Source organism: Wolbachia endosymbiont of Listronotus oregonensis (assembly GCF_031205055.1).
Classification (GTDB): Bacteria; Pseudomonadota; Alphaproteobacteria; order Rickettsiales; family Anaplasmataceae; genus Wolbachia.
The window spans coordinates 461374-519044 of record NZ_CP102118.1 but is presented as its reverse complement, the minus strand read 5'-3'; the positions used below and the strand labels follow the sequence as shown (position 1 = coordinate 519044).

65 protein-coding genes, 2 tRNA genes and 8 pseudogenes (2 of these 75 only partly in view) are annotated in these 57671 nt (G+C 34.7%); 23 read left to right on the top strand and 52 right to left on the bottom strand.

The features are described 5' to 3' along the window. The 8 genes and pseudogenes from mutL to wmk (NMD99_RS02665) all read left to right on the top strand — a co-directional run. A pseudogene (gene mutL / locus NMD99_RS02700) lies at positions 1–1056 on the top strand (DNA mismatch repair endonuclease MutL); it begins 740 nt to the left of the window's first position. Between the two features lie 61 nt (positions 1057–1117). Then, positions 1118–2045 (top strand): annotated as a pseudogene (gene wmk, locus NMD99_RS02695) (WO male-killing family protein Wmk). 169 nt (positions 2046–2214) lie between these two features. Next, positions 2215–2748 (top strand): JAB domain-containing protein, encoded by a 534-nt coding sequence (locus tag NMD99_RS02690; RefSeq protein WP_309166693.1) that lies wholly within the window; start codon positions 2215–2217, stop codon positions 2746–2748. A gap of 352 nt (positions 2749–3100) precedes the next feature. Next, on the top strand, positions 3101–5161 hold the full coding sequence (locus NMD99_RS02685; protein WP_309165575.1) for a recombinase family protein: 2061 nt from the start codon (positions 3101–3103) through the stop codon (positions 5159–5161). 18 nt (positions 5162–5179) lie between these two features. Next, positions 5180–5341: pseudogene (locus tag NMD99_RS02680) on the top strand (JAB domain-containing protein); the annotation flags it as partial. A gap of 170 nt (positions 5342–5511) precedes the next feature. Beyond that, positions 5512–6708 carry a hypothetical protein gene (locus tag NMD99_RS02675; RefSeq protein WP_213863739.1) on the top strand — a complete coding sequence of 399 codons (1197 nt, stop codon included), beginning with the start codon at positions 5512–5514 and terminating at the stop codon, positions 6706–6708. Positions 6709–6794: 86 nt separating this feature from the next. After that, positions 6795–7703: a WO male-killing family protein Wmk gene (gene wmk / locus NMD99_RS02670; RefSeq protein WP_006013992.1), complete on the top strand. Its 909-nt coding sequence runs from the start codon at positions 6795–6797 to the stop codon at positions 7701–7703. A 46-nt stretch (positions 7704–7749) separates the two neighbouring features. Next, positions 7750–8736, top strand: a complete 987-nt coding sequence (wmk, locus tag NMD99_RS02665) for a WO male-killing family protein Wmk (protein ID WP_226079678.1) — start codon at positions 7750–7752, stop codon at positions 8734–8736. 95 nt (positions 8737–8831) lie between these two features. Here the strand turns inward: wmk (NMD99_RS02665) and NMD99_RS02660 are convergent, their stop codons facing one another. The 5 genes from NMD99_RS02660 to NMD99_RS07950 all read right to left on the bottom strand — a co-directional run bounded on the left by NMD99_RS02660 (position 8832) and on the right by NMD99_RS07950 (position 11748). Further along, positions 8832–9746, bottom strand: coding sequence for a patatin-like phospholipase family protein (locus tag NMD99_RS02660; RefSeq protein WP_019236454.1), 915 nt, complete (start codon positions 9744–9746; stop codon positions 8832–8834). 8 nt (positions 9747–9754) lie between these two features. Then, the gene (locus tag NMD99_RS02655) at positions 9755–9976 is read right to left on the bottom strand and encodes a hypothetical protein (RefSeq protein WP_108783956.1); all 222 of its coding nucleotides are present in this window, start codon (positions 9974–9976) and stop codon (positions 9755–9757) included. Positions 9977–10043: 67 nt separating this feature from the next. After that, positions 10044–10577, bottom strand: a complete 534-nt coding sequence (locus NMD99_RS02650) for an ankyrin repeat domain-containing protein (RefSeq protein ID WP_309166683.1) — start codon at positions 10575–10577, stop codon at positions 10044–10046. 52 nt (positions 10578–10629) lie between these two features. Then, positions 10630–11472, bottom strand: coding sequence for a contractile injection system protein, VgrG/Pvc8 family (locus NMD99_RS02645; RefSeq protein ID WP_309166681.1), 843 nt, complete (start codon positions 11470–11472; stop codon positions 10630–10632). Positions 11473–11523: 51 nt separating this feature from the next. After that, a complete protein-coding gene (locus NMD99_RS07950) occupies positions 11524–11748 on the bottom strand; it encodes an HU family DNA-binding protein (protein WP_353276161.1) in 225 nt (74 codons plus the stop codon). Between the two features lie 90 nt (positions 11749–11838). Between NMD99_RS07950 and NMD99_RS02640 the strand changes: the two genes are divergently transcribed. The 10 genes from NMD99_RS02640 to NMD99_RS02595 all read left to right on the top strand — a co-directional run bounded on the left by NMD99_RS02640 (position 11839) and on the right by NMD99_RS02595 (position 19141). Then, on the top strand, positions 11839–13005 hold the full coding sequence (locus tag NMD99_RS02640) for a phage tail protein (RefSeq protein ID WP_264687799.1): 1167 nt from the start codon (positions 11839–11841) through the stop codon (positions 13003–13005). Between the two features lie 168 nt (positions 13006–13173). Then, positions 13174–13884, top strand: coding sequence for an ankyrin repeat domain-containing protein (locus NMD99_RS02635; RefSeq protein WP_309166679.1), 711 nt, complete (start codon positions 13174–13176; stop codon positions 13882–13884). 25 nt (positions 13885–13909) lie between these two features. Beyond that, positions 13910–14371 carry an ankyrin repeat domain-containing protein gene (locus NMD99_RS02630; protein WP_182182953.1) on the top strand — a complete coding sequence of 154 codons (462 nt, stop codon included), beginning with the start codon at positions 13910–13912 and terminating at the stop codon, positions 14369–14371. A 106-nt stretch (positions 14372–14477) separates the two neighbouring features. After that, positions 14478–14753, top strand: coding sequence for a hypothetical protein (locus tag NMD99_RS02625; RefSeq protein ID WP_017532679.1), 276 nt, complete (start codon positions 14478–14480; stop codon positions 14751–14753). After that, positions 14671–15483, top strand: coding sequence for a recombinase family protein (locus NMD99_RS02620; protein WP_309166667.1), 813 nt, complete (start codon positions 14671–14673; stop codon positions 15481–15483). The genes NMD99_RS02625 and NMD99_RS02620 overlap by 83 nt, the downstream gene beginning before the upstream one ends. Positions 15484–15545: 62 nt before the next feature. Then, positions 15546–15974: a recombinase zinc ribbon domain-containing protein gene (locus tag NMD99_RS02615; protein ID WP_309166666.1), complete on the top strand. Its 429-nt coding sequence runs from the start codon at positions 15546–15548 to the stop codon at positions 15972–15974. After that, on the top strand, positions 15971–16300 hold the full coding sequence (locus NMD99_RS02610) for a hypothetical protein (RefSeq protein WP_309166664.1): 330 nt from the start codon (positions 15971–15973) through the stop codon (positions 16298–16300). The genes NMD99_RS02615 and NMD99_RS02610 overlap by 4 nt, the downstream gene beginning before the upstream one ends. 100 nt (positions 16301–16400) lie before the next feature. Continuing rightward, positions 16401–17498 carry a type I glyceraldehyde-3-phosphate dehydrogenase gene (locus tag NMD99_RS02605; RefSeq protein WP_253309060.1) on the top strand — a complete coding sequence of 366 codons (1098 nt, stop codon included), beginning with the start codon at positions 16401–16403 and terminating at the stop codon, positions 17496–17498. After that, positions 17495–18253 (top strand): twin-arginine translocase subunit TatC, encoded by a 759-nt coding sequence (gene tatC / locus NMD99_RS02600; RefSeq protein WP_253309061.1) that lies wholly within the window; start codon positions 17495–17497, stop codon positions 18251–18253. Before NMD99_RS02605 ends, tatC begins: the two co-directional genes overlap by 4 nt. 150 nt (positions 18254–18403) lie before the next feature. Further along, positions 18404–19141: a hypothetical protein gene (locus NMD99_RS02595; RefSeq protein ID WP_309166663.1), complete on the top strand. Its 738-nt coding sequence runs from the start codon at positions 18404–18406 to the stop codon at positions 19139–19141. Between the two features lie 421 nt (positions 19142–19562). On the opposite strand, the gene NMD99_RS02590 is transcribed toward NMD99_RS02595, so the two are convergent. After that, positions 19563–19721: a hypothetical protein gene (locus NMD99_RS02590; protein ID WP_309166661.1), complete on the bottom strand. Its 159-nt coding sequence runs from the start codon at positions 19719–19721 to the stop codon at positions 19563–19565. A gap of 214 nt (positions 19722–19935) precedes the next feature. Here NMD99_RS02590 and NMD99_RS02585 point away from each other — a divergent pair, with 214 nt between their 5' ends. After that, the gene (locus tag NMD99_RS02585) at positions 19936–21822 is read left to right on the top strand and encodes a hypothetical protein (protein WP_309166659.1); all 1887 of its coding nucleotides are present in this window, start codon (positions 19936–19938) and stop codon (positions 21820–21822) included. Positions 21823–21841: 19 nt separating this feature from the next. On the opposite strand, the pseudogene NMD99_RS02580 reads toward NMD99_RS02585, so the two are convergent. Continuing rightward, a pseudogene (locus NMD99_RS02580) lies at positions 21842–23072 on the bottom strand (IS256-like element ISWpi15 family transposase). Positions 23073–23257: 185 nt separating this feature from the next. Here NMD99_RS02580 and NMD99_RS02575 point away from each other — a divergent pair. After that, positions 23258–23386 carry a hypothetical protein gene (locus NMD99_RS02575; protein ID WP_264688292.1) on the top strand — a complete coding sequence of 43 codons (129 nt, stop codon included), beginning with the start codon at positions 23258–23260 and terminating at the stop codon, positions 23384–23386. Between the two features lie 287 nt (positions 23387–23673). Here the strand turns inward: NMD99_RS02575 and NMD99_RS02570 are convergent, their stop codons facing one another. The 6 genes from NMD99_RS02570 to NMD99_RS02545 all read right to left on the bottom strand — a co-directional run bounded on the left by NMD99_RS02570 (position 23674) and on the right by NMD99_RS02545 (position 32697). Then, positions 23674–26808, bottom strand: a complete 3135-nt coding sequence (locus NMD99_RS02570) for a YhdP family protein (protein WP_309166657.1) — start codon at positions 26806–26808, stop codon at positions 23674–23676. Then, positions 26801–27238, bottom strand: coding sequence for a ribonuclease HI (rnhA, locus tag NMD99_RS02565; RefSeq protein WP_253309066.1), 438 nt, complete (start codon positions 27236–27238; stop codon positions 26801–26803). The genes NMD99_RS02570 and rnhA overlap by 8 nt, the downstream gene beginning before the upstream one ends. A 175-nt stretch (positions 27239–27413) precedes the next feature. Beyond that, entirely contained in the window at positions 27414–28301 is an 888-nt protein-coding gene (locus tag NMD99_RS02560) for a heme o synthase (RefSeq protein ID WP_253309067.1), read from the bottom strand. Position 28302: 1 nt separating this feature from the next. After that, a complete protein-coding gene (gene ctaD, locus NMD99_RS02555; protein ID WP_309166656.1) occupies positions 28303–29853 on the bottom strand; it encodes a cytochrome c oxidase subunit I in 1551 nt (516 codons plus the stop codon). Positions 29854–29868: 15 nt separating this feature from the next. After that, positions 29869–30633: a cytochrome c oxidase subunit II gene (coxB, locus tag NMD99_RS02550; protein ID WP_182182743.1), complete on the bottom strand. Its 765-nt coding sequence runs from the start codon at positions 30631–30633 to the stop codon at positions 29869–29871. 543 nt (positions 30634–31176) lie between these two features. Beyond that, positions 31177–32697 carry an HlyD family type I secretion periplasmic adaptor subunit gene (locus tag NMD99_RS02545; RefSeq protein WP_253309070.1) on the bottom strand — a complete coding sequence of 507 codons (1521 nt, stop codon included), beginning with the start codon at positions 32695–32697 and terminating at the stop codon, positions 31177–31179. Between the two features lie 266 nt (positions 32698–32963). Between NMD99_RS02545 and fabG the strand changes: the two genes are divergently transcribed. Together fabG and NMD99_RS02535 are read left to right on the top strand one after the other, a co-directional pair. After that, on the top strand, positions 32964–33698 hold the full coding sequence (fabG, locus tag NMD99_RS02540; RefSeq protein ID WP_253309071.1) for a 3-oxoacyl-[acyl-carrier-protein] reductase: 735 nt from the start codon (positions 32964–32966) through the stop codon (positions 33696–33698). A gap of 95 nt (positions 33699–33793) precedes the next feature. Then, positions 33794–34129, top strand: a complete 336-nt coding sequence (locus NMD99_RS02535; RefSeq protein WP_309166653.1) for a TrbC/VirB2 family protein — start codon at positions 33794–33796, stop codon at positions 34127–34129. A 28-nt stretch (positions 34130–34157) separates the two neighbouring features. On the opposite strand, the gene NMD99_RS02530 is transcribed toward NMD99_RS02535, so the two are convergent. From NMD99_RS02530 to NMD99_RS02340, 39 genes and pseudogenes are all read right to left on the bottom strand, one after another. Next, positions 34158–35438, bottom strand: a complete 1281-nt coding sequence (locus NMD99_RS02530) for a M48 family metalloprotease (protein WP_264688286.1) — start codon at positions 35436–35438, stop codon at positions 34158–34160. 71 nt (positions 35439–35509) lie between these two features. Continuing rightward, entirely contained in the window at positions 35510–36154 is a 645-nt protein-coding gene (ribB, locus tag NMD99_RS02525) for a 3,4-dihydroxy-2-butanone-4-phosphate synthase (RefSeq protein WP_182182755.1), read from the bottom strand. 6 nt (positions 36155–36160) lie between these two features. Continuing rightward, the gene (gene greA, locus NMD99_RS02520; protein WP_007549342.1) at positions 36161–36655 is read right to left on the bottom strand and encodes a transcription elongation factor GreA; all 495 of its coding nucleotides are present in this window, start codon (positions 36653–36655) and stop codon (positions 36161–36163) included. A gap of 9 nt (positions 36656–36664) precedes the next feature. Then, positions 36665–38206 (bottom strand): F0F1 ATP synthase subunit alpha, encoded by a 1542-nt coding sequence (gene atpA / locus NMD99_RS02515; protein ID WP_253309074.1) that lies wholly within the window; start codon positions 38204–38206, stop codon positions 36665–36667. Next, positions 38203–38763 (bottom strand): ATP synthase F1 subunit delta, encoded by a 561-nt coding sequence (gene atpH / locus NMD99_RS02510; protein ID WP_253309075.1) that lies wholly within the window; start codon positions 38761–38763, stop codon positions 38203–38205. Before atpH ends, atpA begins: the two co-directional genes overlap by 4 nt. Positions 38764–38789: 26 nt before the next feature. Next, on the bottom strand, positions 38790–39155 hold the full coding sequence (locus NMD99_RS02505) for a YraN family protein (protein WP_253309076.1): 366 nt from the start codon (positions 39153–39155) through the stop codon (positions 38790–38792). Between the two features lie 23 nt (positions 39156–39178). Beyond that, a complete protein-coding gene (rplQ, locus tag NMD99_RS02500; protein WP_253309077.1) occupies positions 39179–39607 on the bottom strand; it encodes a 50S ribosomal protein L17 in 429 nt (142 codons plus the stop codon). Between the two features lie 7 nt (positions 39608–39614). Then, the gene (locus NMD99_RS02495; protein WP_253309078.1) at positions 39615–40682 is read right to left on the bottom strand and encodes a DNA-directed RNA polymerase subunit alpha; all 1068 of its coding nucleotides are present in this window, start codon (positions 40680–40682) and stop codon (positions 39615–39617) included. Positions 40683–40714: 32 nt separating this feature from the next. Continuing rightward, a pseudogene (gene rpsK, locus NMD99_RS02490) lies at positions 40715–41089 on the bottom strand (30S ribosomal protein S11); the annotation flags it as partial. 24 nt (positions 41090–41113) lie between these two features. Next, a complete protein-coding gene (gene rpsM / locus NMD99_RS02485) occupies positions 41114–41482 on the bottom strand; it encodes a 30S ribosomal protein S13 (RefSeq protein WP_007550179.1) in 369 nt (122 codons plus the stop codon). 59 nt (positions 41483–41541) lie between these two features. Next, positions 41542–42183 carry an adenylate kinase family protein gene (locus tag NMD99_RS02480; protein WP_253309080.1) on the bottom strand — a complete coding sequence of 214 codons (642 nt, stop codon included), beginning with the start codon at positions 42181–42183 and terminating at the stop codon, positions 41542–41544. Continuing rightward, positions 42180–43508 (bottom strand): preprotein translocase subunit SecY, encoded by a 1329-nt coding sequence (gene secY, locus NMD99_RS02475; RefSeq protein ID WP_253309081.1) that lies wholly within the window; start codon positions 43506–43508, stop codon positions 42180–42182. Before secY ends, NMD99_RS02480 begins: the two co-directional genes overlap by 4 nt. Before the next feature lie 3 nt (positions 43509–43511). After that, positions 43512–43982: a 50S ribosomal protein L15 gene (gene rplO, locus NMD99_RS02470; RefSeq protein WP_096616812.1), complete on the bottom strand. Its 471-nt coding sequence runs from the start codon at positions 43980–43982 to the stop codon at positions 43512–43514. Between the two features lie 3 nt (positions 43983–43985). Next, positions 43986–44498: a 30S ribosomal protein S5 gene (gene rpsE, locus NMD99_RS02465; RefSeq protein ID WP_253309082.1), complete on the bottom strand. Its 513-nt coding sequence runs from the start codon at positions 44496–44498 to the stop codon at positions 43986–43988. Positions 44499–44510: 12 nt separating this feature from the next. Next, a complete protein-coding gene (gene rplR / locus NMD99_RS02460; protein WP_250294835.1) occupies positions 44511–44882 on the bottom strand; it encodes a 50S ribosomal protein L18 in 372 nt (123 codons plus the stop codon). A 5-nt stretch (positions 44883–44887) separates the two neighbouring features. Next, positions 44888–45433 carry a 50S ribosomal protein L6 gene (rplF, locus tag NMD99_RS02455; protein ID WP_253309084.1) on the bottom strand — a complete coding sequence of 182 codons (546 nt, stop codon included), beginning with the start codon at positions 45431–45433 and terminating at the stop codon, positions 44888–44890. Between the two features lie 16 nt (positions 45434–45449). Further along, positions 45450–45845, bottom strand: coding sequence for a 30S ribosomal protein S8 (rpsH, locus tag NMD99_RS02450; protein WP_064124654.1), 396 nt, complete (start codon positions 45843–45845; stop codon positions 45450–45452). Positions 45846–45866: 21 nt separating this feature from the next. Beyond that, positions 45867–46175 carry a 30S ribosomal protein S14 gene (gene rpsN, locus NMD99_RS02445; RefSeq protein WP_064124653.1) on the bottom strand — a complete coding sequence of 103 codons (309 nt, stop codon included), beginning with the start codon at positions 46173–46175 and terminating at the stop codon, positions 45867–45869. 16 nt (positions 46176–46191) lie between these two features. Further along, a complete protein-coding gene (gene rplE, locus NMD99_RS02440; protein WP_010962750.1) occupies positions 46192–46725 on the bottom strand; it encodes a 50S ribosomal protein L5 in 534 nt (177 codons plus the stop codon). 6 nt (positions 46726–46731) lie between these two features. Then, a complete protein-coding gene (rplX, locus tag NMD99_RS02435) occupies positions 46732–47049 on the bottom strand; it encodes a 50S ribosomal protein L24 (RefSeq protein WP_373457552.1) in 318 nt (105 codons plus the stop codon). Further along, positions 47049–47408 carry a 50S ribosomal protein L14 gene (rplN, locus tag NMD99_RS02430; protein ID WP_006279348.1) on the bottom strand — a complete coding sequence of 120 codons (360 nt, stop codon included), beginning with the start codon at positions 47406–47408 and terminating at the stop codon, positions 47049–47051. The genes rplX and rplN overlap by 1 nt, the downstream gene beginning before the upstream one ends. Positions 47409–47421: 13 nt before the next feature. Beyond that, positions 47422–47658 (bottom strand): 30S ribosomal protein S17, encoded by a 237-nt coding sequence (gene rpsQ, locus NMD99_RS02425; RefSeq protein ID WP_264732192.1) that lies wholly within the window; start codon positions 47656–47658, stop codon positions 47422–47424. After that, positions 47651–47854 carry a 50S ribosomal protein L29 gene (gene rpmC / locus NMD99_RS02420; RefSeq protein WP_309166642.1) on the bottom strand — a complete coding sequence of 68 codons (204 nt, stop codon included), beginning with the start codon at positions 47852–47854 and terminating at the stop codon, positions 47651–47653. The genes rpsQ and rpmC overlap by 8 nt, the downstream gene beginning before the upstream one ends. An 11-nt stretch (positions 47855–47865) precedes the next feature. Continuing rightward, positions 47866–48279 carry a 50S ribosomal protein L16 gene (gene rplP, locus NMD99_RS02415; protein WP_250294844.1) on the bottom strand — a complete coding sequence of 138 codons (414 nt, stop codon included), beginning with the start codon at positions 48277–48279 and terminating at the stop codon, positions 47866–47868. Positions 48280–48290: 11 nt separating this feature from the next. After that, positions 48291–48904: pseudogene (gene rpsC / locus NMD99_RS02410) on the bottom strand (30S ribosomal protein S3). Between the two features lie 39 nt (positions 48905–48943). Beyond that, the gene (gene rplV, locus NMD99_RS02405; RefSeq protein WP_096616838.1) at positions 48944–49294 is read right to left on the bottom strand and encodes a 50S ribosomal protein L22; all 351 of its coding nucleotides are present in this window, start codon (positions 49292–49294) and stop codon (positions 48944–48946) included. 5 nt (positions 49295–49299) lie between these two features. Continuing rightward, a complete protein-coding gene (gene rpsS / locus NMD99_RS02400; RefSeq protein WP_006279181.1) occupies positions 49300–49584 on the bottom strand; it encodes a 30S ribosomal protein S19 in 285 nt (94 codons plus the stop codon). A gap of 3 nt (positions 49585–49587) precedes the next feature. Beyond that, positions 49588–50412, bottom strand: a complete 825-nt coding sequence (rplB, locus tag NMD99_RS02395; protein ID WP_309166625.1) for a 50S ribosomal protein L2 — start codon at positions 50410–50412, stop codon at positions 49588–49590. 1 nt (position 50413) lies between these two features. Beyond that, complete coding sequence (locus NMD99_RS02390; RefSeq protein WP_064124642.1) at positions 50414–50701, bottom strand: 50S ribosomal protein L23; 288 nt, start codon at positions 50699–50701, stop codon at positions 50414–50416. Then, positions 50698–51312 (bottom strand): 50S ribosomal protein L4, encoded by a 615-nt coding sequence (rplD, locus tag NMD99_RS02385; RefSeq protein WP_064124641.1) that lies wholly within the window; start codon positions 51310–51312, stop codon positions 50698–50700. The genes NMD99_RS02390 and rplD overlap by 4 nt, the downstream gene beginning before the upstream one ends. 2 nt (positions 51313–51314) lie before the next feature. Then, entirely contained in the window at positions 51315–52037 is a 723-nt protein-coding gene (rplC, locus tag NMD99_RS02380; RefSeq protein ID WP_253309090.1) for a 50S ribosomal protein L3, read from the bottom strand. 9 nt (positions 52038–52046) lie between these two features. After that, complete coding sequence (rpsJ, locus tag NMD99_RS02375; protein WP_096616846.1) at positions 52047–52367, bottom strand: 30S ribosomal protein S10; 321 nt, start codon at positions 52365–52367, stop codon at positions 52047–52049. A 14-nt stretch (positions 52368–52381) separates the two neighbouring features. Next, a pseudogene (gene tuf / locus NMD99_RS02370) lies at positions 52382–53553 on the bottom strand (elongation factor Tu). 77 nt (positions 53554–53630) lie between these two features. After that, positions 53631–53701, bottom strand: a tRNA-Gly gene (locus tag NMD99_RS02365). A 4-nt stretch (positions 53702–53705) separates the two neighbouring features. Then, positions 53706–53787 (bottom strand) — tRNA-Tyr (locus NMD99_RS02360). Positions 53788–53901: 114 nt separating this feature from the next. Then, the gene (gene carA, locus NMD99_RS02355; RefSeq protein ID WP_309166623.1) at positions 53902–55113 is read right to left on the bottom strand and encodes a glutamine-hydrolyzing carbamoyl-phosphate synthase small subunit; all 1212 of its coding nucleotides are present in this window, start codon (positions 55111–55113) and stop codon (positions 53902–53904) included. Beyond that, positions 55110–56657, bottom strand: a complete 1548-nt coding sequence (gene ltrA / locus NMD99_RS02350) for a group II intron reverse transcriptase/maturase (protein ID WP_309165860.1) — start codon at positions 56655–56657, stop codon at positions 55110–55112. Before ltrA ends, carA begins: the two co-directional genes overlap by 4 nt. Then, a complete protein-coding gene (locus tag NMD99_RS02345; RefSeq protein WP_264377970.1) occupies positions 56654–56932 on the bottom strand; it encodes a hypothetical protein in 279 nt (92 codons plus the stop codon). The genes ltrA and NMD99_RS02345 overlap by 4 nt, the downstream gene beginning before the upstream one ends. 358 nt (positions 56933–57290) lie before the next feature. Continuing rightward, a pseudogene (locus NMD99_RS02340) lies at positions 57291–57536 on the bottom strand (PD-(D/E)XK nuclease family transposase); the annotation flags it as partial. Between the two features lie 129 nt (positions 57537–57665). Here NMD99_RS02340 and wmk (NMD99_RS02335) point away from each other — a divergent pair. Next, positions 57666–57671, top strand: the start of a protein-coding gene (gene wmk / locus NMD99_RS02335; RefSeq protein WP_264735343.1) for a WO male-killing family protein Wmk. 906 nt of this gene lie beyond the right edge of the window; only the first 6 of its 912 coding nucleotides appear in the window; it begins with the start codon at positions 57666–57668; its stop codon lies beyond the right edge, outside the window.

The window sequence follows — 57671 nt, the reverse complement described above, 5'->3', positions numbered from 1 at the left end:
ATCTATACGTTTGTTAATGGAAGGCCAATAAAAGACAATCTACTTGTTGGTGCAATTAGATATGCGTATCACGATTTTATTCCAAACAATAGGTATCCTTTTGCAGTGTTGCATTTAGAAGTACCATATGACCAAGTAGATGTAAATGTGCATCCAAATAAATCGGAAGTAAGATTTCAGAATAAAAGGCTAATATATGAAATAGTGAGAAGAGGGATAATAAAAACACTATCAACGAGATTTGCAGCGGGTGATCAAGGTATTGAAGAGGAGCTAATTTTTAATGATAGTAAAAGCCAAGAGCAGGTTGATAGTCAAGAGAAAAAAGATCAAAAAGAGTTTTATGAAAAGAGACCAAGTCTTTTAGAAAATCGTCTAATGAAAGAATTCAATGCACCAGATGAAAGAAGGCAAAGCTTACCAGAAACTTTTAAGTATGGAGAATCCCCACCCCAAAAGGGAACGATGGTTTTAGAAAGGAAGCAAATTGATTTGGTAGAGGATCATCCCCTAGGATATGCACGTTGTCAGGTCCACAATACTTACATTATTGCTGAGGCTGGAGATAGGCTGATTATAGTAGATCAACATGCAGCCTATGAGAGGTTGATATACGAGTGCTTAAAGCAAAAATCAAGCATAAAAAGACAAAAACTTCTTCCTGAAACAGTTGAAATTAAAAACCAAGCTGGAATGGGGATGGTTAAAACTTATAAAGATGAGCTTTTTGAAATGGGTTTTGATATTGAAATACAATCAGAAGATAAAGTAACGATAAAAGAAATACCTGCAATCTTGGGAACAATAGATATAAAAGAGATGCTAGTTGATATAGTAGATAAGTTAATGGAAATGGAAGATACGTTGCCAATAGAGGATAAGGTGAATAAAATATCAGCCACAATCGCTTGCCATGGAGCAGGAAGAAAAATGAAATTGGAAGAGATGAATGAGATACTAAGACAAATTGAGAAAACTCCATATTCTGGTCATGAAAGACCAACTTATATAGAAATGAAACTAATTGATATAGAAAAATTGTTTGAAAGGAGATGAGTTCAGTTTGTCAAAAAGGTTCCCAATTAAGTATACGTAACAGCTCTTCTGGTTATGGAGTATAAAATGTGAAAAAGAGAATAAATGCTCTAATTTTTTAGATTACAAAGTAATAGGACAGGAAGTAAGAAATCGTAGGTTAGCAAAGGGATATACTCAAAAAGATTTAGCAAAAAAAATCGATACAACATATCAGGTAATACTGCAATATGAAAAAGGAACACGCAGAATTTCAATTAAGAAGTTATATGAATTAGCAGAAGCATTATCAACAACTGCTAGAGATCTAGCTTGCGGACAAGAAGTATCAAATGAGGAAAGGTATGAGGAAGAAGAGATTAGTAAGAAGACATAAAGAGATTAAGGACCAAGAATTACGTGAAACGTTTTATTTATTAACTAAATTCATCCGTATTAGTGAGGAAGAAAGTGGAAAGGCAGTAAAAGTAGAGGTGGCAAAGGGTTTAGTTAAGGAAGGAGTTTCTATCTCTCAAACGACCAGTTTATCTATTGATGAATATGATAATGATGAGAAAAAAATTTCTATTCCGTATAAAGTAGGTCAAAGAATAAAAGAATGGAGATTGATACGAGGATACACTCAAGAAGATTTAGCAAGCAAAGTGGGCGTAATAAATCAAAGAATATATGAATATGAACAAGGACGAGCTGCTGTTTCACTTGAAATGTTAGATGAAATAGCAAAGATGCTATTAATTAATATTACAGATCTGCTTCCAGAAACAAGAGAAAATGAGAATAGTGAAGTGGAACTATCAAGGTTAATAGAAGAATACAAAAAGATTAAAAGCCAAGAATTACGTCATGTACTAATAAAATCTCTGTTTGAAAGCATACAAGTTTGCAAAGAGAAAGTGAAGAGAGTAGAAAAGATGAAAATTGCAAAGAATTTAGTTAAGGAAGGAATTTCTATCAATATTATTTTAAAAACAGTGGGCATCTCTTTAGACGAAATTCAACAAATTTAAAATAAAAAATCATTATCTATTAATATCTTTACTTTTTAATGAAAAAATAAGTAAAAAAGATTGAAAAATTGATTTGACTTCACTCAAAAGCTATGGCCTTATGCCAATGCTGACAAAAAACAGCAGTAAATATATAAAAACATTTTGTTATTAGTGAAGGGTAATTTTTATGAATAATAAGGAAAACAGTAAAGATCGTAGAGAAGAAATAGAATTCAGAGCATTAGAAAGCAACGGTAAAGCACTACTTGATCGTGAAGTAATAGAAACGTTTCTAAGTGCAGTGCATGAAAGGGAAGAAGCTCGAATTATTGCTAGAAAGCTAATAGATAGTTTTGGAATAGGAGGAGTTTTAGGCCAGGAAATAGATGACTTGAAAACTATAGAAGGGATAACTGACTCTACAGTAGCAGTAATTTTATGCCTAAAGGAAGCTGCAAAGAGAGTACCAAGAGAAGAGTTAAAGAAAGGACCTGTAATGGATAACTTGGAAACCATAGTAAAATATTTGAGGGTGAGTATTGGTTATTCAGAGGAGGAAAAGATGAAAATAATATATTTTGATCAAAAGTGCCGTTTAAAGGGGGAAGAAGTGTTCACTGGTACAGTGGATAAGGTACCTTTTTACATAAGAGAAGTAACAAGAAAGGCATTAATAAGAAAAGCGACGTCAATAATAATATCGCACGATCAACCACCTTAATACCCCATTCAACAACCAAAAAGAGATTACAGTTACAGATCCAACTCATCCGCTATTTGGCAGAACTTTTCCTATATCCTTTATCAGTTCAAGAGCCCATTGTAGTAGTAATGTATTTGTTATTCATCGTAATAACATAATTCTGCGTATCCCGTTTCTTGCTACCAACTTAGCCAGTAAGCAAGATTTTCTCACAAGTAAATTAACATGGGATTCATTATACGAATTTGTTTCTTTAGCAAAGGAGTATAAATTATGCCATGTAAACCAAATAGAGTGTGGAAAAAAATGCCGCAATGTCTCAAATCAGAAATTTTAGAAAACATATTATTAGTGTCCAAAGAGGTCATCCATGAATACATCAGAGCTAATTACAGCACAACATTTAACACGCGAAGCGATAATTTACATAAGACAATCAACACCTCATCAAGCACTGAGCAATCAAGAAAGTTTGGAGTTACAGTATGCGCTGAAACAAAGAGCTATTGATCTTGGGTGGAAAGCTGATAATATTGTTGTTATTGATAATGATCTCGGCTTAACAGGTGCTAGTGCTGAAAAGCGTGAAGGGTATAAAGAGATTCTCGCTAAAGTCACTTTATCAAAGGTAGGGATTATCCTATCCTACGATGTGACTCGTTTGTCACGTAATTGTTCTGATTGGTATCCGTTATTGGATATATGTGGCTATAAACAGTGTTTGATAGCTGATCGGGATGGTGTGTATGACCCTGGTACTATTAATGGTCGGTTGTTACTTGGTCTGAAAGGACAGCTTGCTGAAATGGAGTTATCTACTATAAGAGCCAGACTAAATGCTGGACTAGTAAATAAGGCAACCAGAGGAGATTTAGCCTTATCTCTTCCAGTGGGTTTCGTTCGTAACATTGATGATTCCGTGAGTAAGGATCCTAACCTTGAAGTTCAGCAGCATATTAAGCTTGTTTTTGACACTTTTCTAGAAAAACGAACAGCAGCACAAGTTGTAAGGTATTTTAACAATAACCAACTTACCATTCCTAGGTATGACAATTTTAAAGAAGTGCATTGGAAAAAACCAACTTTTGACGCAATTATCTCAATGCTCAAAAACCCTGCTTATGCTGGAGCATTTGCTTATGGTCGTTCTTGTACTACGCGTCACAAACTATCTTCTGCTAATAAAACAACAAAAAGACTACCAATGGAAGAATGGAAAGTTCTAATTAAAGATAAATACCCAGCTTACATAGATTGGGAAACCTTTACAAAGATTCAGATCATACTTAAAGATAATCATGCGGATTACCGTCGCTGTAGAACACGTGGAATAGCTAGACCAGGTGCAGCATTATTACATGGAATAATCTATTGTGGAGAATGTGGACACAAAATGATAGTACAGTATAAAGGAGGAAATCATTATAAATGCAGTTACCAACATCAACGTGATCTTTCCCCTTCATGTCAGTTTTTACCTGCTGATATTATTGATAATGAAGTAATTCCTAAATTTTTTGCAGCACTTAGTCAAATTGAGCTAGATGCTTATACTAAGGCTATTAACTCGCAGCTACAATCTGAACAAGAAATTAATAAAGCTCATTTACAACAATTAGAACGCTTAAGATACCAAGTAAGATTGGCAGAACGACAATTTAATCAAGTTGATCCTGACAATCGTCTTGTAGCTGCAGAACTTGAAAGACGTTGGGAACAGGCATTGAATGAACTCAAGCAAGCGGAAATTACATTTGAACGTCAGTATCCAAGTAAACCTACTCCTCAATTATCCGAGGAACTGAAAACAATATTTTTAGATGTAGGTAAGAAACTACCAGAAATTTGGCATAAGTCAGTTCTGTCACGTCAGCAAAGAAAATCTTTTGTTCGTTGTCTGATTGATAAGGTAGTAGCACACCGAATCATGCGTGATTGCTTGCAGATACGTATTGTATGGCATGGTAGAGAAACTACCACTTTCCATGCTCCTATTCCAGTAAGCTCCTTTCGTGCATTGACTACTGCAACAGAAATGGAGCAATCGATAATAAAGTCAAGTAAAGAGGGTAAAACGGATATAGAAATTGCCAAGTACTTAGAAACACAAGGGTATCGTTCTCCCTCACAATCAAAGAATATTGTTTTAGAAAATACAGTAAAAAATATTCGGTTAAAAAATAATATTATGCGAAAAAAGGAGCAATCACACCCCATTAAAGTGCCTGGCTACCTTACTATTTCACAAGTTGCAAAAATCCTTGAAGTTTCCAGGCAGTGGCTTTACGATAGAATAAGGAGAGATAAAATAAAAATACAAAAAGACTATAGCAAAACCAGAGGCAAGTATTTATTTGAAGATAGACCAGAAACTGTTAGAACCCTTATGGATTTTAAAAATGGTAAACTCAACAACCCAAATTTTTTATAGGAGTATCAATATGTATAATCGCATAACCACCCAGAAGGAAGGTTAAAGCCATCTGATGAGGATGAAGCTGTAACTAAAGACTTGGCTAAAGCTTGTCAGACTATAGGGATTAGGTTGCTGGATCACATTATCATCACAAGTGTTGGGTATTTTAGCTTTAAAGAGCAAGGACTGTTATAAAGCAGATGTTTGAAGATTTTCATGAGTTGTTTAACTACTTGAATGAAGAAAGTATTTGCAATTACATTAATCATTGCTTATAATTAATGAGAAAGTATATATTGAATTAATAATAAAGTAATAAAGTCGGTTATAGACTTAGTAAAGTATATTTAATAGCGGAGGCTAATATGGTTAATAAAATAATTGTACCTTTTGATGATCAAGAAGGAGGTACTTACGAGTTAAACATTGATCTTGATAGATTATCAAAAGGTGAGGTGTTAAATGCTATTGTAGGAATTGGTCGTACTAAGGAGCAATCCACCTTTGTAAGCAAAATTAATAAGGCTAAAAAGCCTGAAGAAATAGCACCTTTCCCTGGTAGAGAAGTTCGCGAAAACAAAATCAACTATGGGAAAGGATTTGACTATGTTTATGGCACAAAACCTGTAAGTGATCAAGAAGATAAAAATCCATTTGCTTCAGCTTTGAAAAAAATAAAGCCAAGTGCAGAAAAGTTGAGCTGGTTTAAGAGTGCTGTGGTAAGAGCAAAAAGTCCAAATGAACTGCACAAGGTTGTAGACGAAGCACTAGCTGCTGGAGCAAGGCTAAATGCATGTAATGATGGAGAGTGGAGCCTCGCGGAATATGTGATACTGGGCACACATTTTCATAAATTTGATAAGGCTGATCGTAAAAAGCTAATACGTAAATTAATGCTAAACGGTGCAGAGTTTCATGATACTTTATTGGAGAATAAATTGATAGGTGAAATCTATAATGAGCTACAACCAGAAGTTCAGCCACATATAGATGAGAGACTAGAAGAACTAGAGAAAGCTGGCGAAAGTGCTGTGCAAGAAGGAGAATTAATAGATGTTGAAATAGATAATACAACATCGTATATAGAATTTTCTGGGGATAGCAAGGTAGAGGTAGCCAAAATACTGGAAGCAAAAAGAGAGCTAGGAAGTAATATTTTAAAAATTGGCAATGATGCAGTTGAGGTTAAAAGTGAGAAGGGAGGTATAAGAAACTATATCGATATGTCAGATGGAAGCTCTATTATATTAGAATTTCCTACAAGCATTGGTAAGCTAGATATTATATTGTACCACGATGTAAAAAAATATGATCAAGTACAAGTGAGAGTAGAAAATAAGGAAATGTGGTCTAAATTACAAGAAAGAGGCGAAGAAATAGGAAAAAATTGTCTTTTTGCTGGAGTAAAACTTAAAGAAGCAGTAGAAAAGGGAAGTTTTATGAGATGTGGCATATGGAATAGCAAGCAGCTTATGAAGGAGGTTGATAGCCCAAGTGAAAAATTGTCTTCATGGGTAGATAAAGTACGTGAAAATAGTAAAGAAACTTTTAGGGGGCTTTAATTCATTTATTTTAAGGTTCCAGAGTCTACCATTATATCTGGAGCCTTTGAGCTATAGTAGAAAATATTATATGTATGGTTCTTTGTATGGAAAAAAGTCTAGACTGTGAGGTAGGGCAAAAAGTAAAAAATTGGAGGTTAGAGCGAGGTTATACTCAGAAGGATTTAGCGGAGAAGGTTGGTGTAAAGTACTGGGCAATACTGCAATATGAAAAAGGGAGTCGTAAAATTCCAATTAAGAAATTATATGCTATAGCAGAAGCATTATCAGTAAATGTTAAAGGTCTAGTTTGTGGAGAGACGCTACCAAATGAAAAAAGATATTTTGAAGATGAAGAAATATTAAATTTAGTAAAGGGTTATAAAGATAAAGAATTAAGCGAGGTATTTTATTTATTAACCAAATTTATTCGTTTGAGTGAGGAAAGAAGCAGAAAAGCGGTAAAAATAGAAGTAGCAAGGGGTTTGATGAAAGTAGGAGTTTCTGCTCATGTTATCTCTCGAACAACTAACTTATCTATTGGTGAGTATGAGGAGAACAAAATTCCGGTTCCATACAAAGTAGGGCAAAGGATAAAAGAGTGGAGATTGATACGAGGATATACACAAAAAGATTTAGCGAATAAAGTTGGCATAACAAATCAAGGAATATACGAATATGAACAAGGGAGAGCTGCTGTCTCACTTGAAATGTTAGATGAAATAGCAAAGGTATTATCAATCAGTATCATAGATCTACTTCCCGAATCAGATGAGGATAGTGAAGCGGAAGAAAAGCTATCAAAGTTGATAGAAGAATACAAAAAGATTGAGAGTCGGGAATTACGCGATATGCTAATCAAGTCTTTATTTGAAGGTATACATGTTTATAGAGAAAAGGTCAGAGAGGAAAAGAAGATTGAAGTTGCAAGGAATTTAGTGAAAGAAGGAATTTCTGTTGATATTATCTTGCAAACGACAGGCTTATCAAATTATATGATTGAGAAATTTTTGTGATTTCATAAAAACTTAGCCAATAGTGGATTTTTTTGTGATAGAATATATGTTTGCTTCTGTAGGAAAAACAGCTTTTAGAGGATTTATCTATGATAATTCAGAGCATATTGGCTCAGTAAGCTACGAGCTGGGGAAAAAAATAGAAGGTTGTAGGATAGTACAAGGGTATACTCAGGCAAAATTAGCAAGCAAAATTGGTTTAACATATAAGGAAATACATAACTTTGAACTAGGGTGCAAGGCTATTACAATCAAAGAATCGTATATAATAGCAGGAGCATTGTCAGTTAATGTTATAGATCTACTTCCAGGACCAACAGTACTAAGAGAAAACAGTTGGTATGAAGATGAGGATAAAGAAATAGTCTATCTAACAAAAATACATAGAGAAATTAAGGATCAGGAATTACGCAAGAAGCTGTATCCATTAGTAAGGTTTGTATATATTAGCGAGAAAATTAGCCAAGAAGAAGCGAAAATAGAAGTAGCAAAGAATCTAGTGAAAGAAGGAGTTTCAGTTGATATTATTTCCCAAGTGACTCGCTTATCTACTTATGAATATGATGATATAGAGAAAGAAATTTGTACTGATTCTATACTCTACAAAGTGGGGAAAAGGATAAAAGAGCAGAGATTAATACGGGAATACACTCAGGAGGACTTGGCAAATAAAATCGGTTCAACACCTAAAGAAATACACGACTATGAACGAGGATATACAGACATTCCAATTGAAATATTATATAAGATAGCAAAGACATTATCAGTTAACATTAAAGCTCTTGGACTAACAGAATATGAAAATGAGCCAGTTTTTGGGTTTATAGGTAAATGCGAAAAAATTGAGGATCAAGAATTACTGGATACGGTAGCCAGATCTTTATCTGAAGGAATGCAAACTGGTAAAGAAAAGGTTAAAAAAGCAGAGAAAATCAAGATTGCAAAAGATCTAGTGAAGGAAGGTGTTGCTATTGATATTATTGTGCGAGCAAGTGGCCTAACTGCTGATGAGTTGGGTGAGTGTGAAAATTGAATGTGTTTAAGATATAAGTAAAGTTAGTTAATGATTTAACCAGCAGAATTTGCTAACCAACTTTTTTGGCTCAGTTGAATTTTGCTTGGTATAAATTAAGATATGAAATCGCAAAGTTTATCTATTAATTTCTGGTTGTCCTCTATCATTGCATTTGCCTCTTGCTGAAGAGATTTGATATTTTTGAGTGTAATATTGTCCATCTCAGTCGATGCTACTTTCAATTGCGATTGTATTCTTATATATTTATCGTCTATTACTTGTTCTAGTTGATAATCAACGCAATCCAATCCAGAGGCAAACATCACATTCAGTAGTGGCTTGATCCACCCTATTTTGCCAAATTTCCTTGAGTTAGCATACTTTATACTTCTATCTGTTCCACCAGTGCCTATTGATAGCAGTATAATCTCATCATTTGGAAATAACCTCTTACCACTTGCATATGCACAAGCCGCTGGATTATTTGCAAACACTCCACCATCTATCAATACTCTCTCTGTTTGGCTAATTTTCAGACGTTTTGGTGTGAAGTACGTTGGAGCAGCTGTTGTAGCTCTGAGTGCATCTTTCAACTTAATGTTTTTTTCTTTCCAACTTTTGAAGAAAAATTCACAACTATTGTGAATGTCATAACTGGTGAGTAGTAGATTACTCGCAACATCGGCCATAGTACTTTCACCAAAGTATTTGTTGAGAATAAATTCCATATTTCTATATGAGTACTGAGAACCACTCAGCCAAGAAGCAATTGATTTTCTCCAAAATGATGATTGAAAGATATATGCTCCATACTCTTGGTAAAGTTCAACCAAATCATTGGCAGAGTATTGAAGTTTATTGCTTTTACAAAGTCCAGCAACAATAATCCCACCGGTTGAGGTTCCTGCCATTAAATCAAAAATCTGGGAAATTGGCTTTTTTGTCCTAGATTCAATTTCTGCTAGAATAATGGCAGGTATTATCCCTCTAATGCCACCTCCATCTACAGATAAAATGTACTTTGTCACTGTAAAATTTATTTGTGTTTGTGAATAGCTTCAAGTTCGTTGACTTCTTCAGTGAGGTTTTTCACTCTCTCTTCAAGTCGATAGACTATTTCGATTAGTTCTTGGTTTTTTTCTACAAATTTATCATGGATATGTACACGTAGGTCGAGTTTTGCCAACCACCAGATTAACCCTACAGTCTGTACAACTATTGTTATTATTACCGCTATTGGGATTTTTTGCTTTTTCATGTGAAAATATTAACTTGTTATGGATAGTTTTGGAAATTTATATGCAGATTATAGAAAACTTACAGCTTTAGTGATTACTTTTTGTTGATTCGTATCGGTCCTCTGCTTCTGCAAGTAGCTTAATGATTTCATCATAAGGTTTGTCCTTATTATGCCGTGATCTTAATACAGCAATTTTCCTTGGTGTTTTTCCATCTGTATCTCTAATGGTAGGGTCTGAACCTTTGTCTAATAAAAATCTAATTATCTCCAATTTGCCTTCATATGTAGCTGCATGTAAAGGTGTCCATCTTTCATATTTCGTAGCATTTATATCAACTCCTTTTTCTACTAGGAATTTTACAACCTCTGCACATCCCTCTTCTGCAGCATAATGTAGTGCTGTTAATTTAGGGATCTGCACATTAATATCTAATAGATTTTCTACTAAGAATTTTACAGTCTCTAAGTTACAATTTTGAGAAGCAATGTGTAATATCGTTTTATAATTATCTGCAGCCTTTGCCTTCATGTAGGAATAGGTAGCAATAATACATACTATTACTGTTATAAGCCACCAAAAATGCAGCTTGTTTTTTGTATCTTGACCCAATTTATCCATATTCAACATCTTTTTAATATTAAATAGATCATTTACTCATTTTTTATTAACATTACTTACTTAAAGATGCTGACAACATAGTAAGGTAACCTGAGCTATTTAAAGTATGCTCCGCTCTATTAACTATCCATTCACCATCTACCGCTTGGTTAAAGTCTATAAGATTAAGTTTAGCTTCTGCAAAAATTTGAGGATTACCAGGCATAGTTATATCTAAAGCTTCATTGTTACGCTTCAATTGTTTCAACTTGGCATTTGCTGCACTCAGCGCTGACTCTGCATTAGAGTAAAGTTCCAGCATAATATAACTTGGCTCGCTACTACCAACTGTTTCTTTAATAGTTTCGCCCTTTTCATAGCTATGCCACTTTGCCACTACTGAATTATACTTATCACGTACGGTAAAATGTACTTTCCAGTTAATTGTATCTTGAGGTCTAATAGTCGTTGTTCCTAAAGCTTTTCCTGTGGCTGATTTTGCCATATTCTTTGAAATAAACAATATATACCCACCAGCTAATTTTGCCATTGCTTCACGCTCTGTTGCGATCTTTGTTAACAGACTTATATCACTTTCATCTGCCTGATTAATATGGGGTATCAATACATTCTTAAATTCCTTAGCGACTTTGTATCCATATCCATGTTTTTGGGCTATTTCTTTTACTAAGTTTTCTATGGTAATTTGGCGCCATTCTTTTGATACTTTTGCCTTCAAAGATATTCTTAAATTTGTTGCATGAGCTTTGATTAGTAGAGTCTTAGGTGGACCCTGTATAGTCACTTCGTTGACTGTATATATACCCATTGGAAAGATTCCAAATTCCTTATAACCTAGTGCTATGTTCAATTCATTCGGAATATCTATGTCTTCATCCCTGTAATTAACACACACTTCAACTACATGTTGTGATTCTGGGGAATGAGTGTGCAGTGCTTGGCTACGTCAAGTTAGATAGGATTTAAAACGTATTTTTTTGTTTTGTGGAATCGAAAAAGTTTCACCAGTGAGGGGATTGCGTGCAATAAGTGGTTTAAGGTTTACTGGATAAAAATGACCAATGTTAGGGAGACGAAAGTATTGATTTTCTTCCAGAAGTTGTAACTTGTTTTTTAAAGTATGGATAATATGGTTAAATATTATGGAAAGTGTTTTCGATATTAAGAACATCTTTATTTTTGATCAGTTCTGCAATGATCTCTTGCTTACTCATAAGCTACCTAAATAAAGGAAATTAAAGCAACTTGAAAGAAAAGACAAATGAAAAATTTATTACCACCAAACGCAACAAAGCAAGAGCGAGCACTGGTTGATGCAATCGATTACAAAGTTGATCCAAGTTGCATCAGGGGATTTAAATTTAGTCTTAAAGATGAAATACTGCCGTGGATAATAGAAGAATATGGTTTAGAAGAGATACTGCGTTGGGTAAAAAATAAAAGAAGAGCTATAGTAGAAGGAGTAAAATTTCAAAGACTGCGAGGAACACCTGCTTCACTCAAAATAGCTCTCAAATGGGCAAATATAGAAGATATTACAATTATCGAAGAACCACCTGGTAAACATTTTTTTGAACTGCAGATAGGGATAAAAGATGTTCCAAATGACTTTTTTGTAGATGCGGTTGTAGAGCTTGCAAAACTATCATTACCAGCAAGATCAAGGCTAATGAGGATTTTTAATGACTACTATAACGTTGATAGGTTTATATTAGATGAAAGTATATTCGGCAGCTTATTATCAGACTATTCAGGTAGAAAAGTTGAAAAAGATGGACCAGTGTTATCGTTTGGAAGAATAAATTTTTTCAGTTCTAGAGGTCCGTTAGTAGAGATTGTAGACAACTATTTAAGAGAGCATTATGAACAAACATTTAGTAATGACATATATCGATTAGATGTAGCAGTACTTGGAGAAACAGAGCCTCACACAAAGGATTACAAAGGCATCTATGAAAGGAGTCATCAGTGGTACAATTTAAAAGCACTATATCCATTACCACAAAGTTTATTACCAGAAATAAAGTTTGCGAAAGCGCAAGTTATATTATCGGACAGTTGGAGCTTAGGAGAAATAAACGCATGTTTTCCAGTAAGTAGTGTAGAGGAAAGAGGGAATAAATTTGTATTGGGAAGCGATAAACTTTCAGGGCAACATTGGAGTTTAAAACACAAGCCAATTTTAGAAAGATTCAGCATTATCCATCGTTACAAATTAGAAAATTATACAGATCAGAAGGTCAGAAAATATGTTTTAGCAGAACACAACGTTTACTATAAAAATGACTCAGATTCAGAGCAAAAAGACTCAATACACGAATTAGAAAAGCACATTTTAGTATTTTATCCAGGAGTACTGAAGTGGCACGAACATCGACATTTGCACAGAAGTTGGAAAAATAGTCAAGTAATATGTATAATAAGCTAAGTACTTATATTTAGATCCTCATATATTATATTAATAATAGGTAAAAGTGTATGAAATAAAAAGAAAAAGACTTGCTTTCTTATGCTAAAACGGACATGACTTGAATAGCGGCAGGTAAATATAAGAAATTTGTCTGGCGCTAGAAAAGCTAATTTTGTGAGGTATGAAATGAGTTTTAGCAAGAGTAAGTTTTTTAAAGAAGTATCAAGTAACGGGTTTAAAAACATTAATAAAAGAAATGAAGAAGGAGAGACGATCTTGCATCAAGCAGTAGAAATCTCTGATTATAAAACAGTGAGGTTATTAAAAAAAAAAGGAGCAGATGTTAATGCAAGAGATAAAAATGGTTATACACCTCTGCACTGTGCAGTATTTGCAAAAAGTTTAGAAAATGTAAAAGTGCTGCTAAGAGAAGGAGCAGAAGTAAATGCCACTCAATATGTCACTGGATGTACGCCACTGCACTCTGCGTGCAAAATAGGAGGAGCAGGAGTTGAAATAATAAAAGAGCTGGTAAAGGCCGGAGCTGAAGTTAATCAACTGAATAAGTACGGTGCAACACCAATGTACTATATCTGGGAAAGTGAAAAGTATCGTCTATGTGATAGCAAAGAGAGTGAAAAGGCGAGTAAATTTTTGAGAGAAAAAGGAGGAATAACAAAAAGTAGAGAACTGACGTGCTATGGAATAGAGGGGCTAGTGGGAGAAATAGCAGACATGTTGAATGGAAGCTACATGCCGGAGCTAAAAATAATAGAGATAGGAGAAATAAGGAGGAGAGACAAATCGCTAATAAAGAAAGAATGTCAAAATTTAGCAAGCAAGATAATCAGCCAAGTGAATGCAATGATAGATGAGGTGGTAAAAAGGAAGGCTTAGGTTTAAAGAAAAGGTGGGGTAAGTTATGGTAAAGCTGGGTAAAAAAGAGGAGTCACTATTAGAGAACTCGTTTAAAAATATTTATGAAAGAGACGAAAAAGGAAGAACAGCTCTACATTATGCAGTAGAGGTAAAAACAGTGAGGTTATTAATCGAAAAAGGAGTAGATGTGAATGCAGCAGATGTAAGAGGACATACAGCACTGCATCTAGCGATAACGGAGAAACGTCTAGAAACAGTTAGAGAATTGATAAAATCAGGAGGGAATGTAAATGCTGAAGAGTATGGCAATAAATGCACTCCGCTGCATCTTGCATGTATGGTAGGAGAAAAAGAAATAGTGGAGGAGCTAGTAAAAGCAGGGGCTGAAATAGAGCAAGCAGATAAATTTGGAATAACAGCGATGGATTATGCGAAAAATAGCAAAGAAATAGCCGAGGTATTAAAGAAAGAAACAGAGAAAATGGAAAGTTTGTTAAAAAAATAAGAGTCGTATCAGAAAGCGCAACAGCAGTTGGTAAAGGAAGGGCTAGACCAAATTTGAAGGCTGTAGCTGATAAAAGTTGGTCTTTTTCATAAGAGTAAATGGATTGATGGAAAAAAGGAGTGGTAAGGCTCCTTGCACTACAAAAACATTTGCAGGAGAAACTATGAGAAAAAGAACATTAACTTGCCGATACGAGCCAGATGAATTAGCGGAACAACATCTAGCAGACGCCTATGAGCTGTTACTAAGGTATGCGGTAAAAAGAAACAATGAAAAGGAGATAAAGAAAAATGATAACAGTGGCCTTATATGCAAGAGTTTCATCGAAGAGTCAAGCGCAGAACAATACAATAGAGAGTCAAATTGCCGAGCTCAAGCATAGAATTGCTGCAGATAAGCATGAGTTATTGAATGAGTATGAATTTAAGGATGATGGGCTTAGTGGGTGGAGTTTAGAACGTGAAGGTTTAGATGCATTACGTGATAAAGTAGGAGAAGATCAAATTGATAAAATTTATATTCATTCACCTGACCGACTATCAAGAAAATCTGCACATCAAATGATATTACTTGATGAATTTGAAAAAGCAGGAGTAGAAGTAATATTCTTAAATCATAAGACTGAAAATAATCCAGAGTCTAAATTGTTATTGGGAATGCAAGGATTAGTGGCAGAATATGAGTGTACAAAGATTATGGAACGTAGTCGTAGGGGAAAACTCCATAGAGCAAAAAAAGGCTGTGTAAGTGTAATTGGCATTGCACCTTTTGGTTATAATCGTATAAAGCATGTAGATAGAGAAAAGACAAAGTTTGAAATAAATGAAGAGGAAGCAAAAATAGTAAAGCAGATATTCATGTGGGTAGGGCAAGAGAGAATAAGTATAAGGGAAGTGATACGTAGACTAAGAGATAAGTCAATTAGAACAAGAACTGGAAAGAAGGTGTGGTGTCCAATAATAATTTGGAAGGTGTTAAGAAATCCAGCATATAAAGGACAAGCAGCGTTTGGTAAATTAAAGAGGGTTGAAAAAGAGAAAGAAATAAACAAAAGGTTTCTATCTGTCGCACAGATGAGGACAGCTGGATTTATATACCAGTACCAAAAATAGTTGATGAAGGGTTATTTAATAAAGTACAAAAGCAACTGGATGAAAATAGAAAAAGAGCAAGGATGCAGAGAGAGGGAGGAAAAAAGAAATATCTATTACAAGGTCTAGTTGTGTGTCAAAACTGTGGATATGCGTATAGTGGTGCACAATGTGGAGTTGAGGGAAAAAAGTTTAGCTATTATCGCTGTAGTAGTACTATACGTATTACTGATGGTAGGGAGAAGTGTACTAATAAATTGGTCCGTACAGATATGTTAGAAACAGCTATATGGGAAAAGATGAAAAATTTACTAAAAAACCCAGAGATAATAAAAAATGAGTATCACCGTAGAATTGCAGAAAATAAAAATGATGAATCATCAGATAAGAAGCTTGCAAGAAGGGAAAATCAAATAAAACAAGGCATCGAAAAGTTAATGGAAGACTATTATAGTCAAGAAAATGTAGGAGATAAAGGATATATAAGTGAGGAAGAATTAAACAGACGATGAAAAGAATGAGGGAACGCTTAAGAGGGATAGAAGAAGAGAAGAAAAAGGTAGTTGATCAAAAAGCAATAGAGAAGGGAATGAACCTTATCATCAACAGTATAAAGAGTCTTTATTCCAGTGTAAAATCTAATTTGGAACAGCTAGATTGGCAAACTAAGCGTGGCATCATTAAAGCATTAGTAGAACGAATTCAGATTGGTTATGACCAGGTAGAAGTGGCGTTTAGAATCGAAGAACCAGCACAGGATGGAGAGATTTTTAATTTGCAACATTGTACTGGACGTCATGATAAGGGGGCTGGCGGAGTTTGTAAAGCAATTTTTTAGCCCTGTCTCCTTGCTATAATGTTCATATCGATAGAAAAGCAAAAGAATAGAATGAAATATCAAGTGATATCCTCTATAATTAAATTTTTTGAATGAAGAGATGACGATTCGTGTAGGAATTAATGGTCTGGGTAGAATAGGCAGAGGCGTATTGCGTGCTATTTTCGAAATAGAAGAATATAGCAAACAAATAGAAGTTGTAGCTGTGAATGGATCGCTCAGTGCAAAGCAGCATGCACATTTGATTAAATATGATTCTGTTCATGGCAAATTCAGTGGTGATATTGACTTTAATGAGTCTCAAAATTGGCTATCTATAAATGGCAGAAAATTTTCTTTATATAGAGAACGGAGCCCTGAAAATATTCCTTGGAATGTTGATGTAATACTTGAATGTACTGGTGCATTTAACAAGCGTGAAGAAGCAATAAGGCACAATGCAGAGAAAGTGATTGTCTCTGCTCCAGTTCCAGATGCTGATGTAACTATAGTTTATGGTGTGAATAATGATATGCTCAAAAAAGAGCATAAAGTAATATCAGCAGGTTCTTGCACTACAAATTGCCTTGCTCCGATTGTGAAAGTCCTACACTCTAATCTAGGTATAAAAAGTGGCTTTATGACTACTATACATGCCTATACGAATGATCAAAATGTTCTTGATGGCAATCATAGAGACTTATGCAGAGCAAGGGCTTGCGGATTATCTATGGTGCCAACTACAACCGGGGCAGCAAAAACAATCGGTTCTGTAATTCCTGAATTAAAGGGAAAGCTAGATGGCACTGCCGTCAGAGTTCCAGTTAGCAATGTTTCTATGGTTGATTTTAAATTTACGACTGATAAGAAAGCGACCGTTAAAGAAATAAATGAAATGTTTAAGGATGCAGCTCTCTCCTCTACGTCATTCCAGCGCGTGACGCTGGAATCTAATTTCTGGATCCCAGTGTCAGCTACTCGGATGACATCAGAGGGTACTAGGATGACAGAGGGTTCTCCAATGTCAAATGTACTTTCTATATGCACGGAACCTTTAGTTTCAATAGACTTTGTGCATAACCCTTATAGCGCAATTGTGGATTCAACTGGTACATATGTTACAGGCGACATCTGTAGAGTTGCAGCGTGGTATGACAATGAGTGGGCTTTTTCGCTGAGAATGTTAGACATAGCATTATTGAGCCATAGTAAAGTATGAATGGAAACCCAAACAAATATGCTTCATTTTGTGAGCACTTTGCGGAACTCAGAAAAAGAGTTATCTTTTGCTTTCTATTTTTTTGCGTTACTTTTGGTTTTTGTTACTACTTTAAGGAAAATATATACCGTTTTTTACTTGCACCTTTAATAGAAGCAACAAAAGATAGCGAAGGTTTTTCTTTAATTTACACAGACTTAACAGAGGCATTTTTTGTGTATCTTAGAGTCGCAATAATGAGCGCACTTTTGTTTTCTTTTCCTGTGTTTGCATGGCAATTCTATATGTTCTTAGCACCTGGGTTATATAAAAGTGAAAGGGCAGTGTTGTTGCCATACTTAATTGCAACCCCGGTTTTATTTGTAACGGGAGCTACTGTAGTCTATTACTATATATTTCCTTTAGCCTGGAAGTTTTTTATCAACTTCGAACACAGTGGTAAATCCTTCGATATACCGATAGAGTTTATGCCATCAGTTAGCGAATATTTAGACCTCGTTCTCCAATTTATGTTTGCATTTGGCACTGCATTTCAAATTCCAGTAATACTCACATTGATGGTGAGAGTAGGGTTACTCACTACACAAAGTTTGTCAAATAAACGCAGAATCGCGATAGTGGTAATTTTTATTATCGCTGCAATCTTAACTCCACCTGATGTATTAAGCCAAGTAGGGCTTGCAATACCAATGCTGATTCTATATGAATTGTCCATTTTGATATGTAGGTATATTGAGAAGAAGGCAAAGGTTTGAATAAATATGTATTTGTAACGTTCTTTTTCGAGCACAAGCACCTTTCTCTTGTTTGAGTGTGTGTGATAATTCCTAATAAGACTTTTTGTATTTGATTTTTTACATAAAACATGCAATAATTAAACTTAGTAGACTTATGGGAGTAATTGTATGTTTGGTTTAACAGAAGAACAAAGGAAATTATATGATCGGTTACAGAACGCAATAAAAGATCATGGTAACGTTGCTGAAATTCTACAAGGAGTTTCAAAAGATGATTTACTAGCAGTTCTTAGTGCTCGTGGTACAACCATAGAGTTCAAAAATGGTGAAAGATATACTAAAAAACTATTTTACTATAGTAGAGTTATTAAGAATCAAGAAGGCTTGAAAGTTATTTCTGATGAGATGACAAAGAAAGATATATCACTTGATGAAATATTAAATGCTGAGATTATAAATATTGAATTCCCCAACGTTGTAAAATTTGATGGGACGCCGCCTGAAGACAAGCAAATGCTTTTTGATGAACTTGGGGATTTTGTCGAGAGTTTTGTCGAGAGTTTTGTCGAGAGTTTTGTCGAGAGTTTTGCCAAGGGTTTTGCCAAGGGTTTTGCCAAAGGTTTTAATGATAAAATGAAAGAGAAACATGAGATAGAAACTAAACAAGTAACTAATAAAGCAATAGGAATTGGTATCACTTGTGGTGTTATAGCTGCATTGGCAGTCGGTGTTGGATGTGGTGTTGCCGGTGTTCAATTATCAGTATTAGCTATAGTTGGCATAGCTGTAGCTGCTGCGCTGGCAGTCGGGATTGTTGCTGGCGTTATTACATATGCAGTATTAAAACCTAGTGGTAGACTAGAAGAAGCTCACGCACAAGAAGAAAAAGAAAAGGTACCTGCTTAGAAATTCGCCATATAGTTAAGTTAAAAACAGTAGAAGGAAGAAGCCTTCTTCCTTGTCTTTTACCGAAATACCAATTTTCTTATTTAAGCATATATTGAGGTTATTCACGGCATTGTGAATAACTTGGTTGATAACCCAGTGGAATACATAGTTTACGCGTTATGAGTACTTTGGAGATCTATAATAAGTATGATCTCCAAATACTAATATATAATACTTAAAGAGATACTTTAACACTTTCTCTTAAGTACTAATCTGGAGGTTCGACAAGTTGCTGTTTAAAAGGTTGGGAAGTAGTTTTATTAGCATTGAAAATTACATAATATACATTATGGAAAATAAAATCACATAATATAAGAAGCAACGCTAAAAATAAAATCACATAATATAGCGAACTATAGCTAACCTAAGAAAGGTTTTCCTACGTCATACCGCCGCGGTATCTCTCAGCCGCTAACAAGTAGCGGGATGACGAGCTTATCGTCATCCCGCCGCGAACCGTCATACCGCGATTCATTCGCGGTATCTCGGCATAGATTCCGCTAACTAGTAGCGGGATGACGAATTTGTCGTTTTTCAAATTGTCGGTAAATCTAAGTCAGTTTAGCTATATAAAACATAGTATAAAAAGAGCTATTTCAGCAAAATTTTAAACAAATAAAGTTCATTAGCTTCACAATTGGCACTTTATGAGAAAAGTACATTTGATATACAGATTTAAAATACAAGTTAACGAATTATTATGATTTTTACCAAGATAATAATATAGTAAGGTTTGGTAGTGAGGTATCAAAATGGGAAAATACACTAACGCATGGTTTTATAAGAAAGATAATCACGATTGTGCAAACGATGGTACTTGCGGGCAATCTATAACGGATTTTAGGATTGGTGATTCTAAAATTTCTTTCCACGATAACCATGGAAGAACGATTGCACAAATACCTAAGTTGCCTCACGGAAACTCTTTTACATACTATAATAATTTATATAAAACTGCACAATCAAGAAACTTTGGTGAGAATACAAAATACGTAGGAGTACAAGATGTGCTGCCTAATCAATTTAATTTTGAATACGGAAAGTTGAATTGCGTAATACATTATGACAATGTATCGCAACAAGAACAGGAGCAAATGAAGCTCGATATTAAAAATGCTTATGAAGCATATAAAGCAAAGTTTTGTATTGCTAGTAATATTCAAGTTACTGTGCATACCTATATTTTTAATAATGGAGATGATTATAGGAGATATGGCACTTTGGTTCCTGGGTTTTCACGGAGTCAATCTTCGCTCAATATTTCTGGTGGGATGACGAACGGAGAAAGCGTATTGCTCTATAAAGACGCTTATACGGACAACGTTTTAGCCCATGAATTCGGTCATGTGTTTCAATTTAAGCTTTCCGAAGCAAAAGTAGAGGAGTTAGACCGTATAAATAATCAGCTGATGGCAAATGCAATTGGACTTGAAGTAGAAGAAAAAAATTATAAAGCTATTTGCAAGCAGATGGGTGTAGATGAATATAAAGACCATGGATCGATGTTTCAATTTAAATATAAAGATACAACTGGTAGTATATACCGCAAGGATCTTTCAGAAGAAGAGAAATTTCAAATTATACAACGTGTCAAGAATTCTGGACTAGATGAATATGAAGACCGTGGATCGATGTTTCAATTTAAATATAAAGGTACACTTTATAAATATCACAAGAACCTTTCAGAAGAAGAAAAATTTAAAGCTATACAAAGTGTCAAGAATATTCATGAACTAGTAGATGAATATAAAGACCATGGATCGATGTTTAGTTTTAAATACAAAGGTACAACTGGTAGTATATACCGCAAGGATCTTTCAGAAGAAGAAAAATTTCAAATTATACAACGTGTCAAGAATTCTGGACTAGATGAATATGAAGACCGTGGATCGATGTTTCAATTTAAATATAAAGATACAACTGGTAGTATATACCGCAAGGATCTTTCAGAAGAAGAAAAATTTCAAATTATACAACGTGTCAAGAATTCTGGACTAGATGAATATGAAGACCGTGGATCGATGTTTCAATTTAAATATAAAGGTACACTTTATAAATATCACAAGAACCTTTCAGAAGAAGAAAAATTTAAAGCTATACAAAATGTCAAGAATATTCATGAACTAGTAGATGAATATAAAGACCATGGATCGATGTTTAGTTTTAAATACAAAGGCACCACTTATAACGTAAAATGCGAGTACTTTTCAGAAAAAGAAAAACTTCAATTTATCAAAGACATTAAGAACTCTCATGAATCGCTCATTAGTGAATGTGATGGATTAAATGAGGGGCCATTAAGTCAGAATGCAACTGTAGTAATTTCTATTGATGAAAATAAGGAGATAAGTCGAATGTATTTTCATAATCCAGACAAGAATATGTCCGAATGGTTAGATAAGACACTTATAAGCAGAAGTAAGTCTGAAGAAGATGTGGATGACACAGATCCAAAACCAGGAAAAGAGCCTGAACCAGAATCAGGAAAAGAATCCAAAGAGGATATAAGCAGAAGTAAACCTGAACAAGAGGTGGAAAAATCAAATGAAGTAGAGCAAAGTAATGTAGATGTAGAAGAGGAAAAAAGTAACCAGCAAGACACTCAGCAACCCAGTAATTTCTTAGGGAGTGTTAAATAAACTGTGTCAAACCGCATTTTTAGTTCAACTCAATTTTCAATCTGCCAGGAAAGAAAACATCAAGTTGAGAGATAGTTAATGCCCAATCATGTACAGGCATCGTCCACTTTTCCTCTGCCTTCTTTATAGCACAATATACCTGCTTATACAAGGCATTTATGCTGGTAAATGAGCCTTTGGTCTTAGTGAATTTCCTAATTTGCCTATGTAGCCCCTCTATGGGATTGGTGGTGTAGATTATCCTCCTAACTGGACCAGAATACTTAAAATAACCAGACAAGTTTTCCCAATTATTCTGCCAAGATTTTATAACCATAGGGTACTTTGTGCCCCATTTTTCATCCAATTCCAACAGATAATTCTCGGCAATTTCCTTGCTTGAAGCTTGATATACCTTCTTTAAATCGCTCAAAAAACTCTTCGCATCTTTACTGGCCACATACTTCAGTGAGTTGCGTATCTGATGCACTATACACATCTGCACTTCCGCATTAGGAAAGACACTGTTTATAGCTGCAGGAAAGCTTTTCAGCCCATCAACGCAGGCAATAAGGATATCTTCTACTCCTCTTTCTTTGAGGTCATTTAGCACTCCCAACCAGAAGTTAGCTCCTTCACTTTCAGCCAAATAAAAACCTAATACTTCTTTTTTGCCATTTTGATCTATGCCTAATATGTTATACATGCATTTACTTACGCAATGCCCGTCCTCTTTGACTTTAAAAAACCATGAAAACTATCGGATATACAGACTGCAGCGGGCGACTACGCCATTCGTTGATTACTGGTAGCAATTTGTCAGTAATACTTGATATCTCTGCCACCGATATTTTGTGATCATAAATTTCCTCAACATGTGACACTATATCTCTATAGCCCATACCACTGGCAAATGTGCTCAAAATCTTCGTTTCAAGCTCTGGATGTAAGTTTGTTTGCCTTTTTTTGACTATTTGTGGTTCGAAACTTCCTTCCCTATCTCTTGGCGTCAAAAGCTCAAATGACCCTGCGCTTGTACGTAAAGTCTTTGCATTCCTCCCATTTCTTCGATTATTCTCTTCGCTTTCAGCCGACAAGTGGTTTTCTATTTCACCTTCCAGGCTTACCTCCAGCAACTTTTTTATAAACGGTGTTAATGCTCCATCTCTTCCTGTCAACGGTCTTCCTTCTCGTATAGACGACAGGATATTTGTTTCTAATTCTTTATAATCTACCAAACCGGTAGTTCTGTTTACTACTTTCTGACTCATTGTCAAACCTCCATTTTTTTATATCAATTTATTACTTTTTTTTCGGTTTGACACAGTTTATTTAACACTCCCATTTCTTATCCAATATTTTTCCAGCAATTAAATCCGTTATTGATTCTATCTCATCATTCTTTTCATGGTTATTTGGGTCTAAAGAGGAAGAACAATCTGATAACAATCTTTCTTTGCTTAACTTATCAGAAGAACAATCCGATGATAATCTTTCTTTGCTTAAACCTGATGTTAATCACGATGCTGACGAAAATTACGTAGGCAATTACTCAGATTATCACCAACATGATGACCTAATATAGTGAAATAACGAACTTTTATCCCCTACCCTTCTAGTTGTATTTATAACTTTGCAGATATGGGAGGCGATAAAGGGAACTTAAACAACTAGATAAAAAACTAGGTGGATCATTCGGAAATTCTTGCATTTTTTGTCTATAATTTTGTAAAGAAATAACTTTTACTTTATCATAATCAAGTTTCCAGAAAGAGAGTGGTATTGCTTAAATAATTAGATAAAAAACCAGGTGGATCATTCGGAAATTCTTGCATTTTTGTCCATAATTTTGTTAAACAACTTCCCTTTTGGTCATGTCGAACCAAATTTCTTTTTCACACCACCTTTTAAGCCACCGATGACAGCTTCGTTAGTTTTTGTCATAATGCGATCAAACACTCCCAATAACCTCTTTAATAGGTTTGGAGTTAGCGAAGAGATAAGATCAACAGATACGTTATTGTTTTTGTCATCACCACTTGCTTTATAGTCTATTGAAACGATTCCCCTACTTTTCCCGCCAGTAAGAAGTTTCCCAATTATAGGAATTTTTAACAAAGATTTATTAATTGAATATGCTGGTATTACCTGTCCTTCAACTTGGAATTTATAATTTCTAATGTCGAGCTTACCGCTAGTGCTAATGCCTAATTCCGCCCCTTCAAGCCAAGATTCTTCAATTTCGACAGAGCCATCTTTGTATGAGAAAGGTACATTACATTTATAAAAGTATACACCTTCATCCTTTATAGCATTTACAATACCAGGAAGCGAAGACATCGATAATAAAGTAGTGAGTAGTGGAGCATCTTTGATATAAAAATTACTAATAGATAACATGCCATAATGTTCTTCATTTTCTCTTTGAGGAGATAGATAAAGAGAAAGTTTACCATTTTTGACTGATTTACTAATGCCTAAGGAACGCGAAAGTATACCTGCATTATCCGCATATATTTCGAGCCCTATTCCACTGTATTCCGCTAGTATGTTGCTGCTATCTTCTAGAAACTGTCCTGTAAATTGACTTCCATTGCAATTACCTTTAGTACAGGTTACATTCAGCTTAGCATTTTTGATAACGACGCCTTCTTTCATAATTACATTGTCAACATTCATACTAATTTCTATATCTTTGTTTAATCCATTATTGTTTTTGCCAAGCAAGCCTAAAATATCACTCAAATTGATTTTCTCACCATAAATAGTTATGGCATTTTTTTCCTTACCTGATTCAATTTCTATACTAAAATCATTATCAGGCAATTTAAAACTACTAGAATTTAAATATAAATTTCCATTTCCTACTCTTCCGCTGAATTTTATATCTAGGTCATTTCCTATAACATCTAATTTGTCTACTAACAATTCATCGGCACCTTTTAATTTTACAGAGAACAAAACTTTATTGTGATCTTCAAAACGATTTTTCCACCCAAAATAACTTGAACGTGATTCAAGCTCTGATAAATCCATATTACCATTAACATGTCCCGTCTTATCTTGATTTATCACCGATTCTATATTTGTATTGACATAGCCACCTATATTTTCATCAAAATCAAGTATTTGAGCGGGTAAATCTCCGGTCAAATTCCAGGCAAAACTTTCATTCCTATTGCTACTTTTCAGGTCAAATAATAGCTGTGTGTTATTCACCATACCACTACCATTTAAATCTATAAAGTCACTGCCAAAACTAAGCTTAATGTCATATTTACCAAGACTTGCATTATAGACGGCCAAATTATCAATTTCAAAATGAAAATTTGCTGAGAAGTCTACTTTTTTGTCATCATCATTTAGATTAAAAATGCGAAAATTAAATACAGATTTTGCCATTCCACTTACTTTATCCCTTTCAACCTTCACCACATCATCCAGCTTAAATCTTATAGGCTCATATAAACCATACGCATCACTTACAGCTTGGCCATTAATGGTTAGAACTGAATTTTCCTTATTGAGAGATTTCATTTCAATATCACCACCATTAATAGTGAAATTCTGAAACTTAGCGCTATTTGCAGTAATTTTGAGATCGTTATTCTTGATGATCAAATCACCCTTTAATTCCTTTACTTGCTCAAAATCTTCATCAAATTTTACGCTACCATTTTCTATATCAGCAACAATTACAATGTCTGACAGATCGTCATCAACCAAATTGTTAATTTTGCCATTGAAACTTACAATGGTATTTAAAACATCCCCATTAATATTATCACAATACCAGCTTCTAAATTTACTATTCACTACACCATCTGGTACATAAGTACATAAATCCTTTGCAGCAAACTTGCTAATATTAATTCTAAGCAAAGCATGACTTGTACTAAAGTTCATCTTGCCTATTAAAGAGAGATACGTGTCATTTAACTTAAAATGGAAGTTTTTTACACTAATAATTCCATCACTATATGTTAAATTTATATTTACATTAGTTAAGGCCAAATTTTTGTTCAAATAATTTTCTGTATTCAATACGTATATATTTCCATCTACAATTTCATCCTTTTTATTAATTTTCACTGAGAAGCTTCCTTTGAATCCTATATTTTTGTCCAAATTGTAGCTTTTAACTAATGTAGAAAACTCGCTCAATAGTCCCAATTTTAGATTATAAAATGTCCCGTATACATTTAGCAAATTGTTGCGATTTTTTATTGTAATTGATAAATCATCCAAAAATCCCTTTCCATCTTTTGTATTCACATGAATATCTAAAACATTAAAATCTTCCCCCTTCCCTATATATAATTTATCAATAAAAAATTCATCTTCTGTGCTTTTATCAATAGCGATGTTAGTAAATTCAATTTTTGAATCCGCATTTAAGTCAAAAAAAAATTCCCTTATTGTTTTTAATAGATTTTTTGCACTGCTTTCTGTCATCTTGAAATTCTTCCCTGTCATTCCAGCACTCGTCCTTGTCATTCCAGCACTCGTCCTTGTCATCCAAGTAGCTTGACTACTTGTTTCTTTTCTAGATTCCAGCGTCACGCGCTGGAATGACACCGAAGGAAGGCGGTTACTATTTAAATAATGATTATCCAAAAGGTCTAATGAGTTTTGCGGATTAACATTAGTTTCTTCTCTCTTGATACATACATGCACATTATCAGCTGAAACCTGAGAGAGATTTGTGCTAGCTTTAAATAAGGAACTTAACTTAAAATGTACAAAAAGCTCAGGAACTTTTATAGTAAAATTAGGGTTTGCTATTGCCAAATCTGTAATGACTAAATACGGATCTTTGCCATCTTTCTGCCAAACAACTGAGGTATTCTCCATATTAACGCTTGAGCCAACAAATATTTTTGATATTTTATGTTTAACATAAAAATTAATATAATTAATATTGATTTCTAAAGGCTTTAAAAAAATAAAGAAGCACAATATGAACAATAAAGCTACGGAAAATAATATAGTAATTTTTTTAAGCATCGATTATTGCTTTTCTTGCTAAAATATCAGCCTCCTCATTATATTTATTGCCACTGTGTGCTTTAACCCACTTCCAATCAATTTCGTGTTGTGAAGCAACGTTGTCTAGCTCTTTCCACAATTCCATATTTTTTACTGATTTTTTATTACTTGTTTTCCAGCCATTCATTTTCCACTTATTTATCCACTCTGTTATGCCATGCTTAATATAAAGACTATCCGTATATAAATTAATATTACAAGAAAATTTCAATACTTTTAGCCCATTGATCACCGCTGTTAACTCCATTTTATTGTTTGTGGTATTTTCTTCTCTACCATAAATGTCTTTTCTATAATCTTGAAATAATATGATAGCTGCCCATCCTCCCGCTCCAGGATTACCAGAACACGCCCCATCCGTGTATATTGTCACTTCTTTCTTACTCATCTTTGTTTATATCGGTTAACAAAGTATATAGTTGCTTTTATGAAAGCACAATTTCTAAAGGTAGTTTAAGCTGCACCTTTAAATTTTATTATAGAAACAAAAAAAAGTGTGACAACGAGCATTACCAAAAGGAAAAGTAAAAAATAGTTTTTATGCTTCTGCCGTTCTTTCATAACTAAAATAAATCAATAGAACAAAAAATAATACTGGCGAATAGGGAAAATAGATAAGAAATTGAATAAGAAAACATTTGTTTCTGTGAGTTGTGGTTCTTGAATCTGAGAATTGATATAGCGTACCAAATAAAGATGCAACCTGCAAAAATTGCCATGCTTAGATAAAGTAAAGCCTTTTTCAAAAATAGAGCTGGAAGCAAGCTGGTTAATACCAGCAACACACTATAAATTAATATATATTTTCTTGTTTTTTCCGGACCATAAACAATATTGAACATAGGAATCGATGCTCTTGCATAGTCTTCAGACTTATTTAAAGATAGGGCCCAAAAGTGTGGTGGAGTCCACATAAAAATTACTAAAAATAAAATGAAACTTTCCCAACTGACAGAATTAGTCACAGCTGCCCAGCCAATCATTGGAGGAAAAGCACCTGCTGCACCACCGATAACGATATTCTGTGGAGTACGCCTTTTTAGCCAAATTGTATATACGAAAACGTAAAATAATATGCTAACTGCAAGCAAAGCAGCAGAAATATAGTTTACTGCTATTGCCATGATAAATACTGACAATATTCCAAGAGTTATACCAAATTCAAGCGCACTTTCTGCAAGAATTCTTCCTGAGGGTATAGGGCGGTTTTTTGTCCTTTCCATGAGCAGATCTATGTCTCTGTCATACCACATATTTATAGCACCTGCAGATCCTGAGCCAAGAGCAACACATATAAGAGATATTAGTGCTAGAAAAGGGTGCATACTACCTGGTGCAGTAACCATACCAGCAACTGCAGTAAATACCACAAGATACATTATCCTTGGCTTCAGCAAACGCCAAAAATCCAGTATTGTTGATTCAACATTTAGCAAAACACTTGTGTACATTCTATTTTACCACTGGTGGCTTTTCGAAAGTATGAAAAGGCGGTGGTGAAGATACTGTCCATTCCAAGGTGTCACCTTCCCAAGGATTATCTCCAGCTTTTTTGCCCCATTTAAAGAGATGTATAACTATAAACACAAAAAACATAACTGAAACAAAGGACATATATGAGCCAATTGAGGATATATAATTCCAAGGAATAAACGCATCAGGATAATCAGGTATACGCCTTGGCATGCCAGCTAATCCTAAGAAATGTTGAGGTAAAAAAGTGATATTGGTACTAATAAAAGTAAGCCAAAAGTGGATTTGACCTAAGCGCTCATTATATTGTTTACCCGACATTTTACCAATCCAATAATAAAAGCCAGCAAAAGCTCCAAATAATGCAGCAAGTGACATGACATAATGGAAGTGAGCAGCAACATAGTAGGTATCATGCAGAAGCTTATCTATTCCACCATGAGAAAGAATTATTCCCGTTATGCCACCGCCAACAAACATGAAAATAAAACCTAGTGCAAATAGCATAGGGGTCTTAAACTCAATTGCTCCACCCCACATAGTTGCAATCCAGCTAAAGACTTTTACACCAGTTATAACACCGATAAAAATTGTGGTAGTGCTAAAAAATGCAGCAGCGTCAGCACTAAGCCCAACAGTGAACATATGATGAGCCCACACCATAAAGCCAAATACTGCTATACCTATCATAGCATAAACCATCCCTATGTAACCAAATACAGGTCTGTGAGAAAAAGTTGATACAACCTGACTTATGATGCCAAATGCAGGAAAAATAATTACGTAAACTTCTGGATGACCAAAAAACCAAAATAGATGTTGAAATAACACAGGATCTCCGCCACCGGCAGGATCAAAAAAGGAAGTACCAACATTGCGATCAGTAAGAAGCATAGTTATAGCACCGGCAAGCACTGGTAAGGCAACAATCAACATAAATGCTGTTAGCAAGACAGACCAAACAAACAGTGGCATCTTAGTTAATGACATTCCTTTTGTGCGCATGTTAAATATAGTAACTATAAAGTTGATCGCCCCAACAATTGACGACATACCAGCAACATGAAGTGCAAGTATAGCAATGTCAACTCCTGCACTTGGATGGGACATTACCTGTGATAAAGGTGGATATAAAGTCCAACCTGTACCTGGACCTTCACCAATAAACACTGAGAGAATGAGCAAAATAAAAGATGACACTAATAACCAAAAACTTAAATTATTCATACGAGGAAATGCCATATCTGGTGCGCCAATCATGAGAGGTACAAACCAGTTACCAAATCCTCCCATGAGGGCTGGCATTATCATAAAAAACACCATTATCAACGCATGCCCTGTAACCATTACGTTATATAATTGATAATTATTGTTAAGTATATTAATGTGCATTAGCTGAGTGCGAATAATCACCGATAATAATCCACCAATAATTCCAGCTAATATGGAAAAAATAATGTACAGTGTCCCTATGTCTTTATGATTAGTGGAAAACAACCAACGCTTTATGCCCTTTGGTACGTCACTCATATCTATACTCCAAATTTAACTCACTAATTTTCTATTTTCAATCCACTTATTAAAATCTTCTTTGCTTACTGCTTCAACAACAATTGGCATAAATCCATGGCCTTGACCACACAATTCATAGCACTGCCCGTAATAAACACCAGACTTTTTGATATTAAACCACGCCTCATTCAGCCTACCTGGTATCGCATCAATTTTTACACCGAAAGCCGGTACTCCCCAGCTGTGTATCACATCTCCTGCTGTAACTTGTAAACGAACGTTAGTATTAATGGGTAAAACGATGTTGTTATCAACAGAGAATAGCTTTAAATCTCCTTCGATAAAGTCTTCTTTTCCCTTAATATAACTATCAAATGACACACCTTGATATTCTGGATATTGGTAACTCCAATACCATTGATGGCCAATAACTTTCAGTGTTATATCAGCTTTCGGTATTTCTTCCTGTAGCTTCAGTAATTTAGCGTTTTCAAAGGCTAATATACCAACAATAATCGTTGGTATAACAAACCAAACAATTTCTAAAAGGACATTGTGGTTAGTTTGGCTTACGTTTGCCACTTTGCTTTTACGAAAGCGAAATACTACATAAGCAAGCAGCGCCCACACAAAAAGCATTATTGCAACCATCACAACCATTACAAACGAATGTGACCTAACTACAGCCTCCATTACTTCAGTTGCAGGAGCAGGAAATCCAAATTGCCAGGAAGTAGGAGCAGAGGCAACAGATATATTTGAGTAAAATATTATCAATAGTGCAAATAACTTCACCATATCTTTTGTTTGTTTGCTATAAAACTAAATGATATACTGTATAATAGTATATATAAACTTACTATGCAAATAGAGATTAGTGATGGTTAATAATTTTTTAGCATTCAATAAGTATAATAGTACAATACTAATTTGAGGAAAAAAGCATTTACATAAATCTATTGTAAGGAAAAATATTATAATATTTTAAATTAAGTATTTACTTTAAGTAAATTCTATAATAAGTTTAATAGTGTCTGTTACTGCTAATAACCCTCTAGCCTCACACCTAAAAGCAGTAACAGACACTATTAAACTTTATGACAAGTTTATAATTTGCAAGATCAAAATCTTACAAGTTCCTTTATTTTATTATACATTGCAGTTTGTTAATTAACTTTTAATGCCTATGGTAGCATTTACAGCTTGGACCAAAGATTTACGCATTATAGAAAATAATTATAAAAAAACACACTATATTTGTATACCATACAAACTTTTTTCATTCTGCATAGCTGAGTTACTAGATTCTGTAAACGAAATCTTTAGAGAAGCCAAATAGAGCTACCTTTCTATAAAAGACCTATCGACTGTTGCAATTATAGGTGTAAACAAGAATGATAAAAGAGTACGGGATTGAGTAACTATGTACACTTCTGCTGGCATACCAGGGTATAGGTATACATTTTTAAATTGAGCAAGCTCTGACTTTGGTATCACCACGCGCACTGAATAATAACGCCCTAGTCTTGGATCATCAAGAGCATCAGGAGAAATATGGCTTACTATACCACTAATTAAACTTAAACGACGTGCACTGTAAGCACTCAGCCGGACTTTAACCTTTAGCCCTTCTAGCCCATCAATAGAGACTATGTTGCTATCTTTCTTTTGTGCTGACAGTACCTCTTCTATGTTTCTGGTCTGAATTTTAGCATCTATTATTAGGTCATCATCCGATGGCACTACGCTCATGATTGGAACTCCAGATTGTATAACACCACCTTCAGTATGGTATCTTATATCTGTGACTATCCCATCTTGAGGGGATTTAATTATTGTACGTGCTAATGAATCTTCAGCAACCATCAGCCTCTCTTTCAAGTCTGCAATAGACGTACTAACTTCCTTAAGTTCAGCGTTTGCTCTTTCTTGAGAATCATTTCTCACGTTTATAATTTCTAATTCATTCTCTCCAATTTTTTGCTGCACTTGAGATATTGCAGAACGGTAATGTCCAACTCTGCCTTCAATTTCAGCAAACTGTTTTTCTAAAGCTAAAATGTGTGGTTTGCTTATATGGCCACTATCAAGTAATTGTCTTTTTGTTTCCAACTCCTCAGTTATCAAGTCATATTGCTTATGAGCTGCATTTAGTTGAAAGTTTAGCCCAGCTAATTCATCATTTAACTGCTTTATACGTTGTTGCAGTATGTCTGTTTTTCCCAATATGCTCTTTCTCTGAGAGTTGAACAACTTTACTTGATTCTTTATCGCTTTATTTACAAGTTCATCGTGAGATAATTTTTTAACCTCATCAGGAAACTCGAGCGTGTCTAAATCTCCTCTGATTGCAATAAGCCTTGCTTCTGTTGCTAAAAATGATAAGAGCTTCTCTTTGATAATACTTAAATTCGCCTTCTCGTTAACATCACTCAACAAAACTAGAGGCTCATCTTTTTTAACTGCTTGGCTCTCTTTGACTAAAATTTTGCTTATTATTCCTCCGCCCAAGTGTTGAACTATTTTCCTATTTGAAGATACAATAACTTCTCCACTTGCATGCACCGCACCGTCAATTGGAGCTATAGCCGACCAAATACCACCTATCCCAAAAAAGATGAGTATTACTACCAGACCAAAAAATAGTGGTCCCCATGTTACTCTCAGAACTTCATTTACGTTATTACTTTCGCGTTTTAAAATAAAATTTATCACTGCATCAATCAATGCAAACGTCTTATCCAAAAATTTTGGGTACTTCTTCTTTTTATTTTTTGCTCCTTGCATATTTATATTATCACTATGGCCAATCAGGCCTGTCAAAGAAAATCCAGCGCTAAGCTTTTTTAACTTACTTATCATAATACTACTGTGAATTTGTGTTAACTCAAGATAACACACAAAAACAAAGAATCTATAATTTAGGCATTCCATTTAGACTGCAGAGCACCAGAATAAACTATTTAGTAACAATTCCTGCATCAACTATGTTTTTAAAATTTTTTGACGTTTAACTTTATTATAACTTTTCCTTTATTTTGTGAATATCTGAGTTACTTATATTATGTAAGAAATCTATTGCCAACCAGTCGATATTCTGTTAGGAATTAAGATAATATAAAGTTATTATGTTTAGATTGGAAAGTAGAAAGTTCCTGATCACTGGCGCATCAGGCGGAATAGGGCAAGCAATTGTAAAAATTATGCACAAAGCCGGAGCAACTTTATGTATTTCTGGCACAAAAAAAGAAGTGCTCGAAGAAGTTGCTAAACAATATGAAAAAAATATGCACATACTCCCTTGTGACTTATCAAATGCTGAGGAAGTAAATCAACTAGTAAATAGAGCAAGTGAGTTGATGGAAGGCTTTGACGGGCTTATATGCAATGCGGGCATTACGCGAGACAGTTTATTATTGAGAATGACAGATGAAGCATGGCAAAAAGTAATTGATATTAACTTGAGCTCTACATTTAAGCTGAGTAGAGAAGCATGTAAGAGACTAATTAAGAATAATTGGGGAAGAATTATAAATATTTCCTCAATAATAGGGCTGACAGGAAACGCCGGGCAAGCAAATTATGCAGCGTCTAAAGCTGGAATAATAGCTATGAGCAAATCTATAGCAAAAGAAGTTGCAAGTCGTAATATAACAGTAAATTGTATTGCTCCTGGGTTTATAGATACTAAAATGACTGAAGTTTTAAATGAAGGACAAAAGGGAAAAATATTAGATAATATTCCAATGAAAAGAATGGGAACAGGGGAAGAAATAGCAGCAGGGGTCTTATTTTTAGCAAGTGATGAAGCAAAATATATAACAGGGCATGTGCTTAACATTAATGGTGGGTTATTTATGTAGCAACACTTATGTATAGACAAATTATAATTTTTACTTTAAAATAAAAATATGTGTAGGTTTGCGTTTGCGTTAATTTATTATTTAAAGGCAAGAAAATGAGCTCTATAATAAAAAGATTTTTTAGTGTTTTTTGTGTAGTATTACTTTTCTCTTTCTCAGGTTATGCAGCTACCACTGATCCTGATATGGATGACACAACTAAAGTAATATGCAATATTATTGGTTACGTTTGGGGAATAGGCGGTCCACTTATGACGGTAGTAATAATTGGTGCAGCTTTGCTTGCAATATTTGGCAGGATGCCGTGGCCAGCCCTCTTTGCTCTAGGCATGTTCTGTGGTGTATTTTTTGGCGCTAAAACTATCATAACGAAAATTATGCCCAACCTAAGTGATGAAGCAAAAGCTATGTTGGAAAAGTGTGGAAAATAACCCATAAAAGTGCAGAAATGCTTTTTTGTTATCCATTAAATCGCTTCATATCTTCAACTTGCAACAAATAAGGACTATCTTTTGGTAGAGTTTTAACAGCTAGCTCAGCATATTTTGTAAATTGCTTTAAATCACCTTCAATACAAGCCTTTTTTGTCAAGGCAAAATAATGCATTGCCGTATCAGCTTCACATTTATATGCAATGCTTAAATATTTCCAGACAAAAGCGTTATTTGGTTCTACATTCAAAATCTGCTCCAGGTAAAAAATCGCCTTTTTTGCATCACCGTGTAATAATAAAGTATGAGATAATGCAAGTTTCACTAAATAACTGTTTTTCTCAGATAAATACCTAAGCGATTCCTCATACATTTTTATTGCTTCACTTAAATTTCCGGCCTTGTATAGCATTTCTGCTTTTAATTCATATAGGTATGGGTCATTGCGTGACTCTTGAATCAATGAATTAACTTTAGCAATAGCCTCTTCTATCTTTCCTTGCCTATAGCAAACTATAGCATTTACATACTCAGAATTATTTTCATATTTATTAGATAACACATGAATAGGAACAAAGAAAGAGTCTAACTTTGCAACCACACGCTCAAACTTTAGTAACTTATCCGCAAAAATTGGTTTTACGTTGTTTTTGACCTTATAATTTTGTACAGCAAATATGCGTTTCTCACTAAGTGGGTGAGTGCGGAAATATTCCTCGGTGTTCTCATGCTCAATACTTTTAAAATAATCAAAAATCTCTTTCATACCTGAATTATCATAGCCAGATTCATCAAGGTACCTTAAAGCATAGCTATCTGCTACACTTTCTTGCTCTTGAGAATAGTTAAAAAATAGCCCTGAACTGAGTGCTACACCACTAAGCAAAATTGCACCAGCAACCTGAGGGTTAATGATAATACTAGAAACTAATCCTACCATATAACTAATCATTGCTATCGATTGAAAATAACCCATAGCACTACTCATTTGCAATATATGACCAGCAGATATGTGAGCAATCTCATGTGCTAATATACCAAGCAGGACATAAGGTTTAGCCGAGTATTGTAAAAGTCCTAAATGAATGAAGATACTGTTGTTGTTAATTACAAAAGCATTAATCGAATTATCATTAATTATAAAAACTTTCATTCGGTCACTATCAATGTTTGCAGCGAAAAATAAAGGTTGCGCTAGCTCTTTCACTATTGCTTCCACTTCACTATCTCTAATAATGTTAATAGAGTAAGCATTATTATAATATGCAAAAAAGAACAATAAGGTCAAAAACTTAGCAATTCTAAACATGGAAATTCTGTGCTTGTATAATTTATAGGAATTCTATATTTTAACACTTAAATTATACAAATTTATAAACGCTAGTTTAATTTTTTAACGTAACTGATAAGTTTGTCGATGGTAGTTAACTTAATTTTATGTTGTTCAGCAAATTTAAGTAACTGAGGTAAGCGCATCATAGAGCCATCATCATTCACTAATTCACAAATAACTGCTGAATGATCAAACCCTACTAACTTCGCCATTTCAACACTCGCTTCAGTATGACCAGCACGTTGTGCCACCCCACCTTTATGTGCAATTACAGGAAAAACATGACCTGGAGTTATGATGTCATCCTGAGTGCCATCCTTGTTGATAGCAGCATGTATAGTTTTCGTTCTATCCTCTGCTGAAACACCGGTTGTAATGCCATAACGTGCATCAATTGATGTAGTAAATGCGGTATGATTTTCACCAATATTTTTCTTTTCCATGAAATTAAGGCCCAACCTCTTCATGTGAAATTTAGTCATTGCTAAGCACACAACCCCTGTACCGTACCTAACCATAAAAGCCATATGTTCTGGTTTTACTTTTTCAGCTAAGACAACCAAATCACCTTCATTCTCTCTACTTTCATCATCAACTAAAATGAATAATTTACCGGAACGAGCATCCTCTAATACATCTTCCACAGAAGAAATACCGGGTAGACTCATTGAAGCATAAGTGGCCTGTACCATAATAATTTACTTAAATTCAATCTTAACTATTTTATACAATTTCTCTCCATTTGGCACTGTCACTTCCACATACTCACCGACTTTTTTGCCGATTAAGGCACTCCCAAGTGGTGAACTAGTAGATATTAACTGCTTTGAAACATCAGCTTCATATTCGCCTACAACCTTATAAACATATTCCACTTCACCGTTATTATCACTTAACATGCTTAATGTCACAGTTGCACCAAACATTACTGAATCACCAGACAAATTTTTTACTTCTATTACTTCCGCATGTGAGAGCTTACTTTCTATCTCCATTATACGGCCTTCAATAAAACCTAACCTTTCCCGTGCTGCATGATACTCTGCATTTTCAGACAAATCACCTTGATCACGAGCATCAGAAATAGCCTGTATCACAGAAGGTTTTTCTTCCTTTAATTTTTCAAGTTCGGCTTGCATATTCTCAAAACCTTCCCTCGTCATAGGAAATTTATTAATAATGGATGAAGCCATAATCACCACCTAAACGCAATTAAATTGAGTAACGAAATTACTCACAATGTTAAAAATATCACCTTTTATATCATCACTCATGTCATTTGACAACTTTTTTAAAACCCCAGGGTGTACAGTATGAAAATAATTAATAAGATCATGTTCAAATTTATTAATGTAACTTATTTGTATTTTACTTAACTGATTATATAGGTTAGAAAAAATATACATCAGCACTACTTGCTCTTCTATTGACATAGGTAAATGTTGTTTTTGCTTTAATAACTCGACAAGATATTTACCCTTATTCAAGGATAATTGAACACTAGCATCAAGATCAGAACCAAATTTTGCAAAATCTTCTAATTCTCTATACTGAGCTAAGCTTAGCTTTATAGAACTAGCAACTTTCTTCACAGACTTTAGTTGTGCAGCAGAACCAACCCGTGAAACTGACAAACCTATATTTACTGCAGGTCGAAATCCTTTATAAAATAATTCAGACTCAAGAAAGATCTGCCCATCGGTAATTGAAATAACATTTGTTGGCACATATGCAGATACATCACCAGCTTGAGTTTCGACAATCGGCAAAGCAGTTAAAGACCCCTGCCCTTTTTTATCAGACATTTTAGCAGCTCTTTCAAGCAAGCGAGAATGTACATAGAATATATCTCCAGGGTAAGCTTCACGACCAGGAGGACGTCTGAGCAATAAAGACATCTGCCTATATGCCACAGCATGCTTAGATAAATCATCATATATAATCAAACAATGCATTCCATTGTCACGGAAAAATTCCCCAATAGTGCAACCAGCATAAGGTGCTAAAAATTGCATAGGCGCGCAGTCAGATGCACTAGCCACAACTACAGTTGTATACTCTAATGCTCCGCTTTCTTTCAGCTTATTTACCACTTTTGCTACTGTTGAAATTTTTTGTCCAATAGCAACATAAACACAGTAAATTTTTTGATTTTCGTTTACCTCATCGTTAATCTTCTTCTGATTGATAATAGTATCAAGCGCAATAGTAGTTTTACCAATTTGTCTATCGCCAATAATCAATTCACGCTGCCCTCTACCTATTGGAATTAGCAAATCTATAATTTTAATTCCTGTTTGTAGTGGCTCATGCACAGACTTACGATCAATAATGCCTGGCGCTTTAGATTCTATATCCATTCTGTTTTTGGCTCTAATTTCCCCACCGTCGTCTATAGGATGGCCCAACGCATTTACAACTCTCCCTAACAATTCATGCCCTATAGGCACCTGCACAACATCACCACTACATTTTACAACGTCCCCTTCTTTCACATCACGGTCATTACCAAGCACAACTATTCCAGCCGTATCATGATCTAAATCAAGAACTATTCCTTCTACACCGCTTGCAAAAAATACCTTTTCACCGAATTTTGCTTTTTCCAGCCCATAAACCAATGCGATACCATCTGTTACTGAAATTACTTCACCTATATTTTCCCGCTTTATAGGATTATCAAACGTCTCAACTTTTTCCCTTATTACACTTGCTATCTCAGAAACATTCATACTGTTCTTCATACAAAATTCCTTACTTTTAATATTTCCATTTTACTTAAGTCAACTAACCTATCTAAGTAACTTTTTAGCGAAGCATCGATCAAATTAAAACCATACCTAACTACGAAGCCACCTAGTATAGAAGGGTCAACCACATTGCTTACTTTTATTATTTTACCAAGAAAGCTCAAAGATTCAGTAATTATTTTTATATCAGATTCCTTTAAAGCTTCTGCTGACTTTATAGTAATTTCGAATTCATTTTCATTTTCTTTTGCAAGACTTAAGAATTTTTCTAATATAAGGATCAATAAACTAGAGCGTTTGTTTGCAAATATAACCATAATAAATTTTACTAAATTTTCACTCAAGTGCTCATTTATAGAAAGCATCACTTCTTTTTTGTGTGCAAAAGAAATCATAGGATGAGATAGGTACACAAAAACATCACGTTGATCCTTAAAAAAAGCCAATAAAAATTCTACTTCTTTCCTTATAATACCTAACCTGCTTCCTGAGACATGAAACAGCACTCTAGCGTAAGATGAAACTAAATTATTGTATTGGGTCTTTTTCATATTAAATCCAGTAAATCTAAATTAATTCAGCTACAAACCTTCCATTCTTCAATCCAAGCATTTTTTATATAAACAGGTCCTCTCTTTAAGGAAAGAAAACATAAATCATATCTGACTGAATAATCTAAAAAACTAAGGTTTGTACTTAAGAAATACTTAGAAGAATTTATAATAGACTGACATTGAAGATGAGATATCGGTATTTCTTTTCCAAGTAAACTTGTTTTAACTTCTATAAAAATCAGCTCCTTTTTTTTAGATACAATTAAGTCAATTTCACCGAACTTACAACGGTAACGGCGTTTTATAACATTATACCATTTCAGCTTTAAATATGCCAAAACTAACAATTCGCCAAAGTAACCTACAAAGTAGCGTAACCTACTTACCATAAGAAGAACAATTATGATAATAATTAACTTTGTGTAACTACTTTGCCTCCTTCTCTATTTTTACTATAAACCTTACCTCTTGCTGCAATATCCCTATTAACCAGTTCTATCACTGCCATTGAAGCGCAATCACCCTTTCGAGTGCTAAATTTTATTATTCTAGAATACCCACCTTTACGATCTTGATAACGGCTGGCTAAGACGTTTAATAACTTATCAACTGCTAACTTACTATTATGAAGGCGTGAAAGCAAAAGTCTTCTACCATGTAAAGTATTCTTATTCTTAGCAATTGTAATAAACTTTTCGACATATGGACGAAGTTCCTTAGCTTTTGGTAAAGTAGTTACAATCTGCTCATGGTTAATTAATGAGATAGATAGATTCTTTAACGTCGATAATCTATGTTCAGTGCAACGAGATAGTTTACGTTTTTTTATTCCATGTTTCATATATCACCTAATCTTCATCAGTATGTTGTTTAGCCAACTCATCTATATCCTTAGGCGGCCAGTTTAGCACATTCATACCCAAAGACAAGCCAAAATTAGCCAAAACTGCCTTAATCTCATTCAAAGACTTCCTGCCAAAATTAGCAGTTCTTAACATTTCACCTTCTGTCTTTTGCACAAGATCACCTATATAAGTGATGTTTTCGTTTTTCAGACAGTTATGAGACCTGACAGATAATTCCATTTCATCTACCTTACGCAATAAGACAGGGTCATAACCCAAATCTTTAGCACCACTAGACGAAGAAACCTGCGATTTTTTATAACTTACATCAGAACTAATAAAGGGCTGAAGTTGCTCCTGTAATATTCTTGCAGCAGAGTCAACAGCTTGACTTGGAGAGATTGTACCATCAGTTTCAATTGACAATATCAGCTTATCCTTATCAGTCACTTGGCCAACACGACTATTCTCTACCCTGTACGAAACCCTGTTGACAGGGCTATACAAAGCATTAACTGGAATAAAACCAATTAAATCCTGTTCACTCATAAGCTTCAAAAGTTCATTTTCTTTATACTTAGTTACAGGAAGATAACCTTTTCCGCTAGCCACATATATGGTCATGTTAAGCTCTACATTTTGCCCCAGCGTACATATTAACAAATCTTTATTAACAATAGAGCATTGATCATCAGTTTCTATCATCCCAGCTAATACCTGGCAAGGCCCTTTAGCGTTTAAATTTAAGCATTTATTAGAAGCACCATTTAATTTACAACTCAACATGCCCATATTTAATACTATATCAGTTACGTCTTCTCTTACCCCTTGAATTGAAGTAAACTCATGAGTTATACCTTCAATTTTTATTCCATAAACAGCACTACCTTTAAGAGAAGATAACATTACACGTCTTAATGCATTACCTAATGTTAAAGCAAAACCACTTTCCAACGGTTCTAGGACTATATCACCTTTTTCACTTGAATCATCTGATATTACCTTAACTGAACTAGGTTTAATCAATTTATCTAAATTGCTACAGAGAGAAACATTATTATTATAATACATAAAACAACCTTTTCAAATATCCTATACTCTTCTTTTTTTCTTAACCTGCATCCATTATGAGGAATTGCGGTTTTATCTGCAATTGAAGCCACAGTCAACCCACAGCTCTGAAGTGCTTTAACCGCAGCTTCGGTACCAAAGCCAGGACCACGAATTATTACAGAGACAACCTTCATACCAAATCTCTCCATTGCATTCTTCGCAGCAGCCTCCGCAGCCTTACCTGCAGCATAAGGTGTGGATTTTCTCGAACCTGAAAAACCACATGCACCCACAGAAGTTTGACATAGCGTATTACCATGAACATCAGTTACATTTACAAAAGTATTATTAAAAGTTGCACGAATATGAACAACACCAGTAATAAACTCCTTTGTACTCTTACCAACCGTTTTGACTTTTTTCATTAAAACTCACAATAATAATAAATTTTATTTTTTCCCAGCAATAGGCAACCGAGATCTACCTTTACGAGTCTTAGCATTAGTATGAGTCCTTTGCCCTCTCACAGGTAAACCTTTTCTATGTCTCACTCCTCTATAGCATCCCATTTCCACTAAAGATTTTATGTTCATAGCCACTTCTTTTCTGAGCTCACCTTCTATAACATAATTTTGTCTAATGAAACTGCTGATCTTTTCTATATCTTCATCTCGTAATTCTGAAACACGTTTGCGCTTATCAACTTCACAAGCGTGACAAATTACATTCGCAGTAGCAATACCTATACCATATATATAAGTTAATGCAAAAGGAACACATTTCCTCACTGGAATATTTATGCCTGCAATACGTGCCACTGGTACCTCGATACTTTATTAATAACAACTCTTAATTTATACCATAAAACAACTCAGAGTCAAACCAAATTACAAGAAATTTTACTTTCAATCTCTTGCGTTACCTCATCAACACTCAAATTAGCGTCAATTGTTAATAATTTGCCTTTATAATACTCGCGTAAACCTTTCATTTGAAGGTGATATTCACTTATTCTCTTATTAATTGCAGACATATCAGCATCATCAATTCTTTTCTCTAACCTCGTACTTTTACATTTAGCACAAGTAGTACTCTTAAAAGAAGATACACTATATATGCTTTTACAGTCCAAACACGCGAGACGATTTTTTAATCTATCGATTGCAATATTATCGTCAAGCTGCAGTTCAATTACAATATCAACATCCCTATTATATTTTTCTTGCAAAACTTGAGTCAAAAAATGAGCCTGGTTTAAATTTCTCGGAAAACCATCTAATAAGCAATTATCATCCATTAATGCAAGCTGGTCATGCAATAATCCACATATAATTTCATCTTGAATTAAATTACCAGATTCCACGGTACCCTTTATTTTTTTACCTAACTCACTGCCATTAGATATAATATTCCTTAATAAATCCCCCACTGAAATTAATTTTAAATTATATTTTGCTATTAACAAGCTTGACTGAGTACCTTTACCAGAACCTGGAGGACCAAAAATCGTAATGATCATCTTACTTTCCTCGTTTTAGACTCATATTTCTTTATCCAGCTATCGTACCTATTCGAAAAAATATAAGATTGTATTTGCATAATAGTATCAGTAATAACGTTCACTATAATCAGTAGACTCGTCCCACCAAAAATAAATGGTATATCATAATAATATCTCATAACTTCAGGTACAGTACATATGACTACCAAATACGCAGAGCCAATGAATGTCAACTTAAAAACTATATCTTGAAGGTAATCAGAAGTATGTTTCCCAGGCCTTCTACCAGGTATAAAACCACCATTTTTTTTAAGAAAATCTGCGTTTTCCTCTGGATTAAATATAAAATTGGTATAGAAAAAATTAAAAAATACTATCAGCACCAAATAGGCTACAATATATACTACTTTATTTGCCATAAAGTAATTTAAAATAAAATCAGAAAAAGCGTGCCCCTTATAGAAATTTGCAATTGAAATAGGTGTCAATAAAATTGCATTAGCAAAAATGGTTGGTACTACACCAGATAAATTAATCTTCAATGGAATATAAGTAAAATCGTCATTATGTAATCTTTTAAATTGCTTTTTAGGATGTTGAACAATAACTTTTCTATAAGAAGACTCTACAAAAATGACTAAGACTAGCAGCAAAAAAAACAATACCAAAACAAAAAGGATAATAAATAACGATACGCTACCGTTTTTATTTAACGTTAACAGAGATGACAAAGCGCTGTGTAACTCTGATATTATGCCCGTGAAAATGATTAATGAGATACCATTGCCTATACCGCTAGCACTGATTCGTTCACCAAGCCATATTAAAAGCATAGTTCCACCTAAAAGGCTGAAAACACCTATTGTACGAAACATAACACCAGGTTCGATTACAACCAATACCCCTTCCCTATTCATCCCTTCCAATCCAACCAAAATTGGAATTGATTGAAATACACAAATTACTATGGTCAGGTAGCGTATATAAGAATTCATCTTTCTACGGCCTGACTCTCCATCATTCTTAACTTCCTTCATTCCTTTAATCGCAGAAGAAAGCAACTGAATAATGATAGAAGCCATTATATATGGCATAACATTCAATGCTAGAATTGTCATTCTAGCCAATGCACCACCAGAAAATAAATTAAATACTCCAAAAACACCTGAGCCCTCTTTGGGAAATATATCATTAATTACATCAAGATTAATTCCAGGAATAGGCACATAAGTACCCAAGCGATAGCAAATTAAAGCTATTAGCGTAAAAAATATACGTTTTAATAAATCGCCTTTATATAACAACGTAGGATCCAAGCTATTAAATGCGGATTTATTGCCCATGATTTACGATAGTATTTCCACACTACCACCAACTGAAGCTACAGATTTTTTTGCAGCTTCTGACGCAAAATCAACATGAAACACAAATTTTTCGCTCAACTTACCTTTATTAAGAAGTTTAATTTTATCCTTAATAGACTTTATAAAACCTAATCTATACAGCCTCTCCTTATCTATAACAGAGTCTTTCACTATTTTTTTAGCTTCCATTAAGCGCTGTATATCGCCAACATTAATTATAGAATATATGTTCCTACGTATAGGCTTAAAACCTCTTTTAGGCAAACGAGTATATATAGACTGTTGTCCACCCTCAAAACCATTTATGGAAACTCCACTTCTAGCCTTTTGCCCTTTATGCCCTCTACCGGATGTTTTACCTTTACCACAACCGATACCTCTACCCAGCAACTTAGGCTTCTTTTTCTTAGATAACTTAGTAAATATAGAGTTTAATTTTACAGCATTATTCATACTTTACCTGTTTCCAACTATCTCGCTAATCTTTTTGCCTCTTTTGCTTGCTACCTGACGAGGAGATAACATACTATCAAAAGCCTTAAATACCGCACATATAACATTATGAGGATTATTTGATCTAGTGGATTTAGCTACCACATCCTTTATACCTAACACCTCAAAAACTGATCTAATCGCTCCACCAGCAATAATACCTGTTCCGGCTCTTGCGGTTCTTAAAACTATCTCACCAGAACAAAATTTAGCTTTAATATCATGATGCAAAGTTCTACCTTCACGCAAGTACACTCTAATCATCGATTTCTTTGCAGCATTTACAGCTTTGACTCTTGCTTCAGCAACTTCTGCGTGCTTACCTATTCCACATCCTACCCTACCCTTCCCATCACCAACAACAACCAAAATTGAAAATGAAAATCTTCTGCCACCTTTGGTAACCGTTGTTACTCTTCGTACCGAAACTAAAAGCTCTGATAAATCATTATTATTTTGTAAATTCTTTATAGCCATATTCAAAACCTTCTAAAACTCAAATCCAGAACTTCTTAAAGCCTCAGCAAATTGAGAAACTAATCCTGTATATTTATACGCTCCACGATCAAATACTAGCTTTTGTTCTAATTTCAGACCAGATAAGCGCTCAATCATTAAAGAAGAAACCTGTTTTATAGTTTCAGCATTGACTTTTCCTTTACATACATCCTTAATTTTAGCATCCAAAGTAGAAGCTGAAGTGAGAGTTACTCCTTTTACATCATTAATTAACTGGACATAAAAATGCCTATTAGATTTAAATATGGATATACGCAAACGTTCAGCGCTCTTGTCAAGCTTCGCTCTATTACGCAACTTCCTTTTTTCATAGTTACTTAAAAAATTATATAACCTTCTCATCTTAATTACTTCTTTTTACTTACAACTTTACGCAACATAAATTTACCCTTTATTACAATACCCTTACCTTTATAAGGATCGTACTTCCTAATCCTGCATATATCAGATGCCACCATATAGACTTTTTGCTTATCCATACCACTAACTACTAAGTGAGTTGGCTTTATGCACTTAATCTCAACATCTTTAGGCACTTTATATTTAACATTATGGCTATAACCAAGATACAAAGTCAAATACTTACCATCACACTCTGCCTTATATCCAACACCATTAATCTCAAGATTAACAGAAAAACCATCAACCATGCCGTTAATAATATTATTAATATTACTCCTATAAGTGCCCCACATAGGCTTTATTTCATCATAATCATCTTTATCTTGATCCACAGAAAGGAGTAGCTGATTATCAACAATCCGGCACACAACATCACTGATTAAGCTAAGCTCTTTTTCAGCCTTAGCACTCTTTATTAACATCCTACCATTATTATATTCAACTGAAATACCAGCAGGAATATTGATAGGAGCAGCACCTATACGAGACATGAATTTCTCCTATTATTTAAAACACACGACACAAAACTTCTCCACCAACCTTTAACTTATGTGCATTATAATCAGTCATCACTCCTTTGGGTGTCGATATAATAAAAATACCAAGACCATTATATGCTTTAGAAATGTCCTTATACTTAGAATAACAACGACAACCAGGCTTTGACACCCTAACTATGTCACTAATTACAGGTGACTTCTCATAATACTTCAATTTTACAATGAAAGAAGGTAAATTATCTACAACTTGCTTTTCATAATCAAGGATATACCCTTCATCTTTTAAAATCTTCAGTATAGAAGAATTCACTTTAGAAAACAACACTCTTGTTGTTCTATGCATTGCCAATTGAGCATTACGTATCCTTGTTAAAAAATCACCAATACTATCAGATAACGCCACAATATACTCCTTATATTATATTTACCAACTAGACTTTGTAACTCCTGGAACTTGCCCAAAAGAACATAAATCACGCAAAACAATTCTACATAAACCAAATTTTCTATATACTCCTCTTGGTCTCCCAGTTAAAGCACACCTATTTCTAATTTTGGTTTTAGAAGAATTTCTAGGCAATTTTTTAATTAATTTATTTTGAGCTGTAAACCTTTCTACAATAGACAAATTCTTATTATTTATTATAGATTTCAATTTCTCTCTTTTTTCTTTATATTGATCGCACAGCTTTATTCTGCGAAGATTTCTTTCTATCATAGATTTTTTTGCCATATATTTCTCCTCTCAATTAATCAAAAAAAGGAAATTTAAGAGCCAGTAATAATTCCTTTGCTTCCTTATCACTAACTGCACTTGTTATAATATTAATATCCATACCTCTAATTTTACTTATTTTATCATAGTCTATTTCTAAAAACGAGATATGTTCCTTTATACCAAAGGAAAAATTACCATTACCGTCAAATTGCTTCACACTAAATCCTCTAAAATCTTTTTCCCTTGGCAAAGCAATATATATCAATCTTTCTAAAAACTCATACATTTTATCTCTACGCAAAGTTACTTTGCAACCTACTGTAGCACCTTTTCTGATCTTGAAGCCAGAAATAGATTTTTTTGCAAAAGTTGATAAAGGCTTCTGCCCAGCAATCAAATATAGGCTATCAAGTGGTTCATTTATTGCTTTACTATCTGTAGCAGCATCTCCAACGCCCATATTGATACACACCTTGACAAGTTTAGGCACTTGCATGATATTGCCGTAATTAAACTTATCCTTTAAGGACTTTACTATGCTATCTTTATACAATTCTTTAAACATATCAACCTAATCTATCACTTCTCCAGAAACTTTTGCAAAACGCACTTTTCTACCGCCTATAACCTTAAACCCCACTCTAGTTGGAGTTTTATATTTAGGGTCTAATGTTGCAACGTTGGATATATCAATAGCTAACTCTTTATTTAATATACCACCACTACTACCAGCTTTTGGTTTAGTGTGTCTCTTATGTACATTTACCCCAGAAACAATTACTTTCTTTTTAGCATCACATGCCACAACTTTAATCACTTTACCAATTTTTCCCTTATCTCTACCAGTTAAAACTATAACGTCGTCACCACTTTTTATTTTAGCACTCATTATAAAACCTCAACAGCTAATGACATTATCTTCATAAAAGAACCAGATGATAACTTTTTTACCGGACCAAATACCCGAGTGCCAAGTGGTTCACCTTGATCGTTAATCAAAACTACAGCATTGCTAGAAAAACGAATTACAGAACCATCAGATTTTCTAATAGGGCTTTTCACCCTCACCACAACTGCTCTATATACTTTTCCCTTCTCAACCTTCCCTCTTGGAGTAATAGATTTAGTAGATACAATAACTGTGTCACCTATAGATGCAGACTTTCTACCACCCAATAAACCAATACAAAGCACTGCACGCGCACCAGAATTATCAGCTACTTCCAACAATGTATTTTTTTGAATCATATAAATATCCTATTCAATGTGAGCTATTAACAACAACCCATTTTTTAGTAGTAGAAATAGGCTTGTGTTCTTGTATTAAAACCTTGTCCCCTTCTTTACAACTATTATTCTCATCATGTGCTGTATACTTCTTGTATTTTTTTATAACCTTTTTATACAGCTGATCCTTATACACTTGTAATACCGAAACCTTTACAGTCTTATCACACTTAGCCTTAGTTACAGTACCACAAAAAACCTTTTTAGGCATTCTTTTCCTCTCTTCTTCTTTTATTTAATGTAGTTAGAATACGAGCTATGCTCTTTCTTATTAAGCTAAAACGCGAAATATTGTTGCACTGCTCCAACTTCTTTTGAAAAACCAAATTAACAAACTCTTTTCTCAAATTTACAAGAATTTCATGCAATTCTTGTGAAGACCTCGATTCAATGTCAGCTATATCCATTGCAACTCCATTTAATTATGATTAGATACAAATTTACACTTCATAGGAAGCTTAGCGGTTGCCTTTTCAAGCGCCAATCTTGCTAAATGCATGGGAACATCACTGCTAATCTCAAACAACATTCTACCGGGCTTAGCTTTAAACACCCAAAATTCAACACTACCTTTTCCCTTACCCATACGTACATCTGCCGGCTTTTTACTAACAGGGGTATCAGGAAAAATTCTTATCCACACTTTACCAGAGCGTTTTAATGTTCTAGATATTACACGCCTTGCAGTTTCAATATGCTTAGACTGAATCCTACCTGCTTCTACAGCTTTTAAGCCATAATCTCCAAAAGATAATGTGCTACCACCTTTTGTATTACCCTTAATTCGCCCCTTAAATACCTTCTTATATTTACTCTTTTTGGGAACAAACATCTCAATATACCTTAATTACCAATATAAACCCAAACCTTAACTCCTATAATACCATATATAGTTTTTGCTTCACAAAAAGCATAATCTATATTAGCACGTAAAGTGTGTAAAGGCAAACGACCTTCTTTATACCATTCAGTACGAGCTATCTCAGCTCCGCCAAGGCGCCCAGAACAACTTACTTTAATACCTCTAGCACCCATCCTCAAACAACTTTGAATAGCTTTTTTCATCGCTCTTCTAAATGAAACCCTTTTTCTAACTGTTGTGCAATGCTGCTTGATATTAAAACTGCATCTATTTCAGACCTTTTAACTCCTACTACATTCACTTCCACATTATTTTTTACTTTTTCAGCTATTTTTTGCTTTATCTTCTCAATATCTGAGCCTTTCTTACCTATTATCACTCCAGGTCTAGAAGAATGTATTATTACAGACACCAAATCGATTGTACGCTCTATAATTACTTTAGAAACACCAGCATGCTTAAAAGATTCATTTATATAACTGCGAATAGATAAATCTTGATGCAACCCTTGTTTATAACCCTTCTCAGCATACCAAACAGATGACCAAGTATTAATTATTTTTAACCTAAATCCTTTAGGATTAACGTTTCCCATACTTTTGCACTTTCCTTATTAATTTTCTATTTTTATGAATCATATAATTTCTCCCAATTTTACAGTTATATTACTATAACGTTTACTAACTCTATTAGCTCTACCCATAGCTTTTGGACATACCCTACGCAAAGTAAGAGACTTACCTATTGAAATTTCTTTTATATATAAATTATCGATATCCAATCCATAATTATATTGAGCATTAGCAATCGCAGAATTTAATACCTTCCTTATAAGACCCGCAGCTTTCTTTTCACAAAATCTTAATTGCACAGTGGCAAAAGAAACTTTTTTATTACGTACTAAACCAGCAACCAAATTCAATTTACGAGGAGTTGATTTTAAAACCCTAGAACCAGCTTTAACTATTACATCTCTGTTTTTCATATCAATTACCTTCTTGTCGCCTTTTTATCACCACTATGCCCAGTAAATTTACGAGTGGGCGAAAATTCACCAAACTTATGACCTATCATATTCTGATCATTAACATTAACAGGAATGTAATCCTTACCATTATAAACAGCAAACTTTAAACCTAAACAATTAGGAAGAATTACAGAAGCCCTAGAATGAACTTTTATAGCCATGTTAACAAACCCCTTGTTTAAAGCATTATTCACCGACTTTAATATAGAAGGATGACAAAAAGGAGGCTTCCACGCAGATCTACTCATAAACTAACCTTTCAATTGTTTTATATACTTATCACTAGATTTATTTTTCCTCCGAGTTTTCTTTCCTTTTGTTGCAACACCCCAAGGAGTAACAGGATGACGACCACCAGAGGTTTTTCCTTCCCCACCTCCATGAGGATGGTCAACCGGATTCATTGCAACCCCACGCACAGTAGGTCTAATTCCAAGCCACCTACTTCTTCCAGCTTTACCCAGCTTTCTATTCTTATGGTCAGGGTTAGATACTACACCAATAGTAGCCTTGCAAGAAGATAAAATCAACCTAATTTGACCAGACCTGAGTCGTAATAAAACATATTGGCCATCACGACCAACAATTTGCGCATAACAACCAGCAGCTCTAGCAATCGCAGCACCATTACCTGGCTTCAGCTCAACATTATGAACGAAAGAACCAACAGGTATATACTTGAGTAGCAAACAATTACCTGGCAAAATATCAGCATCATTTCCATCTGTAACAATATCACCAGGCTTCATACCTTGAGGAGCTAATATATAAGACTTAATATCATCTTCCTTATATGATATTAACGCTAAAAACCCACTTCTATTTGGATCATACTCTATTTTTTCAACTATACCCTGACCACTTCTATTACGCTTAAAATCTATAACTCTATACTTCTTTTTGTGACCACCACCCCTATGACGAGTTGTAATTCTACCATAATTATTTCTTCCACCACTGGACTTTTTACCGGATGTAAGAGACTTTTCTGGCTCATCTTTTGATAAACCAACTTTACTTACTAACACAGTCCCACGAGAAGACGGAGTAACAGGATTAAAAAATTTCATACCCATATTAAACGCTCATTATATCTAATTTTTGACCATCTATCAAAGAAAAATAAACTTTCTTTTTCTGTTTTTCACAACCAATCACACCCCTGAAACGCCTATATTTAGGCTTAATTCTAACAACATTTATAGAAGAAATTTTAACATCAAATAGAGACTCTATTGCCAACTTTATTTGACGCTTATTTACATTTACAAAAACATACAAAGAATATTTATTAAACTTCTCCCTCAAAAAAGAGGCCTTTTCTGTAATTATAGGAGATTTTATTATATTATTATATTTGATCATAACAATCTACCTTCAAGATGCTTTAAAGTATCCTTTGTCAACATCACGCATTCGTGATTCAATATATCAAAGACATTTAACCCAATAGGTTTGATTAAGTCTACATAATGCAAGTTTCTAACAGCACGCAACAAATCATCTCCATAATCACCAACTATCAAAAAGGAAGAAAATTTAAAATTTTTAATACATTTACACATTTCAGACGTTTTCTTCACATCAATATTTAAATTATCCAGAATAATCACTTGATTATTTAAATACTTTAGAGATAAAGCAATTTTTAAACCAAATTTGCGTACCTTCTTATTAAGAGAATAAGTATGACTCCTCACAACAGGGCCGAAAATAATCCCACCACCTCTAAATTGAGGAGATCGCAAGCTCCCTTGTCTTGCCCTACCGGTACGTTTTTGACCATAAGGTTTAGCTGTTGTACCAGAGACATCACTGATACCTTTTGTTTTATGAGTACCAGCTCTTCTCTTCGCTAATTGCCATCTCACTATATCATGCAAAATACTCAATTTTTGCTTAGCAGAAAATATCAAAGGATTGAGCTGAGCAGTACCTACATTATTATTAGATAGATTAACTAAATTACATTCCATAACTAACTTACCAAATTACTAGCATCATCATTTACATCTAACAGTAAACCTACCGGAAAAGGAACATCTTTATGTAAAGATTTTTTAACTGCATCTCTTACAAAAACATAGGAATTTTTAAACCCAGGAACATTATTACCCTTCACAGCAATTATACTATTTTCATGATCAATGGATAATATCTTCATATTTTGTGCAGTTATTCTGCTGTTACCTAAATGACCAGCCATTTTCTTTCCTTTGAATACTCTACCAGGATCCTGACATTGACCAGTGGAACCTTGTGATCTGTGAGCAATAGAAACACCATGAGATGCCCTAAGCCCACTGAAGTTATGCCGCTTCATCACACCAGCAAATCCTTTACCTATAGAATAACCCGTAATATCAAGATATTGACCAACCACAAAATGATTGATTCCCACTTTTTTACCACATTCTATTCCCGACAGGTCATTTAATCTACTTTCGTATAACTTACATTTATTATTTATACCCTTTTTCTTTAAATATTCCAACTGAGGTTTTGCTATATTTTTAAAATCTCCTGTGCCTAAAATGACTGAATTATAGCCACATTTATCTTGTCCTTTTATATCAACAATATAAGTTTCGCTGAGATGCAATAAAGTTACAGCCATGCGACTATTGTCAGAATACATAGCAGTATGACCAATATTCATCATTAGTAAACCAATTCTCCTCAGCGAATTTATTCTCTTCATTTCCTTCTCCTAAACCTTAACTTCCTTGACTTTTAAATCCACTTCTACGCCAGCAGAAAAAGATAAACCTGTAAGCATCTGCATCATAGTAGGAGTAAGATCATGTAAAACAATCAAACGCCTAGAAGTTCTCATTTCAAACTGTTCACGAGATTTTTTATCAACGTGAGGAGATCTATTAACAATAAATTTAGAATCTTTTCTTGGCAACGCAATCGGACCAGATAATTTTGCATTGGACCGCTTTAATTCATCAACAAATTTTCGAACACACTCCTCCAATAAAGAACAATCGAAAGCCTTAATGTTAATATATATATCTTGCTTCATCTTAGTTACTACTCTCACTCCAAAATTTCAGAAACAACACCAGAACCAACAGTTCTACCGCCTTCTCTTATCGCAAAACGCAATCCCTTATCCATTGCTATCGGTACTTGCAATTCTACTTCTACACTCACATTATCTCCTGGCATTACCATCTCCTTCCCATCTAGCAATTTTATGCTCCCAGTTACATCCGTTGTCCTTAAATAAAACTGTGGCTGGTAATTCGCAAAAAATGGTGTATGCCTTCCTCCTTCCTCTTTCTTTAATATATAAACCTCCGCCCTAAACTTTCTATGCGGCGTTATCGTCCCCGGTTTTGCTAATACTTGCCCTCTCTCCACTTCTTCTCTTTTTGTTCCTCTTAACAATATTCCTACATTGAGTCCTGCACTCCCCTTATCCAGCAACTTCTTAAACATTTCTACACCTGTGCATATCGTCTTTTGCGTCGCTTTCAGACCTATTATCTCTATCTCTTCTCCCGTCTTTATCTCTCCCTTCTCTATCCTTCCTGTTACCACCGTTCCTCGCCCCGATATCGAAAATACATCCTCGATTGGCAATAAAAATGGTAAATCCACAGGCCTTGGTGGAACCGCCACATACTCATCTAACTTTTCCATCAATTTATCTATTGATTTCTTTCCATATTCGCTACTGTCATCCTCCAGCGCTTTCAATGCAGACCCCACTACCACAGGCACTTCATCCCCTGGAAATCCGTATTTATTCAGCAATTCCCTCACTTCCATTTCTACCAAATCTATCATATCAGCATCAGCAACATCAGCTTTATTTATATACACCACGATATATCCAACACCTACCTGCTTCGCTAGCAATATATGCTCTCTCGTTTGTGGCATTGGCCCATCAACCCCCGACACTACCAATATCGCCGCATCCATCTGTGCTGCACCTACTATCATGTTCTTTACATAGTCAGCATGTCCAGGACAATCAACGTGTGCATAATGCCTTTTTTCCGTCTGATACTCAACATGCGCTGTTGCTATCGTTATCCCCCTTTCCTTTCTTCTGGCGCCTTATCTATCTGATCGTACGCTACAAAATTTCCATAATGCTTTGTTATCGCCGCTGTTAACGTTGTCTTCCCATGATCCACATGTCCTATTGTTCCCACATTTACATGCGGCTTTCCAAATGCTTCCACTACTGCTGTCATAATTTAAACTTTTCTACCTAAAATACAAATACATCAATAAATAATATGTTGATTTTATAAAAATACAACAAAAAAAGAGCGGATAGTGGGAATCGAACCCACGTCACTAGCTTGGAAGGCTAGAGCTCTACCATTGAGCTATACCCGCACAATGGAGGAGGTAGGATTCGAACCTACGTACGCAATGCGGACAGATTTACAGTCTGTTACCTTTAACCACTCGGTCACTCCTCCACAAAAATTTGTTAAGAGAACGCTATTTTAGTACCTTAACTCAAGCTTTTATTGTATTTAATACTAAACGCCTAAAATTAAAAAATCAAGCAATAAAACCTACCCTGATTAAAATCATGCAGATTTCATTTTATACAACACAATATTGCCAATAAAACGTCTAAATAAATAATGCGAATCATGCGTACCTGGCGCTTCTTCTGGATGATATTGCACAGAAAAGACTAAGTAATCCTTCATCATTATCCCCTCTACACTATTATCAAATAGAGAAATGTGAGTAATTTCAACATTACTTGGAAGAGAAGCTGAATCAACAACGAAACCATGGTTTTGGCTAGTGATCTCAACTTTTCCACTAATTACATCATAAACTGGATGGTTACTCCCTCGGTGACCAATATCCATCTTGATGGTCTTTGCTCCCAAAGTAATCGCAAGTAATTGATGACCCATGCATATGCCAAAAATTGGTATTTTAGATTTTATAATAATGTCTATCTCTGAAACTACACTTTCTCCTATTTCTTGCGGATCACCAGGACCATTTGAAAGCACTATACCATCTGGATTCATACTCAACACTTTTTGAGCAAAACCTGTGCTTGGTCTGATTAATTCAACTGTACAACCAAGTTCTATTAAGCGTGAAACTATACTGATTTTTACGCCAAAATCAACGATTACAACCCTATATTTTGCATTAAGGTCACTTTTAAAATTACTATGCAAGCTGACTTTATTGGTTATTTCTATCCCATTTACAGATTTGTATTCCTTCAATTTGTCCAACACATGCGTCTCGCTTGACGGGCATATCATTCCACTTTGAGATCCATGTTTTCTCAAATGTCTCGTTAAAGCTCTAGTATCAATTCCTGATATCCCAACCACGTTATTTTTCTCTAACCAATCATTTAAACTGATATATGAAGAAGGGTGGGACATAGAAGAAAGTTCACGCATAACCACACCACTTGCAAAAATTTTCTCTCCTTCATTATCTTTATGGTTTATTCCAATGTTACCAATATGAGGAAAAGTGAACGTTATAATTTGATCAGCAAAAGAAGGATCAGTTATAGTATGCTGATAACCGGTCATACCAGTGGTAAAACAGACCTCACCTATGCACTTGCCTTTTTTACCTACTGATTTTCCCCAAAAGCACTTGCCATCTTGTAAAATTAAAACTGCGTCCTGGTCAGGTAAGGAAGCAGTATTACTACTACTCCCTCCCTTAGAAACGCAGCATGCAGGTTTCCCCACACTACGCTTGAGCCCCTTATCTAAGTTCTTCTTTTCTCGAACCGGCTTGTCTTTCATAAATCCTCAGAATACATCAACTTTAGTGGTGACACTAACAGTAGAGAACCTTCTCTTGAAAAGGAGCTTGCTAACATTCTTGTTCGTTTCACTCTCTCATCAAAATACTTTTTCCATTTTAAGTCAAGGGGATTTGCATCCGCTCTGATTTTAACATGTCGTCTGATAGGTATATCAATCAGCTTAAGCAGTCTTAAATACCGTATCTCTTTTGGTTTGTTCTTGCATATGGGTGCAGCAAAAACCCATTGTCGTTGACCCATTACTTTGAAGTAACGATTCTTTATCCAACGTAATCCTTTACGAGGATGTCTTTTCTTTGCCCATTTCCATAAACTATGCCAAATTTCATTGTCGATTTTTCTAAACGCTTTTTTAGCACACACATGGTGATAGTAATTTCCCCATCCTCTCAGTAGAGAGTTAAGTGACTTAATTACTATAGCCTGAGTGTTCGCTATATTTGCTTTTATCAATGTACGTGCTTTATTAAGAAGTTTTTTAATACTTTCTTTCGAAGGTTTAATAATTAACTTCTTATTATATCTACGTACATTACAACCAAGAAAGTCAAACCCTGTTGTAATAAATGTAATCTTTGTCTTCTCTTCTGACAGAGCTAGACCTCTCTCATGAAGGAAAGATGATACTAATGGCTTAACTTCATTTTCCAGTAGTTCATGTGTAAAACCTGAAATAATAAAGTCATCTGCATACCTGATTACATTCACTCCACTTCTGATTTTTCCTCTTCTTTTGCTACCTAATTTACCAAAGCGACTTTCTAATAACTGTTCAAGACCATCTAAGGTAAAGTTAGCTAGTATTGGAGAAATTATACCTCCTTGCGGAGTGCCAGCAGTTGTGGGATACAAGGTTTTTGACTCTAGGAAACCAGCCTTTAACCAACTATGCAGAATTTTCTTCTCCATAGGAATATGCTTCATAAGCCATTCATGGTTAATGTTGTCAAAGCACCCTTTGATATCACCTTCTAGTATCCATTGTGGTCGATTGCGTCTTGCCAGTAATAAGTGACAAGCAGCAATAGCATCCACGCAGGATCTTTTAGGTCTAAAGCCATAGGAGTGACGGTCGCTGATCGTTTCAGATACTGGCTCCAGGGCAAACAGATATAATGCTTGCATGGCTCTATCTTTTATCGTTGGTATTCCAAGAGGTCTTCTTTTGCCATTAGATTTACTGATATAAATCCGTTTTAGCGGAGAAGGTTTATATCCTCTTTGCTTTAACTGCTTTATTCCTTGAAATTTAGCATTGCAAGTTAACCACAGTTGACGATCTACACCTGCCGTGTTTTTTCCTTGGTTTTCAGTTACTCTTTTAACAGCTAAAGCTTTGCTGCTAAAGGAGCGTGTGAGAAGACGCTGTAAAGCTTTTACCTTACCCCATCTTCCCTGTTGGACAGCCTTAACAATACGTCTTTGTAGCCTTATAACAACTTTTTGGCACTTCCTCCATGGCAATTGTTTCCATGCTTCGGAGTTGTCGGTAGGTGCACTTACAGTTTTATCTGTAATCATCTGCTTTCCTCCCTTAAGTGGTTAACAAAGTTTCTTGTCACGAGGGACCAAATGGAAGTCTGCTCGTTTTCACGCGAATTAATGTTACAAATTCTATCCATTTCGTTACAAAATGGCATTCGCTTTCTCCATTCTCCTTTACCTGCACTTTCATCAGCATTCCTTGCGGTTTGCTTGCCATGTAGGCAAAAATACAGGTTTACCCTGTTCCTTCTGTCATACAATAGTAGGTTAGGTGACTTCTCTATACCGGTGGAGTTATTATTTGCGTACATCTAGAAATGAAAAATGTAACTTATCCACATTATCTTTTGGTCAGAGCTTATCAGCATCTTTAGCTCCTTAATCATTACGATACTTATGAAGCTTCACTTACGTTCACCATACCACTAGCCTAGCCCTCCAACCACATGATGCTTGTAGTTTATGCTCCTCTCACGATTGAGCATCTTCTTTTTCAAGAGGAGGTTCATTGTCCGCATCGCTTGTCACCAACCGGTTGCCCGATTCGCACTGATGCGTAGACTCAGATGGCAAAACATCTGGTTTAATAAGTTTTAGAATTCTTTCAGTTTCTTTCTGAATGAATTCCTCTCCTTTTAAACAATATGACCGAAGACTTTCAGGTCGCACCATTTCTATAATATATCTTGAACCTTGAGAGTCTTTACAAAGAACATCGACAATACTCTGCTTTTTAGCGGCAATTTCAGGGTCTAAAATGGTAGCTAGGAATTCAACATCGTGAATAGCAGCCAAGCCAGTAAAGCCTAAAATATCGTTTAAGAAATGAATGAGGATATCTTTATTCTTCTCAGTACCGAATATTCTTTTGAAGGCATAATCATTACGCGCATCAAGAAATTTAGAAAAAGCCATGACGAATTAACCTAGAAAGCATTAATAATTATACACAATTGTGAAGAAATATTCAACTAAAATTCAAACATAGAAAGAAGCATCCCTTTTGTATATCTTTATTTGGTAGTATTAACCTGTATAATATTTATGGCA

Coding starts and splice junctions, on each gene's coding strand:
- NMD99_RS02545 (WP_253309070.1), bottom strand. CDS start 32,697: ATGATAAGTAAGTTAAAAAAGCTTAGCGCTGGATTTTCTTTGACAGGC.
- NMD99_RS02390 (WP_064124642.1), bottom strand. CDS start 50,701: ATGATCAAATATAATAATATAATAAAATCTCCTATAATTACAGAAAAG.
- NMD99_RS02505 (WP_253309076.1), bottom strand. CDS start 39,155: ATGGTAAGTAGGTTACGCTACTTTGTAGGTTACTTTGGCGAATTGTTA.
- rpsQ (WP_264732192.1), bottom strand. CDS start 47,658: ATGCCTAAAAAGGTTTTTTGTGGTACTGTAACTAAGGCTAAGTGTGAT.
- NMD99_RS02495 (WP_253309078.1), bottom strand. CDS start 40,682: ATGTATTATAATAATAATGTTTCTCTCTGTAGCAATTTAGATAAATTG.
- greA (WP_007549342.1), bottom strand. CDS start 36,655: ATGGCTTCATCCATTATTAATAAATTTCCTATGACGAGGGAAGGTTTT.
- ctaD (WP_309166656.1), bottom strand. CDS start 29,853: ATGAGTGACGTACCAAAGGGCATAAAGCGTTGGTTGTTTTCCACTAAT.
- rplO (WP_096616812.1), bottom strand. CDS start 43,982: ATGAATAATGCTGTAAAATTAAACTCTATATTTACTAAGTTATCTAAG.
- rpsJ (WP_096616846.1), bottom strand. CDS start 52,367: ATGAAGCAAGATATATATATTAACATTAAGGCTTTCGATTGTTCTTTA.
- NMD99_RS02640 (WP_264687799.1), top strand. CDS start 11,839: ATGAAAAATTTATTACCACCAAACGCAACAAAGCAAGAGCGAGCACTG.
- rplR (WP_250294835.1), bottom strand. CDS start 44,882: ATGAGAAGGTTATATAATTTTTTAAGTAACTATGAAAAAAGGAAGTTG.
- rnhA (WP_253309066.1), bottom strand. CDS start 27,238: ATGAGTAAGAAAGAAGTGACAATATACACGGATGGGGCGTGTTCTGGT.
- NMD99_RS02345 (WP_264377970.1), bottom strand. CDS start 56,932: ATGTACGCAAATAATAACTCCACCGGTATAGAGAAGTCACCTAACCTA.
- rplB (WP_309166625.1), bottom strand. CDS start 50,412: ATGGGTATGAAATTTTTTAATCCTGTTACTCCGTCTTCTCGTGGGACT.
- atpH (WP_253309075.1), bottom strand. CDS start 38,763: ATGAAAAAGACCCAATACAATAATTTAGTTTCATCTTACGCTAGAGTG.
- NMD99_RS02635 (WP_309166679.1), top strand. CDS start 13,174: ATGAGTTTTAGCAAGAGTAAGTTTTTTAAAGAAGTATCAAGTAACGGG.
- NMD99_RS02560 (WP_253309067.1), bottom strand. CDS start 28,301: ATGTACACAAGTGTTTTGCTAAATGTTGAATCAACAATACTGGATTTT.
- NMD99_RS02595 (WP_309166663.1), top strand. CDS start 18,404: ATGTTTGGTTTAACAGAAGAACAAAGGAAATTATATGATCGGTTACAG.
- rplN (WP_006279348.1), bottom strand. CDS start 47,408: ATGATTCAAAAAAATACATTGTTGGAAGTAGCTGATAATTCTGGTGCG.
- rplV (WP_096616838.1), bottom strand. CDS start 49,294: ATGAAAAACAGAGATGTAATAGTTAAAGCTGGTTCTAGGGTTTTAAAA.
- secY (WP_253309081.1), bottom strand. CDS start 43,508: ATGGGCAATAAATCCGCATTTAATAGCTTGGATCCTACGTTGTTATAT.
- NMD99_RS02480 (WP_253309080.1), bottom strand. CDS start 42,183: ATGATCATTACGATTTTTGGTCCTCCAGGTTCTGGTAAAGGTACTCAG.
- rplD (WP_064124641.1), bottom strand. CDS start 51,312: ATGGAATGTAATTTAGTTAATCTATCTAATAATAATGTAGGTACTGCT.
- rpsS (WP_006279181.1), bottom strand. CDS start 49,584: ATGAGTAGATCTGCGTGGAAGCCTCCTTTTTGTCATCCTTCTATATTA.
- NMD99_RS02585 (WP_309166659.1), top strand. CDS start 19,936: ATGGGAAAATACACTAACGCATGGTTTTATAAGAAAGATAATCACGAT.
- NMD99_RS02625 (WP_017532679.1), top strand. CDS start 14,478: ATGGAAAAAAGGAGTGGTAAGGCTCCTTGCACTACAAAAACATTTGCA.
- rpmC (WP_309166642.1), bottom strand. CDS start 47,854: ATGGATATAGCTGACATTGAATCGAGGTCTTCACAAGAATTGCATGAA.
- NMD99_RS02610 (WP_309166664.1), top strand. CDS start 15,971: ATGAAAAGAATGAGGGAACGCTTAAGAGGGATAGAAGAAGAGAAGAAA.
- rplC (WP_253309090.1), bottom strand. CDS start 52,037: ATGAAGAGAATAAATTCGCTGAGGAGAATTGGTTTACTAATGATGAAT.
- rplQ (WP_253309077.1), bottom strand. CDS start 39,607: ATGAAACATGGAATAAAAAAACGTAAACTATCTCGTTGCACTGAACAT.
- NMD99_RS02535 (WP_309166653.1), top strand. CDS start 33,794: ATGAGCTCTATAATAAAAAGATTTTTTAGTGTTTTTTGTGTAGTATTA.
- ribB (WP_182182755.1), bottom strand. CDS start 36,154: ATGGTACAGGCCACTTATGCTTCAATGAGTCTACCCGGTATTTCTTCT.
- NMD99_RS02615 (WP_309166666.1), top strand. CDS start 15,546: ATGCAGAGAGAGGGAGGAAAAAAGAAATATCTATTACAAGGTCTAGTT.
- atpA (WP_253309074.1), bottom strand. CDS start 38,206: ATGAAGAACAGTATGAATGTTTCTGAGATAGCAAGTGTAATAAGGGAA.
- NMD99_RS02650 (WP_309166683.1), bottom strand. CDS start 10,577: ATGGATAAATTGGGTCAAGATACAAAAAACAAGCTGCATTTTTGGTGG.
- wmk (WP_006013992.1), top strand. CDS start 6,795: ATGGAAAAAAGTCTAGACTGTGAGGTAGGGCAAAAAGTAAAAAATTGG.
- NMD99_RS02570 (WP_309166657.1), bottom strand. CDS start 26,808: ATGCTTAAAAAAATTACTATATTATTTTCCGTAGCTTTATTGTTCATA.
- carA (WP_309166623.1), bottom strand. CDS start 55,113: ATGAAAGACAAGCCGGTTCGAGAAAAGAAGAACTTAGATAAGGGGCTC.
- NMD99_RS02675 (WP_213863739.1), top strand. CDS start 5,512: ATGGTTAATAAAATAATTGTACCTTTTGATGATCAAGAAGGAGGTACT.
- ltrA (WP_309165860.1), bottom strand. CDS start 56,657: ATGATTACAGATAAAACTGTAAGTGCACCTACCGACAACTCCGAAGCA.
- rplF (WP_253309084.1), bottom strand. CDS start 45,433: ATGTCTCGTATAGGTGCTGCTCCTATCAATATTCCTGCTGGTATTTCA.
- NMD99_RS02530 (WP_264688286.1), bottom strand. CDS start 35,438: ATGTTTAGAATTGCTAAGTTTTTGACCTTATTGTTCTTTTTTGCATAT.
- rpsE (WP_253309082.1), bottom strand. CDS start 44,498: ATGGCTATAAAGAATTTACAAAATAATAATGATTTATCAGAGCTTTTA.
- NMD99_RS02685 (WP_309165575.1), top strand. CDS start 3,101: ATGAATACATCAGAGCTAATTACAGCACAACATTTAACACGCGAAGCG.
- NMD99_RS02630 (WP_182182953.1), top strand. CDS start 13,910: ATGGTAAAGCTGGGTAAAAAAGAGGAGTCACTATTAGAGAACTCGTTT.
- coxB (WP_182182743.1), bottom strand. CDS start 30,633: ATGGTGAAGTTATTTGCACTATTGATAATATTTTACTCAAATATATCT.
- wmk (WP_226079678.1), top strand. CDS start 7,750: ATGTTTGCTTCTGTAGGAAAAACAGCTTTTAGAGGATTTATCTATGAT.
- rplX (WP_373457552.1), bottom strand. CDS start 47,049: ATGAGTGCTAAAATAAAAAGTGGTGACGACGTTATAGTTTTAACTGGT.
- rpsN (WP_064124653.1), bottom strand. CDS start 46,175: ATGGCAAAAAAATCTATGATAGAAAGAAATCTTCGCAGAATAAAGCTG.
- tatC (WP_253309061.1), top strand. CDS start 17,495: ATGAATGGAAACCCAAACAAATATGCTTCATTTTGTGAGCACTTTGCG.
- fabG (WP_253309071.1), top strand. CDS start 32,964: ATGTTTAGATTGGAAAGTAGAAAGTTCCTGATCACTGGCGCATCAGGC.
- NMD99_RS02655 (WP_108783956.1), bottom strand. CDS start 9,976: ATGAAAAAGCAAAAAATCCCAATAGCGGTAATAATAACAATAGTTGTA.
- NMD99_RS07950 (WP_353276161.1), bottom strand. CDS start 11,748: ATGTTCTTAATATCGAAAACACTTTCCATAATATTTAACCATATTATC.
- rplP (WP_250294844.1), bottom strand. CDS start 48,279: ATGTTTGTTCCCAAAAAGAGTAAATATAAGAAGGTATTTAAGGGGCGA.
- NMD99_RS02690 (WP_309166693.1), top strand. CDS start 2,215: ATGAATAATAAGGAAAACAGTAAAGATCGTAGAGAAGAAATAGAATTC.
- rplE (WP_010962750.1), bottom strand. CDS start 46,725: ATGTTTAAAGAATTGTATAAAGATAGCATAGTAAAGTCCTTAAAGGAT.
- NMD99_RS02605 (WP_253309060.1), top strand. CDS start 16,401: ATGACGATTCGTGTAGGAATTAATGGTCTGGGTAGAATAGGCAGAGGC.